This is a genomic window from Plantactinospora sp. GCM10030261, assembly GCF_042666615.1.
In the GTDB taxonomy this organism is placed as follows: domain Bacteria; phylum Actinomycetota; class Actinomycetes; order Mycobacteriales; family Micromonosporaceae; genus KBS50.
This window is the reverse complement of the sequence record NZ_JBHTDD010000018.1, coordinates 115,344-164,448: the sequence shown is the minus strand read 5'-3', so window position 1 is coordinate 164,448 and position 49,105 is coordinate 115,344. Positions and strand designations below refer to the sequence as shown.

Annotated in this window: 42 protein-coding genes, 1 tRNA gene and 1 pseudogene; 28 read left to right on the top strand and 16 right to left on the bottom strand. The window is 72.3% G+C overall.

Features of this window, described 5'->3' with window-relative positions; genetic code table 11:
- Positions 1–68 precede the first annotated feature (68 nt).
- The gene (locus ACFQUZ_RS21355; RefSeq protein WP_377444987.1) at positions 69–737 is read right to left on the bottom strand and encodes an alpha/beta hydrolase fold domain-containing protein; all 669 of its coding nucleotides are present in this window, start codon (positions 735–737) and stop codon (positions 69–71) included.
- 123 nt (positions 738–860) lie between these two features.
- On the opposite strand from ACFQUZ_RS21355, the gene ACFQUZ_RS21350 reads away from it, so the two are divergent.
- From ACFQUZ_RS21350 to ACFQUZ_RS21340, 3 genes are all read left to right on the top strand, one after another.
- Positions 861–1,352, top strand: a complete 492-nt coding sequence (locus ACFQUZ_RS21350; RefSeq protein ID WP_377444985.1) for a hypothetical protein — start codon at positions 861–863, stop codon at positions 1,350–1,352.
- Positions 1,349–2,281 (top strand): alpha/beta fold hydrolase, encoded by a 933-nt coding sequence (locus ACFQUZ_RS21345; RefSeq protein ID WP_377444982.1) that lies wholly within the window; start codon positions 1,349–1,351, stop codon positions 2,279–2,281. Before ACFQUZ_RS21350 ends, ACFQUZ_RS21345 begins: the two co-directional genes overlap by 4 nt.
- 119 nt (positions 2,282–2,400) lie before the next feature.
- Positions 2,401–3,153: a lysophospholipid acyltransferase family protein gene (locus ACFQUZ_RS21340; RefSeq protein WP_377444979.1), complete on the top strand. Its 753-nt coding sequence runs from the start codon at positions 2,401–2,403 to the stop codon at positions 3,151–3,153.
- Positions 3,154–4,011: 858 nt separating this feature from the next.
- Here ACFQUZ_RS21340 and ACFQUZ_RS21335 read toward each other — a convergent pair.
- On the bottom strand, positions 4,012–4,731 hold the full coding sequence (locus ACFQUZ_RS21335) for a response regulator (protein WP_377444977.1): 720 nt from the start codon (positions 4,729–4,731) through the stop codon (positions 4,012–4,014).
- Positions 4,701–7,154: a sensor histidine kinase gene (locus ACFQUZ_RS21330; protein ID WP_377444975.1), complete on the bottom strand. Its 2,454-nt coding sequence runs from the start codon at positions 7,152–7,154 to the stop codon at positions 4,701–4,703. Before ACFQUZ_RS21330 ends, ACFQUZ_RS21335 begins: the two co-directional genes overlap by 31 nt.
- Before the next feature lie 290 nt (positions 7,155–7,444).
- Between ACFQUZ_RS21330 and abc-f the strand changes: the two genes are divergently transcribed.
- Together abc-f and ACFQUZ_RS21320 are read left to right on the top strand one after the other, a co-directional pair.
- Entirely contained in the window at positions 7,445–9,067 is a 1,623-nt protein-coding gene (abc-f, locus tag ACFQUZ_RS21325) for a ribosomal protection-like ABC-F family protein (RefSeq protein WP_377444972.1), read from the top strand.
- A gap of 114 nt (positions 9,068–9,181) precedes the next feature.
- Positions 9,182–9,907, top strand: a complete 726-nt coding sequence (locus ACFQUZ_RS21320) for a CBS domain-containing protein (RefSeq protein WP_377444970.1) — start codon at positions 9,182–9,184, stop codon at positions 9,905–9,907.
- On the opposite strand, the gene ACFQUZ_RS21315 is transcribed toward ACFQUZ_RS21320, so the two are convergent.
- Positions 9,864–10,367, bottom strand: coding sequence for a hypothetical protein (locus ACFQUZ_RS21315; protein WP_377444967.1), 504 nt, complete (start codon positions 10,365–10,367; stop codon positions 9,864–9,866). The two genes, ACFQUZ_RS21320 and ACFQUZ_RS21315, sit on opposite strands and share 44 nt — an antisense overlap.
- Positions 10,368–10,534: 167 nt before the next feature.
- Here ACFQUZ_RS21315 and ACFQUZ_RS21310 point away from each other — a divergent pair, with 167 nt between their 5' ends.
- Positions 10,535–11,620, top strand: coding sequence for a response regulator transcription factor (locus tag ACFQUZ_RS21310; RefSeq protein ID WP_377444965.1), 1,086 nt, complete (start codon positions 10,535–10,537; stop codon positions 11,618–11,620).
- A gap of 35 nt (positions 11,621–11,655) precedes the next feature.
- Here ACFQUZ_RS21310 and ACFQUZ_RS21305 read toward each other — a convergent pair whose 3' ends face one another.
- The gene (locus ACFQUZ_RS21305) at positions 11,656–12,168 is read right to left on the bottom strand and encodes an SAM-dependent methyltransferase (RefSeq protein WP_377444962.1); all 513 of its coding nucleotides are present in this window, start codon (positions 12,166–12,168) and stop codon (positions 11,656–11,658) included.
- 88 nt (positions 12,169–12,256) lie between these two features.
- Here ACFQUZ_RS21305 and ACFQUZ_RS21300 point away from each other — a divergent pair, with 88 nt between their 5' ends.
- Positions 12,257–12,970, top strand: a complete 714-nt coding sequence (locus tag ACFQUZ_RS21300; RefSeq protein WP_377444959.1) for a hypothetical protein — start codon at positions 12,257–12,259, stop codon at positions 12,968–12,970.
- 56 nt (positions 12,971–13,026) lie between these two features.
- Here the strand turns inward: ACFQUZ_RS21300 and ACFQUZ_RS21295 are convergent, their stop codons facing one another.
- Both ACFQUZ_RS21295 and ACFQUZ_RS21290 read right to left on the bottom strand, forming a co-directional pair.
- Positions 13,027–13,776: a class I SAM-dependent methyltransferase gene (locus ACFQUZ_RS21295; protein WP_377444957.1), complete on the bottom strand. Its 750-nt coding sequence runs from the start codon at positions 13,774–13,776 to the stop codon at positions 13,027–13,029.
- An 88-nt stretch (positions 13,777–13,864) separates the two neighbouring features.
- Positions 13,865–13,937, bottom strand: a tRNA-Arg gene (locus tag ACFQUZ_RS21290).
- Positions 13,938–14,151: 214 nt separating this feature from the next.
- Between ACFQUZ_RS21290 and ACFQUZ_RS21285 the strand changes: the two genes are divergently transcribed.
- On the top strand, positions 14,152–15,300 hold the full coding sequence (locus tag ACFQUZ_RS21285; protein ID WP_377444954.1) for an acyltransferase: 1,149 nt from the start codon (positions 14,152–14,154) through the stop codon (positions 15,298–15,300).
- 148 nt (positions 15,301–15,448) lie between these two features.
- Positions 15,449–16,489 carry a hypothetical protein gene (locus ACFQUZ_RS21280; protein ID WP_377444952.1) on the top strand — a complete coding sequence of 347 codons (1,041 nt, stop codon included), beginning with the start codon at positions 15,449–15,451 and terminating at the stop codon, positions 16,487–16,489.
- A gap of 173 nt (positions 16,490–16,662) precedes the next feature.
- On the opposite strand, the gene ACFQUZ_RS21275 is transcribed toward ACFQUZ_RS21280, so the two are convergent.
- Both ACFQUZ_RS21275 and ACFQUZ_RS21270 read right to left on the bottom strand, forming a co-directional pair.
- The gene (locus ACFQUZ_RS21275) at positions 16,663–18,597 is read right to left on the bottom strand and encodes a Xaa-Pro dipeptidyl-peptidase (RefSeq protein WP_377445014.1); all 1,935 of its coding nucleotides are present in this window, start codon (positions 18,595–18,597) and stop codon (positions 16,663–16,665) included.
- Positions 18,598–18,929: 332 nt separating this feature from the next.
- The gene (locus ACFQUZ_RS21270; protein WP_377444950.1) at positions 18,930–20,012 is read right to left on the bottom strand and encodes an alpha/beta hydrolase; all 1,083 of its coding nucleotides are present in this window, start codon (positions 20,010–20,012) and stop codon (positions 18,930–18,932) included.
- Positions 20,013–20,183: 171 nt separating this feature from the next.
- On the opposite strand from ACFQUZ_RS21270, the gene ssb reads away from it, so the two are divergent.
- From ssb to ACFQUZ_RS21230, 8 genes are all read left to right on the top strand, one after another.
- Positions 20,184–20,954 (top strand): single-stranded DNA-binding protein, encoded by a 771-nt coding sequence (ssb, locus tag ACFQUZ_RS21265; RefSeq protein ID WP_377444947.1) that lies wholly within the window; start codon positions 20,184–20,186, stop codon positions 20,952–20,954.
- A gap of 339 nt (positions 20,955–21,293) precedes the next feature.
- Positions 21,294–22,283, top strand: a complete 990-nt coding sequence (locus ACFQUZ_RS21260; RefSeq protein ID WP_377445011.1) for a cobalamin biosynthesis protein — start codon at positions 21,294–21,296, stop codon at positions 22,281–22,283.
- A complete protein-coding gene (locus tag ACFQUZ_RS21255) occupies positions 22,280–23,875 on the top strand; it encodes a cobyric acid synthase (RefSeq protein ID WP_377445009.1) in 1,596 nt (531 codons plus the stop codon). Before ACFQUZ_RS21260 ends, ACFQUZ_RS21255 begins: the two co-directional genes overlap by 4 nt.
- On the top strand, positions 23,865–24,491 hold the full coding sequence (locus tag ACFQUZ_RS21250) for a uridine kinase (RefSeq protein WP_377444944.1): 627 nt from the start codon (positions 23,865–23,867) through the stop codon (positions 24,489–24,491). The genes ACFQUZ_RS21255 and ACFQUZ_RS21250 overlap by 11 nt, the downstream gene beginning before the upstream one ends.
- Positions 24,492–24,623: 132 nt before the next feature.
- Entirely contained in the window at positions 24,624–25,772 is a 1,149-nt protein-coding gene (locus ACFQUZ_RS21245) for a M48 family metallopeptidase (RefSeq protein ID WP_377444941.1), read from the top strand.
- Positions 25,773–25,804: 32 nt separating this feature from the next.
- Positions 25,805–27,181, top strand: a complete 1,377-nt coding sequence (locus ACFQUZ_RS21240) for a dipeptidase (protein WP_377444940.1) — start codon at positions 25,805–25,807, stop codon at positions 27,179–27,181.
- Between the two features lie 97 nt (positions 27,182–27,278).
- A complete protein-coding gene (locus ACFQUZ_RS21235) occupies positions 27,279–27,485 on the top strand; it encodes a hypothetical protein (RefSeq protein WP_377444937.1) in 207 nt (68 codons plus the stop codon).
- Between the two features lie 75 nt (positions 27,486–27,560).
- Positions 27,561–29,156, top strand: coding sequence for an ATP-dependent DNA ligase (locus ACFQUZ_RS21230; protein WP_377444934.1), 1,596 nt, complete (start codon positions 27,561–27,563; stop codon positions 29,154–29,156).
- 30 nt (positions 29,157–29,186) lie between these two features.
- On the opposite strand, the gene ACFQUZ_RS21225 is transcribed toward ACFQUZ_RS21230, so the two are convergent.
- On the bottom strand, positions 29,187–30,071 hold the full coding sequence (locus tag ACFQUZ_RS21225; RefSeq protein ID WP_377444932.1) for an SURF1 family protein: 885 nt from the start codon (positions 30,069–30,071) through the stop codon (positions 29,187–29,189).
- A 175-nt stretch (positions 30,072–30,246) separates the two neighbouring features.
- On the opposite strand from ACFQUZ_RS21225, the pseudogene ACFQUZ_RS21220 reads away from it, so the two are divergent.
- A pseudogene (locus tag ACFQUZ_RS21220) lies at positions 30,247–31,614 on the top strand (cobyrinate a,c-diamide synthase); the annotation flags it as partial.
- Positions 31,615–31,973: 359 nt separating this feature from the next.
- Positions 31,974–32,540, top strand: a complete 567-nt coding sequence (locus ACFQUZ_RS21215) for a GNAT family N-acetyltransferase (protein ID WP_377444930.1) — start codon at positions 31,974–31,976, stop codon at positions 32,538–32,540.
- 25 nt (positions 32,541–32,565) lie between these two features.
- Here ACFQUZ_RS21215 and ACFQUZ_RS21210 read toward each other — a convergent pair whose 3' ends face one another.
- Positions 32,566–34,719 (bottom strand): transglycosylase domain-containing protein, encoded by a 2,154-nt coding sequence (locus ACFQUZ_RS21210; protein WP_377444927.1) that lies wholly within the window; start codon positions 34,717–34,719, stop codon positions 32,566–32,568.
- A gap of 117 nt (positions 34,720–34,836) precedes the next feature.
- Between ACFQUZ_RS21210 and cobC the strand changes: the two genes are divergently transcribed.
- The 3 genes from cobC (at position 34,837) to cobA (ending at position 38,280) form a co-directional block, all read left to right on the top strand.
- On the top strand, positions 34,837–35,907 hold the full coding sequence (gene cobC / locus ACFQUZ_RS21205) for an Rv2231c family pyridoxal phosphate-dependent protein CobC (protein ID WP_377444925.1): 1,071 nt from the start codon (positions 34,837–34,839) through the stop codon (positions 35,905–35,907).
- Between the two features lie 4 nt (positions 35,908–35,911).
- Positions 35,912–36,967 carry a nicotinate-nucleotide--dimethylbenzimidazole phosphoribosyltransferase gene (gene cobT, locus ACFQUZ_RS21200; protein ID WP_377444923.1) on the top strand — a complete coding sequence of 352 codons (1,056 nt, stop codon included), beginning with the start codon at positions 35,912–35,914 and terminating at the stop codon, positions 36,965–36,967.
- 65 nt (positions 36,968–37,032) lie between these two features.
- Positions 37,033–38,280, top strand: coding sequence for a uroporphyrinogen-III C-methyltransferase (gene cobA, locus ACFQUZ_RS21195; RefSeq protein ID WP_377445006.1), 1,248 nt, complete (start codon positions 37,033–37,035; stop codon positions 38,278–38,280).
- A 21-nt stretch (positions 38,281–38,301) separates the two neighbouring features.
- Here cobA and ACFQUZ_RS21190 read toward each other — a convergent pair whose 3' ends face one another.
- Positions 38,302–38,838 (bottom strand): CGNR zinc finger domain-containing protein, encoded by a 537-nt coding sequence (locus tag ACFQUZ_RS21190; RefSeq protein ID WP_377444921.1) that lies wholly within the window; start codon positions 38,836–38,838, stop codon positions 38,302–38,304.
- A gap of 82 nt (positions 38,839–38,920) precedes the next feature.
- Here ACFQUZ_RS21190 and ACFQUZ_RS21185 point away from each other — a divergent pair, with 82 nt between their 5' ends.
- Entirely contained in the window at positions 38,921–39,748 is an 828-nt protein-coding gene (locus ACFQUZ_RS21185; RefSeq protein WP_377444920.1) for an alpha/beta fold hydrolase, read from the top strand.
- Positions 39,745–40,326 (top strand): NAD(P)-dependent oxidoreductase, encoded by a 582-nt coding sequence (locus tag ACFQUZ_RS21180; RefSeq protein WP_377444918.1) that lies wholly within the window; start codon positions 39,745–39,747, stop codon positions 40,324–40,326. The genes ACFQUZ_RS21185 and ACFQUZ_RS21180 overlap by 4 nt, the downstream gene beginning before the upstream one ends.
- Positions 40,327–40,431: 105 nt before the next feature.
- On the opposite strand, the gene otsB is transcribed toward ACFQUZ_RS21180, so the two are convergent.
- From otsB to ACFQUZ_RS21160, 4 genes are all read right to left on the bottom strand, one after another.
- Positions 40,432–43,020 carry a trehalose-phosphatase gene (otsB, locus tag ACFQUZ_RS21175; RefSeq protein ID WP_377445004.1) on the bottom strand — a complete coding sequence of 863 codons (2,589 nt, stop codon included), beginning with the start codon at positions 43,018–43,020 and terminating at the stop codon, positions 40,432–40,434.
- 11 nt (positions 43,021–43,031) lie between these two features.
- Entirely contained in the window at positions 43,032–44,435 is a 1,404-nt protein-coding gene (locus ACFQUZ_RS21170; RefSeq protein ID WP_377444916.1) for a trehalose-6-phosphate synthase, read from the bottom strand.
- A 126-nt stretch (positions 44,436–44,561) separates the two neighbouring features.
- Positions 44,562–44,948, bottom strand: a complete 387-nt coding sequence (locus ACFQUZ_RS21165; RefSeq protein WP_377444914.1) for a hypothetical protein — start codon at positions 44,946–44,948, stop codon at positions 44,562–44,564.
- Positions 44,941–45,225: a hypothetical protein gene (locus ACFQUZ_RS21160; protein WP_377444912.1), complete on the bottom strand. Its 285-nt coding sequence runs from the start codon at positions 45,223–45,225 to the stop codon at positions 44,941–44,943. Before ACFQUZ_RS21160 ends, ACFQUZ_RS21165 begins: the two co-directional genes overlap by 8 nt.
- A gap of 205 nt (positions 45,226–45,430) precedes the next feature.
- Here ACFQUZ_RS21160 and ettA point away from each other — a divergent pair, with 205 nt between their 5' ends.
- The 4 genes from ettA to ACFQUZ_RS21140 all read left to right on the top strand — a co-directional run bounded on the left by ettA (position 45,431) and on the right by ACFQUZ_RS21140 (position 49,090).
- A complete protein-coding gene (gene ettA / locus ACFQUZ_RS21155) occupies positions 45,431–47,107 on the top strand; it encodes an energy-dependent translational throttle protein EttA (RefSeq protein WP_377444910.1) in 1,677 nt (558 codons plus the stop codon).
- Between the two features lie 14 nt (positions 47,108–47,121).
- On the top strand, positions 47,122–47,577 hold the full coding sequence (locus ACFQUZ_RS21150; protein WP_377444908.1) for an acyl-CoA thioesterase: 456 nt from the start codon (positions 47,122–47,124) through the stop codon (positions 47,575–47,577).
- Positions 47,570–48,310 carry a hypothetical protein gene (locus ACFQUZ_RS21145; protein WP_377444906.1) on the top strand — a complete coding sequence of 247 codons (741 nt, stop codon included), beginning with the start codon at positions 47,570–47,572 and terminating at the stop codon, positions 48,308–48,310. Before ACFQUZ_RS21150 ends, ACFQUZ_RS21145 begins: the two co-directional genes overlap by 8 nt.
- Positions 48,311–48,439: 129 nt before the next feature.
- Positions 48,440–49,090 (top strand): YbjN domain-containing protein, encoded by a 651-nt coding sequence (locus tag ACFQUZ_RS21140; RefSeq protein WP_377444903.1) that lies wholly within the window; start codon positions 48,440–48,442, stop codon positions 49,088–49,090.
- The last annotated feature ends 15 nt before the right edge of the window (positions 49,091–49,105 follow it).

Sequence of the window (49,105 nt, the reverse complement as noted above, 5' to 3'; positions counted from 1 at the left end):
CCCACCCCCCATCCCCGTCGATCTAGGGAAGATGGTCGTCGTTCGATCTCCAATCACGACCATCTGCCCTAGATCGACGGGGAGGGGGGGTGGGGTAGGGGGAGGTGGGCGGTCAGGAAGGCACGGGTCGCCGCCGCCAGGTCCGGGCGGGACAGGTCGAGCGCGTGGCCGCCGTGGGTGACCAGGGTGTGCACGGGATGCCCGGCTGCGTGCAGCGCCCCGGCCAGTTCGAAGGTCTGGCTGCACGGCACCGCGACGTCGGTATTGCCGTGTGCCAACAGCACCGGCACGCCGCTGCCCACGTGGGTGGCGACTGTGGCGTCCACGGTGGCCGGATCGCCGACGGCCGGTTCGTGGCCGAGCAGGCCCGACCACGGATTGTCGTGCCGACGCAGCCGCAGAAAATCCGCGCTCAGCGGGTCGACCGGCGGCCAGAAGGCGAGCACTCCGTCGACATCGCCGGGTCGGTCGATCCCGCGCAGGCCAGCGTGCAGCGCCAGCATGGCACCGGTCGAGTCGCCCGCCACCAGCAGCGGCAGGTCCGGCGCCGTCGCCCGGACCCGGCGGGCTTCGGCGCGTACGTCGTCCAGTTGGGCCGGCCAGTGCGCCTCGCCGGTCAGCCGGTAGCGGCCCTGGATCACGCGTAGACCATGTTCGGCCAGCGCGGCGCCGTCCTCGGTGGACCGGGAGTGCCAGCCGCCGCCGTGCAGCCACAGAAGGTTCGCGATCTGCTCCATCGCACCATCCTGCGGAGAACGCGTCCGGCACGGGTAGGCCGCTCTGCTCGGAGCAGAAGGAACCGATACTTGACACTGCGCGTCAAGTACTTGACGATTGGGTGTCAAGCGAAGGGGGTCGCCATGCCGCCCAGCCGGGACGAGGTGCGCGAACAGCTACTCCGGGTGATCGACATCAGGCTGCTCGACCCGCTGGAGATCCTGCTCGACGGCGACCAGACGGTCGACGCGCTGCGGTCCATCGTGCGGGCCAGGGCGGCGACCTGGGCGACGCTCATCGTGGACGGTGACGACTCCGCCGCCGTCGGCACCGTCATGCGGATGGTCGCCACGCTCTATCCCGGCGACGGCCCCTTCGACCCGCCGGTGGACTGGTGGCGCAGCCCGCTGGGACGGGCGGTGGCACACCGGGTTGGCCACCCGACAGCGACCTCGATCTCGTACGCCACCGCGGGGGCGATGCTCGGCATCACCCGGCAGGGCGTGCACGACCTGGTGCGCCGGGGACGGCTGACCCGGCATCCGGACGGCGGCGTCGTGCCGTCCTCGGTCCGGGACCGGCTGCGCCATCCGACCGCACCGGCAGGAAATCAGCAGGAGGGAGACCCGGTATGACCGAAATCGTGGTGCGTTCCGGACCGGTGCCGATCGCGGTGGCGGACGACGGTGGCGACGCCCCGCCGATGGTGATGCTGCACGGCGGTGGAGGAAACCTCGCCACCATGGTCCGACTGGCCCGTGCGTTGCGTCCGGCGTACCGGATCATCCGGCCGGACCTGCGCGGACACGGTCGATCCGGAAGCGGTCCGTGGGACTGGGAGGCGGTGCTCGACGACCTGGACGCCGTGGTGAAGGAACTGGGACTGGACAACCCGCCGGTGGTCGGACTCTCCCTGGGCGGGATGCTCGCCGCGATGTGGGCGCGGCGGCATCCCGGCTGCGCCGGGGCGGTCAGCCTGGACGGCAATCCGCCGCCGAGCCGACCGGACCAGTTGGTCGGACTCGACCCGGCGACCGCGACCGCGGAGCTGGCACGGCTGCGGGCCGTGTTCGACGGGATGGCCGCCGCGATGGCCGGGCCCTGGGACGCCGACCAGTTGGCGGCGGCGCGTGCCGCGCAGCAGCACCTCGTCGAGCGGTTCGGTGGACCCGCCGAGGACTGGCTGAGCGCGTTCGACCGGAACGTCGAGGAGCGCGACGGCGTCACCTGGCCGCGGCCGGACGCCGACCTCGTGGCCCAGCTCGACGCCGCCATGGCCGAGCTGGACCCGCTGCCGGTGTACGCGGACGTCCGCTGCCCGCTGCTGCTCGTGCTGGCCACCGAGGACCTGCCGGAGCAGCGCCCGTTCCGCGACCTGTACGCCGCCTACCGGCGGTATCTCGGCACCCGGCTGGCCGCCCTCGAACCGCGCCGAGGGCTGCGCGTCGAGTACCGTGCTGGGGCGAGCCACGCGATGGCGGCCGAGGATCCGGTCGGACTCGCCGGCCTGATTGTGGAGTTCCTTGCTCACCCCCACCGCCACCGCCCCGCCTCGTCGATCTAAGGCAGATGGTCGCGTGTTGATCTCCAATCACGACCATCTGCCCTAGATCGACGGGAGAGGGCGGTGGGGGGGGGGGAGGGGGCTGGTTGGTGCTGGTCAGGATGGGGTAGAAGGGTGCTGTGGCAGAACTCGTCTACCCTCCGGTGATCGCGGCGGCCCTGACCATGTTCCGGGTCCTGGGCATGCGCCCGCGGGTTGACGGAGGTCACCACGTCCCGCGCACCGGCGGCGCCGTCCTGGCCAGCAACCACGTCAGCTATCTCGACTTCATCTTCTGCGGGCTGGCCGCCCGGGACTCGGGGCGCCTGGTCCGCTTCATGGCCAAGCAGGAGGTGTTCGCCGACCGGGTCGCCGGGCCCCTGATGCGCGGCATGCGGCACATCCCGGTCGACCGGGCGGCGGGCGCCGGTTCATACGACGCCGCTGTGGCCGCGCTGCGCGGCGGCGAGATCGTCGGAGTCTTTCCCGAGGCGACGATCAGCCGGTCGTTCACCGTCAAGCCGCTCAAGACCGGCGCGGTACGGATGGCTCGCGCCGCGGGTGTGCCGATCCTGCCGGTGGCGATCTGGGGCAGCCAGCGGTTGTGGACCAAGGGCCGACCCCGCCAGCTCACCAAGCGAGGGGTGCCGATCACCATCATGGTTGGGGAAGCGATCCCGGTGGCCGACACCGACGACGTGGGTCGGGCCACCGACGAGCTGCGTCGGCACCTGTCGGCATTGGTGGATCGGGCCCAGCGAGGCTATCCGGCGGTGCCCTCCGGGCTGGACGACGGCTGGTGGTTGCCGGCCCACATGGGTGGGTCCGCGCCGACGGCGGAGGAGGCGGCCGCCCTGGACCAGGGAGATCGGCCCGCGCCCAGCACCCCGTGACCCGGGCCGGGGCCGGCCGCGGAATCGTCCGGTCCGACCACGCCGCCGCCGGCAGCGAGTTGCCGGGCACCCGGAAACGCCCGTCGGTAGTAGTCGTCGCCGTGCAGGAACTCCACAGGTAACGAGCCGGGCAGGTCGATGCCGCGTTGCGGGTCGGCGAGATCGTCGGCGCAGGCCAGTGCCCGGGCCCGGAACCGCAACGCGTCCCGCTCGGGTGGGGACAGGTCGGTGATGCCCGGTTCGGCGAGCCGGAACATCGCGGCGAGCCGCCGGACCAGGTGCGCCAACTCCCAGGTCGCGTCGGGACCGTCCAGGTCGGCGCCACCGAGCGCCAGGCTGGGCTGCCGGATGGTGTGCAGCGAGTCACAGACCAGCACCAGCCGGCCCGACCCCTTCCCCGGCAGCACGTGCAGTCGGCTCGGCCACTGCCAGCGGACCTGGCCGACGGCCACCCGCTGGGCGAGGTCGGCCCGCCGCCGGTGCCGGGCACCGGGCCGGCCGTCACGGTGGGTGGCCGCGATGGACCAGCCGTCGCAGACGTACGCGAGCCGCCGGTCGGTCACCACGACCGACGCCGGTCGGGGCAACGCCCACATTCGTTCACTGTCCACGAGTCGGGGACGCAGCAGATATCCGGTGACGAGGGCGTGGCCCCGCCAGAACACCCGTTCACCGTCGGCCAGGACGATTCCGTTCCGCCATCCGAGCCGGGGAAAGGCGCCATCGGGGGCGTCCGGCTCGTCCGGGCGGTACGCGCGGATGAAGTACGGCGCGTTGCTCATCGGGGATTGGACCTCCCACCGAGAACCCTCTTTCCCGACAGGTTGCCGCGTCAAGTAAACGTTGTCATGACGGTCGTTAGGGGGTCGGCCGGTCGGGCGACGCGTAGGACCGGTAGTTGCCAATCTCATCCGGCCGGACGAGTCCGTCCTCGATCGCCCGGGCAAGCAAAGCCGACTTGGTGGCGGCCGGCCGGCCGGCGCGCGCGTACTTGATCCGCGCCCGGTCCACGTACTGCTTCACGGTGTGCTCGCTGATCCGCATCCGGCGCGCCACCGACGCCTTCGACATGGACTGGAACCACAGCAGCAGCGCCTCCCGCTCCTGGTCGGACAGGACCGGACGATCGGCACGCCGGTCACCGACGATCGCCCCGGCCAACGCCGGTGGCACGTACGGTCGGTCGGCGGCAGCCGCGAGCACGGTACGGACGCAGTGCTCCCGCCCTTCGTGCTTGGCCAGGAAGGCCACCGCGCCGGCGTCCAGAGCGGCGAGGATCGTCTCCTGGTCGGTGTGCTCGGAGTACACGACCACCCGCCGGCCGGCCATACTCAGCTCGCTCACCTTGTCCAGCACCATGCGTCCCCGTAACCGGAGGTCGAGGAGGATCACCTCGGCCCGCCGGCCGGCCTCGGCCAGCACCCGGTCCGGATCCTCCCCGGCGGCCACCACGGCCAGCCGGGGCTCGGCGGCCAGCCAGGACCGGACTCCCTCCACCACGACCGGGTGGTCGTCGACGATCGCCACGCCGATCCGGTCGTCCGCCGTCACCTGGCCCGCCACCGGGTCTGCGCCCATATCATCTCCTCGTCCCGTTCGTGGAACCGCTCGACCCGCCCGTCGTACCCTCCGGCCGGTCTGTCCGGACCGGACGGCGGATCGTTCGGTGTGGGTGGTGCCTCGGGCGGAACCGGCTCCGGTCCGGCCGCCGTCGTGACGCCGACCACCACCTCGTTGGGTTGTCCCACGACTGTCAGCCTGGCCCAACCGCGGGCGGCGGCCAGCGTCGCCGCGAGCGGATCGACCAACCGCCGCCGGATCTCCACCGGCAGCGGCGGAAGCTCTCCGACGGAGACGAACTCGACCGGTACGCCGCCGCGCTCCGCGATGTCCGCACACGCGCGCAGCTCGTGCAGCAACGGGTCGGGCACGTCGTCCGATTCGGCGATGAGCCGGCGCAGCCGGGAGGCGGCCAGGGCGCACCGCCGCTGCACCCTCGGATCGGCTGGATCGGCCCGCCCGTCCGCCAACTCGGCCAGTACCACCCCAGCGGTCACGCTGACCACGGAAAGCCGTTCCCGGCGTTCCCGTCTGGTGCGGGCGGCGGCGGTCCGCTCGGCGGCCAGCGCGGATCGGGCCGCCGCGGTGCCCGCGGTGCTCGTGGCCAGGCTGCTGAGCATGCCGGCGCCGACGACCAACGCGATGGGCAGCACCATCGTCCCGTACACGTACAGGCCGTACCGGCTGAGGTCGGCCTCCCGGGTGGCACCGGCGGCGAGCAACGCGACCAGGGCGATCCCGGCCCCGGCGGCGAGCGCGCCGATAAGCGCCGCGACTCGACGGCGCCAGAAGATGAGGGCGACGAACCAACCGAGGGACGTCCAGCCCCAGCTCGCCGGCGCGAACAGCCGATCCGGTGGCACGCAGGCGAAGATCGCCGCGTCGGTGGCCAGCAGCACGGTCACCGGCGGCCAGACCGACCGGCGCTCGTCCCGGAGCATGGCGCGGGCCGACACCCAGCCGACCGCCGCGAAGGCCAGGAAGGCGGTGGCGGCGATCCACGGCCATCGGTACGCCGACCAACTGCCCAGCAGCGCCGGCAGGTTGATGGCCAGGTGCCAGCCGAAGGCGATGACCACGGCGGCGATCCGTACCCCACGGTCGGCCGTGGCCGCCACGGTGGCCCCGACGGTCGCCGAGTTGTCCTCCGGCCCGGTGGCCGCCGGCGCCCCGCCGGCCGGCCACGTCAGGCGTACCCGGGTGCCGTGCCCCGGGGACGAGTCCACCAGAGCCGCACCGCCGACGGCGGCGAGCCGACCGTACACCGACTCGCGCAACCCGTACCGGTGCGTCGGCACCCCGCTCGGGTCGAAGCCGGGACCGTCGTCGGCCACCTCGACCACGACGGCGTTGGCGGCCCGCGACAGGGAAATCTCGACCGCGCTACCGGGCGCGTGCCGATCCACGTTGGACAGTGCCTCGCGTACCGCGTTGGTAAGTGCGGCCGCCACCGCGGGAGGCGTGGTGACCGACGGCAACGAGGCGGGGGGACCGGGACGTCCGGCCAATGCGGCGCGTAACCGGTCGTCCAGCCGTACCCCACGGGCGCTGTCGGTGGTCACCGACTCGGCGCGAGCATCGGCCAGATCGTCGAGGGTACGCAGGTCGGTGGCGGCTCGGTCGCGCAGTGCCTGGCCGGACCGGACGGCGCCGAGCCCGACGACGGTCAACGTGGACAGTACGGTGTCGTGCAGGTCGCGGTTCTGCCGGCGTTCGGCGGCCCGGGTGGCCCGGTCGACCACCGCCTGCCGGTGGGCCCGCTGGTAACCGGCGAACGCGGCGTCAGCGGACGAGCTGCTGCGTCTGGCCAGCCAGGCGAGGCCGGCTCCGCTGGCCACCTGCATGGTGAGGGTGAGGGCGTGCGCGGTCGCCTCGGTGTCGTTGCCCGCCAGGTGCGCGCCGAGTGCGTAGCTCACCACGACGAGCAGCCCGGCCGGCACCGACCAGCGGGCCGCGATGCCGAGCTGGGCGATGAGGACCGTGGTGCTCGCCATGATCGCTACCCAGCTCCCCTCGCCGGGAAGCACCTCGGCCGAGACGAGGCGGCCGATCAACAGGCAGGTGGCCGTGGTGAGCAGCACGTCGACGCCGATCAACCAGGCAGTCATGCCCCGGCGCAGCACCCGGACGACGAACACCGCGGACCACGAGGTCAGCACCGCGATGGCCGGGATCAGCAGCGGCACGTCGACCGGCGGCGTGCGAACCGCCAGCGCCGCCGTCGCGCAGGCCAGTCCGGAGCTGCCGTGCACGGCCGCGGAGAAGATCGCCAGAACCCGGCCCAACGCGGCCTGGGCGGGCCGGTCCGTCGGCCCGCGGTCCGGGTGGTCCGGCCGGCTCTCCGGCTGGTCCGGCCCGCTCGCCGGCTGGTCCGGCTGGTCCGGCCGGCTCGCCCGCTGACCCGGCGAGGTGTCGCTGGTGGCGCGAGTCGCCGGCGGCACGGGCATCACCTGGTGGTCCTCCTCGATGCTCCGCCGGCTGTGGCGACCGGGGACGAGCACGCGGATGCGGTCGGCCGTCCCCGGACGGTCATCGACGCAGGGGAATAGCATACCGGCCCGTCACGCCCCGTTGATCTATCGCGGTCGGCTTGCGGGTGGCGGAACGATCGTGGCAGGATGTTAACGCAACAGAAGTTGCGTTAACCCGATCGGAAGGAGCGCGGCCGCCATGGTCTCGATGCCGAGCACCACGACGCCCCGTCCCCACCACGCCGATCGGGAGGCACCCGTTGCCCAGCCAACTGACCCTGCGCGCCGTCACCAAGTCCTATCCGGGTCGCCTGGTGCTCGACCAGGCGTCGCTGACCGTCGCACCCGGTGAACGAATCGGCATCGTCGGCGAGAACGGCTCCGGCAAGTCGACGCTGCTCCGGCTGATCGCCGGCCGGGAGCCCGCCGACGGAGGCGAGATCACGGTGACCGCCGACGACGGGCTCGGCTACCTGCCCCAGACCGTCGATGTGCCGTCCGGATGGACCGTCCAGCGGGCGGTCGACAATGCCCTGGCCGACCTGCGCGCACTCGAACGTCGACTGCGGGAACTGGCCGTCGATCTGTCCACTGAGGACCAATTGAATGCCTACGGGGAGACCCTCCAGGCGTTCGAGGACCGCGACGGCTACCGGGCCGACGCCCGGGTCGACCAGGCACTGCACGGCCTCGGCCTGGGTCACCTGGAGCGGGACCGGCCACTCACCGGGCTCTCCGGCGGTGAGCAGGCCCGGCTGTCGCTGGCCTGCCTGCTGGCCAGCGATCCCGGGACACTGCTGCTCGACGAGCCGACAAACCACCTCGACGACACCGCCCTGGCGTGGCTGGAGGACCGGCTGCGCCGGCACCGCGGCACCGTCGTCGCCGTCTCCCACGACCGGCTGTTCCTCGACCGGATCGCCACCGCGATCGTCGAGGTCGACGCCGGCGCCGTCGTCCGGTTCGGCAACGGGTACGCGGGCTACCTGGCCGGGCACGCCACGGCCCGGGCCCGCTGGGAGCAGGCGTACCAGCAGTGGTGCGCGGAGACCGCGCGGCTGCGCGAGTACGCCGCCACCACCGCCCACCGGGTGGCGCCGGACCGGCCGATCAAGGACAACAACAAGGTCTCCTACGACCGGCACGGTGGCCGGGTGCAGCAGTCCATCGCCAGCCGGGTCCGCAACGCCGAGGAACGGCTGCGCCGGCTCACCGAGAACCCGGTTCACCCGCCGCCGCCACCGCTGCGGTTCACCGCGCAGTTCGCCGGGGACGGGCCGGCGGACCACGGCACCAGCCCGCTCGTCCAGGTCCGCGGCGTCGCGGTCGCCGACCGGCTGGTCCTCGACGAGGTACGCGTCGACGCCGGCGACCGGCTGCTGGTGCACGGACCCAACGGTGCCGGCAAGTCCACCCTGCTGCGGGTGCTGGCTGGCGACCTGCGCCCGGACCGCGGTGCCGTGTCCCGTCGCGGGCGGATCGGCTACCTGCGCCAGGAGGTGCCGGCGGACCGCCCCCGGCAGACCCTGCTCGCCGCTTTCGCCGCCGGCCGGGCCGGGCCGCCCGACGAGCACCGGGACCGGCTGCTCTCGCTCGGCCTGTTCGACCCGGGCAGCCTCGACCAGCCGGTCGGCGTGCTGTCCATCGGTCAACGCCGCCGGTTGGAACTGGCCCGGCTGGTGACCGACGAGTTCGATCTGTTGTTGCTGGACGAGCCGACCAACCACCTGTCGCTGACCCTCGTCGAGGAACTGGAGGCCGCGCTGGAGGACTATCCCGGTGCGGTGGTGGCGGTCTCCCACGACCGGGCACTGTGCCGGCGGTTCGGCGGCCGGCGGATCGAGCTGCGGGCCGGTCGGCTGGTCGACACGCCGACCGGGTGACCCGGACCGGTGGTGGTCGACGAGCCGTTACCAGCGGCCCCCGGTCAGGGGCCGGTCGGCCCTGCCGCCGGGGTCGCCGGCGAGGTGTGCTGGAGGTGACCAAAGGAGGTTGCCATGCGCAGATTCGGCGTCGCCGACGTGATGACCCGTGAGGTGGTGACGGTGGCACCGGACACCGGCTACCAACTCGTTGCCGACCTGCTGGTGGGTAACCAGATCAGTGCGGTACCGGTGGTGGATCCGGAGCGACGGGTGCTCGGGATCGTCTCGGAAGCGGACCTGATGGCCAGGCTCGAAGGTGCGGACCGGCGGTCGTCCCACCCACTCACCGCCCGCCGGCTGCACGCCGCGCGGGACCGCTCGCGCGGCAACACGGCAGCCGACCTGATGAGCGCGCCGGCGGTGACGATCAGCCGCGACGCCTCCGTGACCGCGGCGGCACGACTGATCGACGTGACCGGCGTCAAGCGGTTGCCGGTGGTCGACGAGAACGGCCGGCTGGTCGGCATCGTCTCGCGTCGCGACCTCGTCTCGCTCTATGCCCAGCCGGACGAGCAGATCCGGGCCGCCGTCCTGGACACCCTGGCCGCGTTGTGGATCGAGCCCGGAACTGTCGAGGTGACCGTCGATCGGGGAGTGGTCGCGCTGCGCGGTCAGGTCGACCGTACGAGCACGGCCGGGATCGTGGCGCGGTTCGTGGCGGCGACCCCCGGCGTGGTCGACGTGGTGGACGAGCTGACCGCCGCCCGCGACGACAGCTCCGACGTCGGCACCGGCTGGCAGCGGTCGCACCCGTTCAGCGCGGAGCCGCGTCCGGCGCCGGCCCGCCCGCGCGGCTGACCGTCCTGCCTCGGCCGGCCCCTGTACCGCCGTCGGCCGCCGTCCGGCGGCGGCCGACGGGCCGAACCGGTGACGACCACTGCGTACCGGTCGGCCCCGCCGGCTGTGCCACCACGGCCGGTCGGGCCTCGGCCAGCACCGCTCCCGCCCGGATCAGCAGGTCCGGGCCGAGGCGCAGCGGCAGCAGCGTGGTCAGCAGCAGGTGACCCAGCAGGTCGTACTCGTCCTCACCCAGGCCCAACCGGCGATAGTCGGCGATCAGTTCCGCCCACCCCGGATGATTTCCCGTTCGCCACGCACCGACCAGGGCCGCGGTGAGACGTTCGGCGAGCTGGTCGATGTCCGTGCCCGCGAAGTACGGGGCCAACTGCTGGTCGCGGCGGGCCAGGCGGTAGAAGCGGCGCGCCGCGGCCCGGAGCGCGGACGCCTGATCGATTGTGGTGCTCGTGGTCCGTCCCATGTCCCACCCTCCACGGGCGGTGCGGCGCCGACACCGCCACGACATGGTGATGCTCGTGTCCCTGGGGCGACCGGGTCGCCGTCGGCTGCGGCGGCCGGCCTGGACAGACCGCCATCCCGGTGGTGACCTGGTGTGTGTTCACTGCGTGTCGTACGGTGTGGGCACCGGTGATCGCACTCCGATCGAAACAGCGCCGTGACGCGCTGTCGATTGGCAGGATTACCGATTCCACCTGGGGTGACGGGGTGCTTACCGGGAGTGTTGAGATCGCCGTCGAGATCGGCGGTATCGCCTCGTCCATCGACGACCTGGGGACGCGGGCGATGGCGCTGTTGCGCTGCCTACGCCGATTGATCCGCTATCGGGCCGGGTGGGTCGTGCTCTTCGATCCGGTCCGGCCGGGCCTCATCCCGCTCGCTGTCGAGGGGCGTGCCGGTGGCGTGGCTCCCGACGCCTCGGCGGCCCGCGGTGAGGTGGAACGGTTGGGGCTGGACCGCCCCGGCTCGCCCCGGCTGCTCCGCGAATTGCCCGTCACGCTGCACGGCTGGGCCGAGCCGGAAGCCGAGGGTGGGGCCGAGGGCGTCGTCGCGCCGTTGACCACGACCGATGGTCGCTGCCTCGGCCTCCTGATCATGCACACCGACGCCCAACACCGGCCCACCGAGCAGGTCCTGAACCTGCTCGGCACGCTCACCCCGATGGCGGCGAACGCCGCTGATCCACTCCGGACGGTGATGACGACGGCCCGGTCCGTGCCCGGCGCATGGGCGGGGGTGCTGCTCGCCGGCGACGGCGCCACCATGGCGTTGCCCGGACTGGCCGGCCACCCGCTGCTGACACCACCGTCACGAGTGCTGGCGCTCGCCGCCCCAGCCGAACGGGATCGGCGATCGCACCGTTCGTTCCTCGTCCCTGTCGACGGCCCCGGCGCGGCGGAACACCTGCGGGTCACCGTCATCGAGAGCCTGGCGGACACGCCGTACCAGCGGGGGGTCGCCGTGCTGCTCGGTCCGGCCGGGGACGTACACGGACTCACGCCGCGCGAGCTGGAGATCGCCGGGCTGCTCGTCGACGGCTCCTCGAACCGGCGGATCGCCGCCGCCCTCCACGTCACCGAGCGGACGGTCGCCGCTCATGTCGAGCACATCCTGGTCAAGCTGGCCGCGTCCACCCGGACGATGGCAGCGCTGCGGGCACACCAGCTCGGCCTGTTCGTCCCGCGGACGTCGGAGTCCTGCGCCCCGGGTTGGTGACATCGCCGCAGGCTGGAACGGGGCGCGCGAACGGCTCAGCTCCGGGCGATGACCGCGCCGAGGGTGGCCGAATGCCGCGTCACGGTGGCCCGGAAGCCGCTTGCACGCACCGCGTCGGCCACCGCGCGCAGCACCCGGTCGGTACGGTCGCTGCCCGGCGCTTCGAACACGAGCAGCAGCCGGCCACCCCCGACGAGCAGATTGTCGAGCATCCGCAGCTCGACCGCGGCGTCGCGAACCCAGAAGACGTTCACGTTCACCGCGAAGATCGCCGTGAACGGGCCGGTCAACCCGTCCACGCCGGCCAGGTCGAGCCGCCGGATCCGGGCCCTCCCGCCGGCCACATGCCCGGCGTTCCGCCTCGTCGCCCGGTCGATCGCGGTGGCCGACCGGTCGATCGCGGTGACCTGCCCGCCGTCGAGCCGGTCCGCGATGAGCGACACCGCCACGCCCGGACCGCAACCGATCTCCAAGATCTGGTCATCCGGCCGTACGTCGAGCAGATCCACGGTCCAACGCAGCCGCCACGGCACGTCACTCCCCGCCATCCCGCCAGTATGGCCCGCGGCACCACCCCGGCACCGTCCCGGCCGAGCGGCCGGTCTGCGGGCACCGTCGACGGGATAGGGTCCGCCGATGGAACCGGGCACCGACGCGGCACGGCGGATCACCGGGTACGGCGAGAAGTTCGACCGGCTGTTCGAAATGGGGGCCCGCGCGGTCCGCGCCGGCACCCACCATCGCGACTCGCCGCCGGTGGACGGCGGACGGTGGGGCGTGTCGGTGATCCTGCCGCCCGATCGGGCCAGCACCGCACGGCTGGCCGAGGCGACCAGTGCTGCCATGTCGGTTGCCGGCCGGCACCACTGGCCGACGGGATCCCCGGACGCCGCGCACGTCACCGTACGCGCGCTGGAAGCGCACCGGACGGCGGCGCGGCGGGAGGATCCGTTGGTGGCCCGGGGCGCGGCGGCGCTGCGCCGGACGGCGGCGGCCTGCCGGCCGGTACGGCTCGACCTGCGCGGGCTGACGCTCACCCCGTCCGGGATCATGGCGTGCGCCTACCCGGTGGACCCGGCGGCGACCGACTTCGCCGCCCGGCTGGCCAAGGAACTGGGCGCGGACGGCTGGTTCGAGGCCGACTTCAACCGGGACATCTGGTACGCCACGCTTGTGCACTTCACCGGCCCGGTGGCCGATCCCGAGGCGCTTGTCGACTGGGTGGCCCGGCGCCGCACCCTCGACCTCGGCCGGATGACGACCGACGTGGCCGAGCTGCTGCGGTGGCGGTTCAACGGACGGCAACCGGTACGCGTGTCGCTGGCGACCGAGTCGCTCGGCGTGCGCTGACGCGCGTCCTCGCGTGGCGCTGTCGCCTGGTGTCGCGCTGTCGCTACCCGTTCCGGCTACCTGTCCGCCACGAGCAACCGGTAGCCGGCGTCGAATCCGTCCCTGGTGAGCAGGTCGGCGTGCCGTTCGTGCCACCGGCCACTTGCCAGGTCGGCCGCCAGCCGGTCCAGCCCCGGCCGGATCGCCGCCTCCCCGACCTGGGCCAGCAGCGAGATGCCGGCTCGGACCGTCGGATCGAGGTACGCCTCCGGCCGGCGCCACCAGGCCGCGAGGAAACCGTCGACACAGTCCGCGGGCACCGGCAGCGGCTCCACCCGGGCCCCACCGAGACGCGCCGCCAACCGTTCCATCGGCACGGCCCGTGCCTCGTCGAAGGCGGCGGCCTCCGGGAGGTAGTCGGCGAGCAGCCAGAACCGCTGGAACACCGACTGATCCCAGGTCAGCACGACGATCCGACGTCGGGTGATCCGGCGCAACTCGGCGATGCCGGTGTTCAGATCCGTCCAATGGTGGATGGTGAGCAGCGCCATCGCCGCATCGACGGCGCCGTCCGCCAGCGGAAGGGACTCGGCCGCCGCTCGGACGGCCGGCGCCGCACCGCGCGGTCGCTGCCCGATCATCGTGGCGCTCGGCTCGATCGCGAGGACCGTGGTCGGCGGCTCGTACGACCCCGTGCCGGCACCGACGTTTACCACCGTGCGCACGTCGCCCAGTGCGGCGGCGACCCGTTCGGCGATCCGCGGATCGGGGCGGCGGGTGTTGGCGTACGTGGTACCGATTCGGTCGTAGACCGGCCCCGCTCTCATGCCCGGACTGTAGCTGGGACGTCGAGGGCACATGTTGGTCGGGTGTGGCGGGTCCTTGGTCGTCATGATCACACGTGGGGTGATGAGGCGCGCCCGGCAGGATTCGAACCTGCGGCCTTGGGATTAGAAGTCCCCTGCTCTATCCGCTGAGCTACGGGCGCTGGTCGGTGCGCCAGAAGGGTACCCGTGCGATCGACGCCGCCGGTGGCACGGGTGTGGAGTCCGGCCAGCCCATCCTAGGTTTCCGGCGGGTCCATGACGAGCATCCGGGTCGGACCGGGGGTTTCCCGTCAGCTCGGGATGAGGTTTGCCCTACCGGCAACCGGGATGCCAGCGGGATCGAATCGGGTCCGCCGTCTCCATAGCGTCGTTCCCATGGTGTTGACGTCAAGTTCGCCCGCTCCGGTGACCGTTCCGACGAGTCCGGCACCGACGTCGGCGCCGCCCGTCACCCGAGCACCGTCGCGCGATCGCTTCGTCGATGGGCTGCGGGCGCTCGCGATCCTCGGGGTGGTGATCGGCCACTGGCTGGTCGGCGCGTTGGTGGAGACCGACGGAGGGCTGCGGATCGACAGCCCGCTGCGCTACCTGCCATGGCTGCACGTGGCGACCTGGTTGTTGCAGATGTTGGCGTTGTTCTTCCTGGTGGGCGGCTACACCTCGGCCAATGGGTTGCGCCGCGCCCGCGAGCGCGGCGTCCCGGACGCGATGTGGATCCGGCGGCGCCTGTGGCGGCTGGGACGCCCGGTGCTGGCCGCGTCGGCGATGCTGGCGCTCGCTCTGCCGCTCGCCGCGGTGTCCGGCGTCGCGCCGGGCACGCTCCGTACGACCGTCGTGCTGTTCCTGCAACCGCTGTGGTTCATGGGGGTGTACGCGGTGATCACCGTCCTCACCCCGTACCTGCTGCGAGCGGATGCCCGGTGGGGGCTGGGGGTGCCGCTGGTTTCCGTCGGTGTGGTGGCGGCCGTCGACCTGGCGCGGTTCGGGCCGGGGGGCGACGCCGTGCCAGGATGGTTCGGCTATCTCACCGTGCTACCCGCCTGGGCCTTCGGCTTCCAACTCGGGGTGGCCTGGGCGCGCGGACGGCTCGACCAGCGCGCCGCACGGTGGCTGCTGACGCTCGGCGCGGCGGCGTTCGTGACGCTGCTGGTGGTGCTGGATTATCCGGTGAGCATCACAAGCGTGCCCGGCGCGACCCGGTCCAACTCCAATCCGCCGTCGCTCATGGTGCCGGCCCTGGCGGCGATCCAGATCGGGGCGGCAATGCTGCTGCGGCCACGGATCGAGCACCTGCTGCGTCGCCGGGCCGTCTGGCTGGGGGTCGCCGCGCTCAACCTGGCCGCGATGGGCATCTTCTGTTGGCACCAGGTGGCGCTCGTGATCGTCTCGGACCTGGCTAGCCGGACCGACCTGGCGACCTCGCCGGAGCACGTGTCGTGGCTGGTCACCCGCCTCACCTGGTATCCGATCCTGGCCCTCGTCCTGGCTGGCCTGGTGATGCTCACGCGACGCTGGGAACGCTGATCCTCGACGGCCGGGAAGGCCCGGCAGTTACCGGAAAGGAGGACCGCAGTGCCGCCGCAGTGATCCGGCAGTCCCCGCTGGCACCGTTCGTCGGCGAGACCGCCACCGGCCGGTGGTGGCGGGGAACGCCCCACGGAGGATGAATACCGTGACCACAACCAGACGAATCGTCGCCGCGCTGCTCGCGGCGGGCGGCACGGCGATAGGCATCACCGTGCCGGCCGGGCCGGCGCTCGCCACCGATCCGGCGTACGGCTCACCATGCGCCATGTCGTACGTACCGCTGCCGCCCGGGATGACCCAGGTTCAGATCCGGGACTCCGACCCCAGCGGACGGTTCCAGGTGGGTTGGGCGGTCGACGGCGCGGGGCGGGAGCACCTGATCCGGTGGGACGGTGGGGTGCCGCAGGATCTGGGCGTCACCGACGTCGATGCCGACGCCATCAACGCGCACGGCGACATCGTCGGCAGCTCGTACGACTACGAGAAGAACCACTACTCGGCCTGGCGCTACCGCGACGGTCGGTTCACCGAACTGCCCCCGCTGTCGCCCGGGCACAACGCCACAACGCACGATCTCGCCGACGACGGCACGGTCGTCGGCACGTCGAGCCCGGTGGCGAACCGCGCCGGGCAGCCCGTCGTGTGGTCACCGGAGGACGTGATCCGTGCCCTGGCCGTGCCGGCCGGTCACGACAGCGGACTGATCACCGGCATCGACGCCGACGGCACCGCTGTCGGTTCGACCTTCAACCGCGATCCTTCGGCCGGGTCCCCCAGTCGGGCGGTGCGGTGGGCGCCGGACGGCTCCGTGACGGTGCTGCCGGCGCCGCCGGACGGTTCCGGCTCCGGGACCTCGGCCGTCGCGATCCGCAACGGGCACGTGATCGGTGCGGGCCGCTCCGACGTGGACGGGGCAGACCTGGCCCTGGCGTGGCCACCGGAGGCCACCGCGCCCACGGTCCTGGCCTGGGGCCTCGTCGACGCCGTCAACCACGGTGGGTCGATCGCTCTGAACACCGTGCCGGACGGCAAGCTGTGGCTGGTCCACGACGACGTGTTCCGGTCGTTGCCGACCGACACCTCGCCGTTCAAGACCGGGGGCGTAGTCGCGTTGACCGACGACGACGTGGCCTATGGATACCTGCGACAGTGGCCGGTCCGTTGGGACTGCGGACCGACGCCATAGGCGGGCCAGGTCGTGTGCCGTCCCGACCGGCCACCGGGCTGGTCGGGACGGCATGGGCGACTGTTCCGTCGCGTGCCCGGTGGATTTCTCACCGGGCACGCGATCGGAAGCCGCCTGCGGGTCACCCGCGCCACGGCTGATGCCGCGACGGGAAACACGCACGCGCTACCGGGTCAGCCGACCAGACGCCCCTTGTCAGCGGAGTCCCTGCCCGGCTTCGGCAGCTTATCCGTCGTACTCACCCGCGGCGCCGGATCCGTCATGGCGGGCGCGGTGGTCGTCGCGAGCGGCAGGTTCAGGGCGCTGGACTTGAGGGCGACGCGGACCGTGGCGCCGGTCGATCTGGGGTATGTGTACTCCGCATCGGTCTGGGTCAGGATCAAACCCAACACATGATCGGCCGGGATGACGGCATCGGCCGTCTGTAGTGGCAGGGTCACCGTGTACCACACGCCGGGCTGCAACGGGGTGGTCTGCCGCAACGAGACATGGTGCGCCGCGTCCAACCAACCCCGAGTCAGCACGTTGTGGTCCCTGGTCGCCACGTTGAGTGCGGTGTCCCGGTAGCACCCGTCGTCGAGTGCGGTCGACTCGCCGTAGCAGGACTCGGTCGGAAGCAACCGGATGCCGCCACCCGACGCGTGGTCCACCCTGGTGGCCGTGCCGTAGTCGACCAGTCGCGCGGTGAGTGAGGTGGTGGGCTTGTCGACCTGGACCCTCAGCGTCACAGTCGGTGTGCCGCTGATCCGTAGGTCACTACCGAGCGGGCCGTTCAGGAAGACGAGGCGACCTCCCTTGGCCGTACTGGGATCGCTTACCGCGTTCGCCTCCGTCAACCCGGGTGCGTCCACGTAGGACTGGTTCCTCTGGACCGGGTTGGGGCCGCCGATCGTACCGGTGACGCCGTCACCCCAGCCGAGTGGCAGGGTCGCGGTCCGGACCGACGCGGGGGGCCACGACCGATCCTCGGTCCAGACGTTCGGGCTCCGTTCGACCGATGCCATCGGCTGCGCCATGACGCCGTTGTCGATGCCCTGCAGCCAGTAGTCGAACCACTGGTGCAGCGTGTTCACCCATTCCGAACGCCGGAAGTCGAAGGGTTCGACATGCCCGGTCTGGGACAACCAGACCTTACGGGGCACGTCGTGCGCGGCCAGTGCCGACCACCAATTGCCGAATTGCGAGGTCATCACGTTGAGATCGTTGAGCCCGTGTACCGCGAAAACGCTCGCACGGACATTGCCGGCCTTGCTGGTGAAGTCACGCTGGGCCCAGAAATCGGTATAGTCCCCGGTGTCCTCGCCGGCGGCCGCCTGCATCGCCGCCACCATCGCGTCACAGACCCCGTCGGGACGCGCGGAAACGTAGTTGTGGTGCCAGGGCACGCCGTCCGGTCCACGAAGAATGCCGTTCAACCGCATGTAGTCGTACCAGCTGGAGATCGCACCGATCGGCACGATGGTGGCCAGCCCCTCCACGCCCGTCGCCGCCACCCCGTTCGCGACCGTGCCGTCCCACGACTTGCCGATCATGCCGACCTTGCCGGTGGTCCAGTCCGCGACCGCCGCGCGGCCGTCGGCGTGGGCGGCGGAGGCGCGCCCGTTCAGCCAGTCGATCGCCGCTTTCGCGCCGAGGACCTCGGCCTCTCCGCTGATGTCATTGCAGCCGGTCGACCGGTTCGTGCCCGCGAGGTCGACCTGAACAACCGCGTACCCGCGAGGCACGTAGTAGTTGTCGTAGAAGAGCGGGAACTTACTGATGACCCCGGAGTCATCGTATCGCTTGCTCTCGTTCTCGAGACCCCGGCCGATGCTCTGGTAGTACGGCGAGGCGATCATGATCACCGGGACGTCGACTCCCGCTGCCGCGGCCTCGCTCGGCCGGATCACGTCAACCGCGATCCGATCGGGCTGACCATCGCCATCGCTGTCCACCGGTGACTGCACCCAGACACTTTCGCGAGTGGCATTGGCGTACGAATAGACGGGAACCGTTTGCCCAGCCTGAATAAACGGTCGACCCGCAGCCGGATCCGCGGTTGCGGCGGTCGTGGAAACCACCTGTGCCGTGGACGCGACGACAGCAGTGGCGAGCGCCAGGCCCGCCATCCCCCGTAACTGTCGATGCAGCTTTAACAAGGTCATCCTTCCTCGCGCTGATTATCGGAAGACGCCGCTGGCCGCAGTGGTTGTGCGGCCAGCGGTGATCAAGGTATCCGACGCGATGAGGTTTTTGCTGTCCCGGATTTCGATGCATTGAGCCACACGGTTTCGTAATGGGCCCTGAACTGGATTTACCGATCGCACCGGGGCGGGTGGACGACCCATGAACATGTCGCATGCCTCGTGTCCGTGCGCGGAATACCTGCCGAAGTCCCGCCCGTTCCAGTGTTGCGGCGCGACATATCGGAGCGGCGGATGGAACCGGTGCGGAGCCTGTCTCAGTGCGTTTTCGCTGGCCCGGCGACAGCGGGCGGGCCAGCCGTATCGAGGGTCGGACCCGCCGGATGGGCATCGGCGACGGCAAAAGGCTGCCGGCCGTCGGTGCCGACGACGTCCGTCCCGTTCCGCAGCGCGTCGTCGCGGACCACGAAGGCGTCGATCCATCGGCCCACCTCGCTGAACACCCGCTCGCGAACCGCCGGGCCGGACAGGGTGAGGTCGTGCATGCCACCGTCGAACCGGACGACGGTGACGTGCCGACCCAGCCGGGGTGCCCAGCGGATCATGTGCTCCACGTCCAGCACCGCGTCCGCCAGCGACACCGACTCGTGCCAGGTGCGACCTCGGAAGCTGCGCGCCGAGCAGGCCAGCAGCACCGGAACCGGAATGTCGAGGCCGGTCCGCAACTGCCGCTGCGCCCGGCGGACCGCGGCCAGCCACCCGACCCGGACCGGGAACCCGCCGAGCGGCTTCCAGTCCAGGTCGTACCGCCATTCGCCGTCGTGGTCGGCGTGCAGGCTCCGGCCGTACAGCATGGAGAGATTGCGGGGAATCTGCCGGTACGGTGCCCGGCGGCCGAGCCGGACGACGGCGGCCGCGACGGGCCGGCGGACCAGCCAGGGCGTATTGAGGTCGAAGAACGGGCTGTTGAGGAACAGGCCGTCGACGATGCCCGCGTCACGACGGGCGTGTGCCCAGATCGCGGCGATGAGACCACCGGTGGAGTGGCCGTTGACCATCAGCGCGTCGTTTCCGTCGGCCCGGATGATCCGGACGGCCTCGTCCAACTCCGGGAAGTATTCGCTCAGGTCCCGACAGAAGTTGGGCGTCTGGTGCGGCAGCAGGCTGCGGCCGTACTTGCGCAGGTCGAGCGCGTAGAAGTCCCATCCCCGGGCGACGAAGAAGTCGGCCAGGTGGGTCTGGAAGAAGTAGTCGACGAACCCGTGCAGATAGAGCACCGCGCGACCGCTGCGGTCCGGCGCGCGGCGTCGCACCAGCGTCGCCACGACCGGCCCCTCGTCGTCGGGGTCGAGGTCGATGACCTCGCACTCGTACGGCGCGCCGAGCACATCCGGTTCCACGGAGTCGACGGTACCGCGCTATACCAGATTCGGCCTTGATCAGGTCGTTTTCCACAGAAGGGCCCGTTGTCCACAGGTCAGGAGGCGCGGGGTGGTGTGGCGGTGTCGATGGACGGAGGCTGATTCGCGAGTCGGCTCGGACGGCTAACCGAGAATGAGATGGGATGTGCGGTGTTCGATACATACGTGACTGTTGTGGGGAACGTGCTGACCGCCCCGGAGTGGCGGCGGACCAGCCAGAGCAACACCCTGGTCGCCAACTTCAAGGTGGCCTCGACGGCCCGCCGGCTCGACAAGGACAGCGGTCGCTGGGTGGACGGCAAGGGCCTTCGCGTGCGGGTGACCTGCTGGCGGCGGCTCGCCGAGGGGGTTGCGGCCTCGGTGATGGTGGGTGATCCGATCATGGTGACCGGCCGGATGTACACCCGGGACTGGACCGACGAGGCCGGCACCCACCGCACGCTCTACGAGGTGGAGGCGGTGGCCGTGGGCCACGATCTGTCCCGGGGCCGGGCGAGGTTCTCCCGCAACCGGCCTAACCTCACCACCAGCGTGGTCGAGGACGACGAGGCGGAGGCCCGGGTGCGCGGCGAGGCGTCGGAGCCGGTGCCGCCGGACGACGCGCCCGCCCAACCGGGCGACGTGCCGGCGGACGCGGACGACGACGGCTTCCTGGACCTGCCGATGGCGACCCGGGACGACCACCACCCGGCGGTTGACTCGGGCTTCGACGCGCCCGACTTCCCGTATCAGCCGGCCGACGACGTCGAGCCGCCCGACGTGGAGGCCCCGGCCGGCTCGGATTCGGCCGACCCCGATTCGGGTGCCTCCGGGGTGGAGTCCGCCACACCCGATCCGCTCGCGCTGGGGGGCGACGAGGTCCGCGTGACCTCCGGATCCCGAGGACGGCGCGGACGGGCCCGGGCCGCGGTGCCTGCCTGATCAGGCCCGCGTCGTCCGGGCACGGGCGGCCCGATGGCCGGGCTGGGGCGTGGCCGGGCATCGGGTGGTGCGCCGCTCGCGGCAACGGGGGGCGCACGGGAGGCGGGTCGACGGGGTGGGCGGCCCGCCTCCCAGGCGGCGCGGACCGGCGGGGTGGTTCGCCACGTGCCTCGGCCGGCGTGGCACACCGGCGTGGCTCACCGGCGTGGCAGGGCCGGTGGCTCCGCCGCCGGTGGTTCCGCGGGCCAGCGGTCGGCGAACGGTAGCTAGGCTGCGGCTGGGGCAGTGACGGCTGCGGCCGGGACAACGACGCCGGGAGGAGCAGGACTGGTGGCTCGATTGTGGCGAACGGGGGCGGCGGACGCCGTGGGCCTGGTCGCCGGCTACGGCCTCGACAGACTGCTCGGTGACCCGGCGAGACGCCATCCCGTGGCCGGCTTCGGTCGGGCCGCCTCGACGCTGGAGACCCGGCTGTACCGGGACAGCCGGGCGGCCGGCGCCCTGCACACGGCGGTGGCGGTCGGTGCCGCAGTGCTGGCCGGCGCCGCGGGCACCGCGCTCACCCGGCGACGCCCGGTGGCCCGCGCCGCGCTGGTGGCCGCGGGCACATGGGCGGTGCTCGGCGGTCGTACCCTTCGCCGGGAGGGTCGGTTGATGGCACGGGCTCTCGGCCGGGCCGACCTGCCGGCGGCGCGTGACCGGCTCAACCACCTCTGCGGCCGGGATCCGGCGGCGCTCGACGAAGCCGAACTGGCCCGGGCCACCATCGAATCGCTGGCGGAGAACACCTCGGACGCCGTGGTGGCGCCGCTGTTCTGGGGCGCCGTGGCCGGACTGCCCGGGCTGCTCGGCTATCGGGCGGCCAACACGCTCGACGCGATGGTGGGACACCGTTCGGCCCGGTACGCACGCTTCGGCACGGCCGCCGCCCGGCTTGACGACGCGCTCAACCTGGCCCCGGCGCGCCTCACCGGGCTACTCACTATCGCCGTGGCGCCGGTGGCCCGGGGCGACCGCGCGCGGGCGTGGCGGATCTGGCGCCGGGATCGTCACGACCATCCAAGTCCCAACGCCGGCCAGTGTGAGGCCGCCATGGCCGGCGCGCTCGGCGTCCGGCTCGGCGGGCGCAACGTGTACTTCGGCCGGATGGAGGTGCGGCCGTTCCTCGGCGACGGGCCACGTCCGGAACCGCGACACATCAAGCGGGCGGTCCGGCTCTCAGGTGCGGTCGGACTGGCCGCGCTGGGCGGCTGCGTCGCGCTGGCGGTGTCCCGGTGGGGAGCCGTCCACGCCGCGACGGCGGTGGCCCGAGCCTGGCGGGGCCGGTGAGCGGCGGGCTGCTCGTCGCCGGGACCACGTCGGACGCCGGCAAGAGCATGCTCACCGCCGGGATCTGCCGCTGGCTGCACCGGCGAGGGGTCGCGGTGGCACCGTTCAAGGCGCAGAACATGTCGAACAACTCGGCGGTGGTGGTCGGACCCGACGGTCGCGGCGGCGAGATCGGTCGAGCCCAGGCCATGCAGGCCGCCGCCTGCGGGCTCGACCCCGATCTGCGGTTCAATCCGGTCCTGCTCAAGCCGGGTAGCGACCGGTCCAGCCAGGTGGTGCTGCTCGGCGAGGCCGTCGACACCGTGGACGCGGCCAACTTCCGGAGCCTGCGGCCGCGGCTCGCCGGCACGGCGTTCGACGCCCTGGCCGAGTTGCGTGCCCACTACGACGTGGTGGTCTGCGAGGGTGCCGGCAGTCCGGCCGAGATCAACCTGCGGGACGCCGACTACGTCAACCTGGGGCTGGCCCGGCATGCCGGGCTGCCGACCATCGTGGTGGGGGACATCGACCGGGGTGGTGTTTTCGCCGCCATGTTCGGCACCCTCGCCCTGCTCGACGCCGCCGACCAGGCCCTCGTGGCCGGCTTTGTGGTCAACAAGTTCCGCGGTGACCAAGGGCTGCTCCAGCCGGGCCTCGACATGCTCACCGCCGTGACCGGTCGACCGACGTACGGGGTGTTGCCCTGGCACGTCGACCTGTGGCTGGACGCCGAGGACTCGCTCGCGTACGGGCGGGTGCTCGGCCGGCCCGCCGCGCCGCGCGGCGGCGAATGGCTGGACGTCGCGGCGATCCGGCTGCCCCGGATCTCCAATGCCACCGATCTGGAGGCACTCGCCGTGGAGCCTGGGGTGCGGGTGCGGCTGACCGTCGAGCCGGCCGAGATAGCCGCGGCAGATCTGGTGATCCTGCCCGGCACCAAGGCGACCGTCGAGGACCTCGACTGGCTGCGACGGACGGGCCTGGCCGACGTGGTGCACCGGCACGCCGCCGCCGGGCGGCCGGTTCTCGGCATCTGCGGCGGATTCCAGATGCTCGGCCGACGCGTCGTGGACGACGTGGAGAGCCGGCGCGGCCCCGTGGCCGGGCTCGGGCTGCTGCCCGTCGAGGTCGTCTTCGACCGGCGGAAGACGGTCACCCGGTCGACGGGCAGCGCGTTCGGCGTACCGGTCCACGGATACGAGATCCACCACGGGCGGGTCACGAGCGCCGCACCGACCCCGTTCCTGGTCGACGCCGAGGGCCGGCCGGAGGGTGCCGTGGCCGGGGGTGTCACCGGTACGCACTGGCACGGCGCGTTCTCGTCCGACGAGTTCCGTCGCCGGTACCTCACCGAGGTGGCCCGGCTCGCCGGCCGCCGTGGTTTCGTCGTCGCGCCGGACACGTCGTTCGTCGCCGCCCGGGAGCGGACCCTCGACCTGCTGGGCGACCTGGTCGAGGAGCACCTGGACAGCGCGGCTCTGTGGCGACTGATCGAGAACGGGCCGGCGGACGACCTGCCGTTCGTGCCACCCGGGGCGCCGGCGATGCCCCAGCCGCCGCCGAGACCGGTACCAGCACCCGCGCGGATGGGCCAGGGCACGCGTGCCGGTTGAGGAGACGTACCAGGAACTGGGCCGGCGGGTCCTCGCGACACCGGCCCGCCTGGGCCCGGTCCGGCTCGTCGCCATCGACGGTCCGAGCGGCGCCGGCAAGACGCTGTTCGCCGGCCGGCTGACCGTCGCCCTCGCGGGGCTCCCCGGGTCCGGAGAATCGATCGACGCGCCGGTGGTGCACACGGACGACCTGCTCGACGGCTGGGCCGACCAGTTCACGTTCTGGTCACGGCTTGAGGACTGGGTGCTCGGCCCGCTGCGCGCCGGTCGTCCGGGACGGTACCGCCGATACAGCTGGATTCGACGGGAGTTCACCCCCCGGTGGGTGCCCGTGCCGGCGGCACCGGTGGTGATCCTCGAAGGGGTCAGCGCGGCCCGCGCCACGATCCGGCCCGAGTTGAGCCTCGCCGTCTTCGTCACGGCGCCACGGGAACTACGGCTCGACCGGGCGCTGGCCCGTGACGGTCCGGCCGTACGGTCCGCCCTGGAGCGGTGGCGGCTCGCCGAGGACACGCACTTCACCGCGGACGACACAGAGCGGCGGTCCGACCTGGTGGTGGACGGCGCGCCGGGCCGGATCGATGACCCGGACAACCGCTACCTGCGGGTGCGCTGACGGGTCGATTGGCCGCTTCGAAGCATGGACGTGGACGGTCCGGTACGGCACGATCGGCGGATACGGGCGCGGCCGGACCGGCCAGCTTCGGTGCAGCCGGTCTCGCCGCCCAGCGTGGGAGCGGGGGAATCCATGACGGCAGCCGATCCGTCCGCGACGGGGGACACCGGTTTCTCGACGACCGGCGCTCCGGACACCGACCCGGAGGGCGGTGCGCCGGTACGCCGCCGGGTCGTGCTCACCGGGATCTCCTCCCGTGCCTGGGAGCACCCCGCCGATCGGGGCGCCCTGACCGCCCTCCGCGAACTGCGTGGATTCGACGACGTCCTGCGCGCCTTCTTCGGGATGTGGAACGAGCGGTCCTTCCGGCTGGCCTACCTGGGCGGCGGTCTCCGAGTCGACCACCGTCAGTATCCCCGGGTCTACCAGCGTTTCACCGAGGCCGCCGCCACCCTCGACGTCCCCGAGTTGCCGGAACTGTTCGTCACCCAGTCGCCCTGGATCACCGGCAAGGCGATCGGGCTGGACCGGCCGTTCGTGGTGCTGACGTCGGGCGCCGTTCAGCAGCTCGATGACGACGAGCTGCGGTTCCTGCTGGGACACGAGCTGGGTCACGTCCGCAGTGGTCACGCGGTCTACAAGACGATGCTGACCGTCCTGACCCGCTGGGCGGCGAACCTGAGCTGGTTGCCGGTCGGCGCACTCGCCCTGCGGGGGATCATCGCGGCGATGCTGGAGTGGTGGCGCAAGGCCGAACTCTCGGCCGACCGGGCCGGTCTGCTGGCCGGCCAGGATCCGGCGGCGGCGCTGCGCCTGTTGATGAAACTGGCCGGTGGCGGTGACCTCACGCAGATCGACACGACGGCCTTCCTGGAGCAGGCCGCCGAGTACGACGGTGGGGGCGACCTGCGGGACAGCCTGCACAAGCTGCGCATGACGGCGTGGACCAGCCATCCCGTGCCGGTGGCGCGCGCCGGCCACCTGCGCCGGTGGGTCGACTCCGGCGAGTACGGCAGCATCCTGGCGGGGACCTATCCGCGCCGCGTCGATGACGCCAGCTCCTCCGTCGGCGAGGAGATCAAGGCCGCCGCCGAGGCGTACCGGGAAGCCTTCAGCACCTCGTCGGACCCGCTTGTCGGTCTGCTGCGGCGACTGGGTGACGGCGCGGGCGACCTCGGTGCCGCGATGGGCGACGGGATCGGCCGGGCGGGCGGCTGGCTGGACGAGGCGGCGCGGGCGGCCCGCGCGCGGCGACCGGGCCGGTCCGGGGCCACAGGATAGACCGGCGGTAAGGGCGGCATACGATCTCGGTCATGACCACTCCGATCCTGACCGAGTCCGACCTGCGCGCCGCCGTCGAGCGTGAGCTGCCGGGTGTCCGCGCCGACCTGGAGCGGCTGGTGCGCATCCCGGGCATCGCCTTCGACGGCTTCGACCACTCGCACCTGGAGCGGTCCGCCGAGGCGGTGGCCGAGCTGCTCCGCGGCTGCTCCCTCGATGTGCGGATCGTCCGCTCCGGCGGGCAGCCCGCCGTGATCGGCCGACGTCCGGCACCGCCCGGGGCCCCGACCGTGCTGCTGTACGCGCACCACGACGTGCAGCCCGTGGGCGACCGCGCGCTGTGGGAGAGCGATCCGTTCGAGCCGGAGGAGCGGAACGGTCGGCTCTACGGCCGCGGTGCCGCCGACGACAAGGCCGGCATCATGGCACACGTGGCGGCGCTGCGGGCGTTCGGCGACGCGCTGCCGGTCGGCGTGGTGCTGTTCATCGAGGGGGAGGAGGAGTACGGCTCCGACTCGCTGGAGCGGCTGCTGCGGGAGCACCGGGACGACCTGGCCGCCGACGTCATGGTGATCGCGGACTCCGGCAACTGGGACATCGGCACCCCGGCGCTGACGACGTCGCTGCGCGGCCTGGTGAACCTCTTCGTCGAGGTCCGCACCGGCACCCACGCCGTGCACAGCGGGATGTTCGGCGGTGCGGTGCCGGACGCGTTGACCGCGCTGTCCCGGCTCATCGCGACGTTGCACGACGAGGCCGGCGACGTGGCCGTCGAGGGCCTGGTCGGACGCACGGGTGCCACCGTCGACTATCCGGAGGATCGGCTGCGGCACGAGGCCGGAATGCTCGACGGGACCCAGTTCATCGGCACCGGCCGGCTCACCGACCGGATCTGGATCAAGCCGGCGCTCGCGGTGCTCGGCATCGACGCGCCGCCGACGCTCGGCGCCCCGAACGCCATCGTCCCGGCCGCAAAGGCGAAGCTCAGCCTCCGGCTCGCACCGGGCGACGATCCGAAGCGGGCGTACGCGGCGATCGCCGGCCACCTGGAGAAGCACGCTCCGTGGGGAGCCGAGGTGACAGTGACCCTGGAACACGACGGTGACGCCTGCGAGATCGACACGACCGGCCCGATGTACGACGCGGCGCGGGCCGCCTTCGCCGCCGCCTGGGACGGCACCGAGCCGGTCGAGATGGGCGTCGGAGGGTCGATCCCGTTCATCGCCACCTTCCGGGAACTGTTCCCGAAGGCGGCCATTCTGATCACCGGCGTGGAGGACCCGGACGCCCGGGCGCACGGCCCGAACGAGAGCCTGCACCTGGGCGAATTCGCCCGGGTCTGCCTGGCCGAGGCGGTACTGCTGGCAAATGTCGCGGCGGCCGGGACCGACGCTGGTGGCGGCCGCTGAACGGCTGGTGGCGGCGGCCGCGGACGCGCCGGCCGAATGTGCCAGATGTTCTGGAGAACATCCATCCTGAAGGGCTCGGTACGGTAGTCTTTCGAACATGAGTACGAACGAAGCCATTACGCGGCTGGGTGTCGCTGTCAGTGCGCTGGGGGACGTCGATGTCTCCGCATGGTCCGACGACATGCTGAAGGACCAGCTCACCGAGCTTTCGTCCGCTCTCGTCGAGCTCGACGCGGTGCTCTCTCGGGTCGCGGACGGCATCCGAGCCCGTGGGTTGCGGATCGAGGAGCCCGTCAGCGCCTGACCGTGCCGGCCCGCCGGCCGACCGGCAACGGTCGACGGGCCGGCAACTGTCGGGGGTGGCTGCCAGGATGGACCCGTGCGGTTCCTCGACCTGGCGGCCACCTCCGCCGCCGTGACAGCGACCTCCGGCCGCCGGGCCAAGGTCGAGTTGCTGGCCGCCGCGCTCCGCGGCCTGGACCCCGCCGAGATCACCGCGGGCGCCGCGTTCCTCGCCGGCGAGCTGCGACAACGACAGACCGGAGTCGGGTACGCGAGCCTGCGCGAGCTGCCACCGCCGGCCACCGAGCCGACGCTGACGGTGCGTGACGTCGATGGCGCCGTGGCGGGGCTGTCCGCGGTGAGCGGAGCCGGCTCGCAGGCGCGCCGCCGGGCGTTGCTCGGCAACCTGTTCGCCCGGGCGACCGCCGACGAGCAACACATGCTGGTCGGCCTGTTCAGTGGCGAGCTCCGGCAGGGCGCCCAGGCCGGGCTCCTGGCCGACGCCGTGGCCCGGGCCGCCGAGGTGCCGTTGCCGCTGGTCCGTCGCGCCCTGTTGCTCGCTGGCGACCTGCGGGCGGTGGCGGAGGCGGCCTTGACCGGGGGAGCCGGCGCGCTCGGCGAGTTCGCGCTCCGGGTGGGCCGGCCGTTGGCGCCGATGCTGGCCCAGAGCGCGCCCTCCGTCGACGAGGCGCTGGCGGCCACCGGCATGCCGGCCGTGGTGGACGTAAAGCTGGACGGCATTCGTATCCAGGTGCACCGTTCGGGCGAGGACATCGGCGTCTACACGCGGAGCCTGGACGACATCACCGCCCGGGTCCCCGAGGTGGTGGCCGCCGTCCGGGCGCTTCCGGCCCGCGAGATCGTCCTCGACGGCGAGGCGATCGCCCTGGACGCGACGGGCCGACCACGGCCGTTCCAGGAGACGGCGAGCCGGGCCGCCACCCGTGGCGCTCGCCGGCGGGTGACCGCGAGCACCACCGGTGCGACCCCGGCCGCCGATGGAGTGCTCGCGGCGGCCGGGACGACCGGGGCCACCGTGCTCACGCCGTACTTCTTCGATCTGCTGCACCTCGACGGCACCGACCTGCTTGACGCGCCCGGACGGGACCGGTGGGCGGCGCTCGCGGCCACGGTCGACGCCCCGCTGATCGTCGGCCGGCTGAACGTCGACGGCGTCGATCAGGCGTCCGAGGCGTTCGCCGCGGCGCTGGACGCCGGCCAGGAGGGAATCGTCGTCAAGGCACCCGACGCGCCGTACGACGCGGGCCGCCGCGGCGCGGCCTGGATCAAGGTGAAACCCCGGCACACCCTCGACCTGGTGGTGCTCGCCGTGGAGTGGGGCAGCGGCCGGCGCACCGGTTGGCTGTCAAACCTCCATCTCGGCGCCCGTGACCCGGAGACCGGTGGGTTCGTGATGCTCGGCAAGACGTTCAAGGGACTCACCGACGAGTTGTTGCGCTGGCAGACCGAGCGGTTCCTGGAGCTGGCGGTGGAACGCGGTGACTGGGTGGTGCGGGTGCGCCCGGAGCAGGTGGTGGAGATCGCGTTCGACGGGGTGCAGTCCAGCCCGCGCTATCCGGGTGGGGTGGCGCTCCGGTTCGCCCGGGTACTGCGTTACCGGGACGACAAGACGGCCGCCGAGGCGGACACCATCGACACGGTCCGGGCCCTGCACGCCGGCCGCACGGGCTGAGCCGACGCGTCGGCGAGCTGCCGCGTCGCGTCAGCGTACGGCGGAACTCGAATCGGTAGCCGGGTCGCGGTCTGCGGTGGCCGGGTGGGGCTCGGCGGCAGTCGGGACCCGGTCGACGGCCGGTTGGCGCCCGCCACGGGCCGTCGACGCGGCACCCGGTCGGGCGCCGCGCGCCTCCCGGCGGGCCAGCCAGCCGTACCCGAACAACGCCATCCCCGCGAACAGCCACCACTGCACCACGTAGCCCGCGTTCTGCCAGTCGTTCTCGTGTTTGACCGGGATGGCCACGAAAGCGGCATCGGCCGGCGGTGTCTGCTCGTCGAGCAGCAGATAACCGCCGTACACCGGATAGGGCAGCGCGGCGGCGATCGTCGGCACCGAAATGCGGCGCGTCTCCAGGTTGCCGCCCCGGCGCGCGACGGTTTCCGGCCGGCTCTCCGAGACGCGTACCCGTCCGACGACGGTGACCTGGCCGGTCGGGGCCGCCGGGACCCGCGGGACAGCGGTGGCGGCACCCGGGGCCGGCGGCACCCAGCCCCGGTCGACCAGGACGGCGCTGCCGTCGGCCAGGCGCAGCGGGGTCAGCACCTCGTACCCCACCCGTCCCTGCACGGTGCGTCCCCGCACCAGGACCAGGTTGGCCGGGTCGTACTCGCCGGTGACGGAGACCCGGGTCCACTCCTGCTCGCCGGTGGGCGCCGGCCCGACCGATCCCGCGGCACCGGCGGGTGCGGACAGGACCCGCGTCAGCGGCGCCGGATCGACCCGCGCTGTCGCGTCGATCCGCTCGTTGGTGGCGGCGCGTTGCTGGTAGCGGTGGAGCTGCCAGTTCCCGAGCAGCACCATCACCGTCGCGGCGACCAGCGTGAGGGCCAGGATCCCCAACCAACGCGGCGTGAGCAGGAAGCGGTACACGTTCGAAGGCTACTCGGTGGGCCCGCTCACCTCCGACCGACGGACACTCCGCGCGGTGGCGTTCCTTCTGTCCAGGCTGCCCGGTATCGTCACCCGAGGCCCACCGCCCGCTCGGCCGGCGTCGGAGTTCTGCCCCGTTTCGTCCCGCCGCCGCACCACCCCGGAGGAATCGACGATGACCGCCGTGCCGCGTCTGGTTGTGAGCGCGCCCTCGTCCGGCCACGGAAAGACCGCGGTGACGATCGGTCTGCTCGCCGCCCTCGCGGCCCGTGGCCTGGACGCCGCCGGCTTCAAGATCGGTCCGGATCGCACCGACGCCGCCTATCTCGGGCTGGCCTCCGGGCGCCCAGGTCGGGCCCTCGACGCCCGGCTGGTCGGGGCGCACCACATCGCGCCACTGTTCGCGCACGGCGCCGCCGGTGCCGGCATCGCCGTGGTCGAGGGCACCATGGGCCTGTACGACAGCATCTCCGGCCGGCCCGAAGCCGACTCGACGGCGGCGATCGCCACCATGCTCCGGGCGCCCGTCGTCCTGGTCATCGACGTGGCGGCGATGGGCCAGTCGGTGGCGGCGCTGGTGCACGGCTTCCGGGCGTACGACGAACTGCTCTGGTTGGGTGGCGTGATCCTCAACCGGGTCGCCTCCGACCGGCACGAGGAACTGCTGCGGGAGGCGCTCGACGACATCGGGGTGCCGGTCTTCGGCGCGCTCCGCAGCCGGGACCTGCCGGCGGTGCTCCCGTCCCGGCGCCACGGCGTGGTGCCGGTCCTGCACGGCAGCGCGGAGGCCGCGCGGGCGGTCCGCCGGCTCGGTGAGACCGTGGGCCCCCCGGTCGACCTGGACGGGCTGCTCCGGCTGGCCTCGTCGGCCCCCCGGCTGAACACGCCGGCGTGGTCGGCCGTGGACGCGGCGGCCGCCACCGCCGACCAGAACACCGTCGCCCCGGGACAGCGGCCGGTGATCGCCGTCGCCGGCGGCACCGCCGGGTCGTACTCCTACCCGGAGACCATGGAGATGCTCGCCGCGGCCGGCGCCGACGTGGTCGCGGTGGACCCGCTGCGGGACGAGACGCTGCCCGCCGGCACCAGCGCGCTGGTCGTCGGCGGCGCCCTGCCCGAGTCGTACGCGGAGGAGCTGTCCGCCAACCGGCGGCTGTGCATCGCGGTCGCCGAGCTGGCGCGCACCGGTCGGCCGGTGGTCGCCGAGGGCGCCGGGCTGCTCTGGCTGCTCCGCGAGTTCGACGGCCGCCCGATGTGCGGAGTGCTGGACGCCGAGGGCGGCAGCCTGGACCAGGTGGTGGTCGGCTACCGGGAGGCGACGGCGGTCTCGGACAGCGTGGTGGCCCGGTCCGGGGACCGGGTGACCGGTTACAAGCATCACCGTGGCGTGGTCCGCCCCCGATCCGGCGCCGATCCGGCGTGGACGTGGGCCGGGGGCGCGGCCGAGGGTTTCGTCTGGCGGGGAGTGCACGCCTCCCAGCTGGCAGTGCACTGGGCCGGCCTGCCGGACATCGCGGGTCGGCTGGTCACCGCCGCCGTGTCGGTCGATCCGTTCGTCCCGGCGACGCGCCGGCCATCGGCCGTACCAGGTCAGGAGCCCGTGGCGCCGGCCACCCCGTCACTCGGCGCGGTGACCGCGGACGACGGCGGTCAGGTCGCGGCCGACGCGGCGCGAGGCGTGCCGGCGTCCGGGTCACCCACGGCACCGGGATCACCGGTGGCACCGGCGGAGCGGGCCACGGCGCCGGTGGCGGGGCGAGCGGCGGCGCCGGTGTCGCCGGCGGAACGCTCCACGGCCCCGGTGTCGCCCGTCGACGGGCGGCCCGGCCGGTCCCCGCGGGACATCGCAGTGCCGGTGTCGCCGCCAGCTACGGGAGTCGTCGGCCGCGGGGAGCCCGGGGCGTGACCGGGCACGTCGCCGTGCGGCGGTTTCCCACCCTCACCGTCTCGACGCCGCGGGCGCACATCCGCCCGCTGGTCGCGGCCGACGTGGCGGCCGTACGCGACGTGTTCGCCGACAAGCTGACCCGGCGCTGGCTGCCGCTGCCGGCCCAGGGCAGCATCGACCCGCACGCCTGGTGCACCGAGATGGCCCAGGAACGGCGGGACAGCGGCAACGGAGACCACTACGGGGTGGTCCGGCGGGAGGACGACCGGGTCGTCGGCTGCCTGTGGACCAAGCGCACCGACTGGGGCTGCCGGGTCACCGAGGTGTCGTACGCGATGGCGCCGGACGCCCGCGGCTACGGCCTCACGGCCGAGGCGGTCGACGCGGTGGCTATCGCGCTGATCCTGGAGCACGGATTCCAGCGCGTGGAACTGCGGGTCGCGCCGGGCAACACCGCCTCCCGGCGGGTCGCCGAGAAGGCCGGGTTCACCTACGAAGGGCTGCTGCGCAACGCCGGCGTCGCCCAGGGCGGGCGGGTGGACCTGGAACTGTGGTCGTTCGTCGCCGCTGACCTGCGCTGAGCGGCATCGCCGCCGTGCCCCTCCCTCACACCAGGGCGGTGGGGGCGGGGAACTTGCGGATGGGCTGATCCTTCAGAGCGCCCTTGAGGGTGTTCGCGACCGCGTCGATCGGCTTGTTCGACTGGCCGTCGCCGACCGCGTTGCTCGGGTTGTCCGGGTCGGAGATGAAGCTCGCGGCGGCCAGTTCCGGGGTGTAGCCCACGAACCACGCCGACCGGGTGCTGTCGGTGGTACCGGTCTTGCCGGCCACCGGCCGGCCCACGATCCCGCGGACGCTGTCCGCGGTGGACCAGCCACCGCAGCTTCCCCGGGCCGGGGTGTCGCCGGTGGGGCAGCGCGCCGCGTCGGTGGCCGCCCGCGCCACCTCCGGGCTGAAGACCTGGTGGCAGCGGCCCTTGGCGACCGGCACCACGTTGCCGTCTTCGGCCGTGTAGGTGGCGGGGGTGCCGTCCGGGTTGCTCACCGACAGCACCGGCAGTGGTTCGCAGTACCGGCCGTCGGCGGCCACGGCCGCGTACGCGCCGGCCATCTCCAGCGGGTTCACGTCGGAGACGCCCAGCGTGAATGCCCCCCACTCCTTGCGTTTCTGTGGTGACGCCTGCCGGATGTCGACCTCGGTGCGCCAGTTGAGACCGAGTTCCTCGGCGAGCGCGACCACCTTGTCGGCGCCGACCTTCTGCTCCAGCCAGACGAAGTAGGTGTTCACCGACTTGCCGAACCCGGACCACATGGTCTGCCGGCCGGACATCGCGCCGCTGGCGTTCGACGGGCACCAGAGCCCCCCGCAGTCGGCTGGCCCACCGCCGCCGCCGGGATAGATGCTGACGATCCGGTGCGGGGCGTTGTACTCGGTGCTCAGCGGCAGACCGGCCTTCAACGCGGCCAGCATGGTGAACATCTTGAAGGTGGAGCCGGCCTGGTAGCCGGGGAGGTCGCCGCCGCCGAGCAGGGGCACCACGGTGTTCGGGTAGTTGCCTTTGATCTTGCCGCGCAGGGCCGGGTTGGAGTGCGGGTAGTTCTGGTCCTGGTCCAGCGAGTACTTCCGGTTGACCGCCATCGCCTTGACCCGTCCGGTACCCGGCTCGACGAGGACGATGCCGTGCGCGAACGGGCTGCCGGTCGACTCCCGGGAGGCGGTCTGTTCCTCGGCGACCTGCTGGACCCGCGGGTCGATGCTGGTGACGATCGTGTAGCCACCCCGGCGCAGCTTGGCCAGCCGCTCGTACCAGTTGGCACCGAACGCGGGCTGCTTGGCCCACCACGCCTTCAGGTAGTCGCAGAAGAAGCCCCAGCTGTTGTACTTCGTGTCGATCGAGACGCAGTCGTTGGGTGGGGTGGTCAGCTTGAGGGTGATCGGCTGGCGCTGGAAGTCGGCGGCCTGCGCGGATGACAGGTACCCCATGTCCCGCATCCGGTCGATCACGTAGTTCCGGCGGTCGGTGGCGTCCTTCTGGTCGGAACTGGCCGGATCGTACTCGGAGGGTGCCTTGACCAAGCCGGCGAGCGTGGCCGACTCCAGTGGGGTGAGGTCGGCCGGCTTCTTGGAGAAGAAGATCTCCGCGGCGGAGTAGATCCCGTACGCCCGGTGCCCGAAGTACGCCGAGTTGAGGTACCGCTCCAGGATCTCCGCCTTGGTCATCTCCTTCTCGACGTCCATCGCGATCCGCATCTCCCGGACCTTGCGCACGCCAGTCTGCTGGGTGGCCTCGAGCGCCTGGGTCGGGGTCTGCGCGCCGTCACGCAGCGCCATCCGGACGTACTGCATGGTGAGTGTGGAGGCGCCCTGGGAGACCCCGCCGGCCTGCTGGTTGGCCACGAACGCCCGGGCCACGCCCTTGGGGTCCACTCCGTGGTGGCGATAGAACCGGGTGTCCTCGGCCGCCACGATCGCCTGCTGGACGTACGGCGAGATCTCGCTGATCGGGACGTACTTGCGGTGCTCCTCGTAGAACATCGTGAGCAGGGTCCTGCCGTCGGCCGCGTAGACGTAGGTGGTCTGCGCCGGCTGCACGGTCCGCAGGTCCTGGTGGGTGGCGACGGCGGTGGAGAACGACTTGGTTCCGAGGCCGCCGGCGCCGACGAGCGGGAAGGCGACGGCGGCGACCGCGACTCCGGAGATCAGGCCGGCGCGGAACAGCGGAGCGAAACGGGACGGCGTGGCGGCGGGCTGCTTCATCACCATCCGAAGCTATGCCGGACCAGGGCAATGCATGAGAATTATTCACAAGTGTGACGGGCTCGGGTTCCGACCACACCCGGCACGACGGTCCGGACGCGGCACCGGCAGGATCGCGGTATGCCCGGCGCCCCTGAGCCCCCCGTACCGGACCTGCGTCACCACGGTGACGCCGAGGCGACCTCCGGCCTTGTCGACCTCGCCGTCAACGTCCGCCGGGACCCGATGCCGGACTGGCTCGCCGCCCCGATCCGTGCCGCCCTGACCGACCTGGCCCGGTATCCGGACCCGACGGCAGCCCGGGAGGCGGTGGCCGGGCGACACGGCAGACCACCCGAGGAGGTGCTGCTCACCGCCGGCGCCGCCGAAGCGTTCGTGCTGCTCGCCCGGGGGCTGCGGGAGGTGCGCCGGCCGGTGGTCGTGCATCCCCAGTTCACCGAGCCGGAGGCCGCGCTGCTGGCCGCCGGGCACCAGGTGGACCGGGTGCTGCTGCCGGCGGAGACCAGGTTCCGGCTGGACCCGACGCTGGTGCCGGACGACGCGGACCTGGTCATGATCGGCAACCCGACGAATCCCACCTCGGTGCTGCATCCGGCGGACACCGTCGCCGCGCTGGCCCGCCCCGGCCGGATCCTGGTGGTCGACGAGGCGTTCGCCGACAGCACCATCGCCCCCGGGGTGGCCGGCGAACCGGAGTCGCTCGCCGCCCGGCGGGACCTGCCCGGCCTGGTCGTGCTGCGCAGCCTGACCAAGACCTGGGGGCTGGCCGGGCTGCGCGTCGGTTACCTGCTGGCCGAGACCAATCTGGTCACCCGGTTGGCCGCCGGGCAGCCGCTGTGGGCGGTCTCCACCCCGGCGCTCGCCGCGGCCCAGGCCTGCGCGGGCCCGATCGCCGTCGCGACCGAGCGGGCCATCGCCGCCCGCCTCGCCGCCGACCGCGACCACCTGGTCCGCCGCCTGTCCGGTCTTCCCGGGGTACGCGTCGAGGGCGCGCCGGCAAGCGCGTTCGTGCTCGTCCACCGGCCCGGCGCCGACCGGGTACGCCGGGCGCTGCGCGAGCGGGGCTGGGCTGTCCGCCGCGGCGACACCTTCCCCGGGCTGGGCCCCGACTGGTGCCGGCTCGCGGTACGGGACACTGCCACCACCGACGCGTTCGTCAGCGTGTTGGCGGAGATCCTGGCCGAAGGGTGAGTAGATGCTGTCCGAGATAGTCGCCGCGATCCGTCCGCCGGACGAACTGGCCATGGAGCGGGCGCGGGCACTGCACGCCCGGCTCACCAAACCGGCCGGTTCGCTCGGCGCGCTGGAGGAGCTGTCCGTCCGGTTGGCCGGGCTGGCCGGTGAATGCCCGCCCCGGCTGCCCGAACCGGCGGTGGTGGCCGTCTTCGCCGGTGACCACGGTGTGCACGCCCAGCGGGTGACCCCCTGGCCGCAGGAGGTCACCGCGCAGATGGTCGGCAACTTCCTGGCCGGCGGCGCGGTGGTGAACGCCTTCGCCCGGCAGACCGGTGCCATGGTCACGGTGGTGGATGTGGGGGTGGCCAGCCCGCTGACCGTGCCGGAGGGTGCCGACCTGGTGGCGGCGAACGTCCGGGCCGGCACCCGGGACATGACGGTCGGGCCGGCGCTGACCCGGGACGAGGTGCTCGCCGCCGTCGAGGTGGGCGCCCGGGTCGCCGCGGACCACGTGGGTAACGGCGTCGGCGCGCTGCTCACCGGCGACATGGGGATCGCCAACACGACCGCCGCCGCGGCGCTGATCGCCGCGTTCACCGGGACCCCGGCGGCCGAGGTGACCGGGCGGGGCACCGGCGTGGACGACGTTACGTACGCGCGGAAGATCGACGTGGTGGCCACGGCCCTCGATCGGCACCGGCCAGACGACACCGACCCGGTGGGGGTGCTGGCCGCGTTCGGCGGGCTGGAACACGCGGCACTGGCGGGGTACCTGCTCGCCGGGGCGGCGTACCGGACTCCGGTGATCCTGGACGGGGTGAGCGCGGTCGCGGCGGCCCTGGCCGCCGTCGCGATCGCCCCGGACTCCCGGCACGCCCTGGTCGCCGGGCACCGGTCCGCCGAGCCTGGTGCGACAGTGGGACTGCGCCGGCTCGGCCTCACCCCCCTGATCGACCTCGGCCTGCGGTTGGGCGAAGGGACCGGTGCGTTGCTGGCCTGGCCGGTGGTGGGTGGGGCGGTCCGGGTGCTGCACGAGGTGGCGACGTTCGACTCCGCGGGGGTGTCCGAGAAATGACGCACGACAGCGCCGGGGAGGGTGGACGTCCGGTCGGCGAGGGCGCCGAGCCTGCCGGCCCGGAGATGTACCCGTTGGCGCTGAGGTTGGCCGGTCGACGGGTCCTCGTGGTCGGCGGCGGCGCGGTGGCGACCCGGCGGATGCCGGCCCTGCTCGCCGCGGGTGCCGTGGTGGACCTCGTCGCGCCGGAGCTGACCCCGGCACTGCGCGCGCACGCCGACGCGGGTCGGCTGCGCTGGATTCCGCGCCGGTTCCAGCCCGACGACGTCGACGGCGCCTGGCTGGTGCAGACGGCGGTGGACGACCCGGCGGCCGCGGCACAGGTAAGCGTCGCGGCGCAGGAGCGGCGGGTGTTCTGCGTCCGCGCCGACGACCGGACCGCCGCCACCGCGTGGACCCCGGCGGTCACCCGGCAGGGCCCGGTCACCGTGGCGGTGCTGGGTGGCACCCCGCGCCGGGCGGTCGCCGTCCGGGACGCCATCACCGACCTGCTGGAACGGAAGGGCGCCGCCGCGGGCGGTCCGAGGAGCACCGGCGACCGGGTTGGCGCCGCCGGTGTGGCCGGGCGGGTCGCCCTCGTCGGCGCCGGTCCCGGCGACCCCGAACTGATCACCGTACGCGGCCGCCGGTTGCTCGCCGAGGCGGACGTGGTGGTCGTCGACCGGCTGATCCCCGGGCTGCTGCTGGACGAATTGCGCCCGGAGGTCGAGCTTGTCGACGCGTCGAAGATCCCGTACGGGCCGGCGCGAGCCCAGGAGGAGATCAACCGGATCCTGGTGGACCGGGCCCTCGCCGGTGCCTGGGTCGTCCGTCTCAAGGGTGGCGACCCGTACGTCTTCGGGCGGGGTGGCGAGGAACTGCTGGCCTGCGCGGCGGCCGGCGTGCCGGTGACCGTGGTCCCCGGCGTGAGTAGCGCCATTGCCGGTCCGGCGGCGGCCGGGATCCCGGTCACCCACCGCGGCGTCGCGCACGAGTTCACCGTGCTCTCCGGGCACCTGGCGCCGGACGACGCCGCGTCCCTTGTCGACTGGCCGGCGCTGGCCAGGCTGCGCGGCACCCTGGTGATCCTCATGGGGCTGCGCAACCTGGCCGCGATCGCCGCCGTCCTCCAGGCGCACGGCAGGCCACCGGGGACCCCGGCCGCGGTGATTCAGGAGGCGACCACGGGGGAGCAGCGGGTGGTCCGTTCGACGCTGGCGGCCGTGGCCGTCGACACCGCCGCCGCCGCGATCCGGCCGCCCGCTCTCGTGGTGGTGGGCGACGTGGTCGAGGTCTCCGATGCCCTCCGGGAAACCCTCGCCCGTGGTAGGTGAGCGGTTCAGCTTTCCCGGGGATCACCGGTCGGGCTGGGCCTTGTGGCGGCGGTGGTAGTGGCGGGAGACCCGTGCCCGGTTACCGCAGAGGTCCGGTGAGCACCAGCGACGACTGGGGTGGGCGGGCAGGAACAGCATCCGGCATCCGTGCCCCTCGCAGGCGCGGATGGTACGGGCTTTCGGATCGGTGAGCAGGTCGAGGGCGGCGTCGGCCAGTTGGGCCAGGAGGATCGCCCGTGGATCACCGTGGTGGCGGACGGCGAGGCGCAGGTCCGGTTCGATGATCCGGTAGGCGGGAGCGGCCCGGGTGAGGTCGTTGAGCGCCGTCAGCGTGGCAGGCGCTGGCGCGGCGCCGTGCCGTACCGCGTCCACGGCGGTGCGGACGTGTGCGCGCAACTCGCGAACGGCGTCCACGTCGGCGGTGCTGAGGTGTGCCGGGGCCGCGAGCCGTCCGGCCTGTCGGGCGAACCACGGCTGCGGGTCGTCGAGCGCGTCGAAGTCTCTGGTGAGCGTGTTGACCAGGTCCAGGGCGAGGGGACCGCCGGTGAGCGGCTGCATCTATTAATGGTACATCACGCACTTGACACGTTAGTTGCTCCGAGCTAAGACTAATGGGTCTTCACAGAAAGGAGGCATGTGAATGGTTCCCCAGATCCGGCACGCCTTCGTAGATGTCGACGGTGTCCGGGTGTTCCACCGGCGGACGGGACCCGCCGAGGCGCTACCGGTGCTCCTGCTGCACGGCTTCCCCAGCGGCTCCCACCAGTACCGCCGACTCATGGACGCCCTCGGCCACCGGTACCAGATGATCGCGCCCGACTACCCGGGATTCGGCCACACCGAGGTGCCCGCCGGGTTCACGTACTCCTTCGACCGGCTGGCCGACGTGATGGAGGGCTTCGTCCAGCACCTCGGCCTGACCCGGTTCGTGCTGTACGCGTTCGACTTCGGCGGCCCGGTCGGCTTCCGCCTCGCGGAGCGGCACCCGGACTGGATCGCCGGGCTCATCGTGCAGAACGCCAACGCCTACGACGAGGGCCTGTCCGACCTCGCCCGCAAACTCATCCCGGAGCCGACCGAGGACCTGTTCTCCCTGCCGGTGACCCGTGGCCAGTACGAGGGAGGAGCCAGCGACGTCTCGCTTATCGCACCGGACGGCTGGACCCTCGACCAACACTTCCTCGACCGCCCGGGACGCCGACAGGCACAGTTCGCGCTGGCCCGCGACTACGTCGGCAACGTCGCGCGCTATCCGGCCTGGCAGTCCTGGTTCCGCACCCACCAGCCCCGAACGCTTGTCGTCTGGGGCCGCGATGACGCCTTCTTCCCGGAGGCGGGCGCCCACGCCTACCGACGTGACCTGCCGGAGGCCGAGGTCCACGTGCTGCCGACCGGCCACTTCGCGTTGGAGGAGAAGCTCCCGGAGATCAGCGGACTCATCGACGACTTCCTGAGGAGAATCACATGAGAATCGCCGTCATCGGCGCGACCGGCAACCTCGGCGGTGCCGTGGCCCGCGAGGCCAGCACCCGGGGCCATCAGGTCACCGCCCTGTCCAGCACAGACCTCGACGTCCGCGATCCCCTCCAGATCCACCGGTCGACCGCCGGCCACGACGCGGTTGTCGTGTCGGTGAAAGGCGGCGACGGTCTGGTGTCCCGGGCCGCCGCCGCGCTGGTCGAGGCACACGTCGCCCGGCTGCTGTTCATCGGCGGGGGCGGGAGTCTGCTCGATCCGTCCGGCCGGCGGTACGTCGACGCACCGCACTTCCCCGCCCAGTACAAGCAGACCACCCTCGACCAGGCCGCCGCGCTGCGGATCCTGGTCGAGGGCGGCAACGGCATCGCCTGGTCCTACCTCAGCCCCCCGCCCGTCCATCTCGTGCCCGGGGACCGCACCGGCAGGTACCGTGCCGAGGCGCGGGACACCCCCATCACCGACGAGCGAGGCGAGAGCCGCATCACCGTGGCTGACTTCGCCGCGGCCGCCGTCGATGCGCTGGAGCAGCACACCTTCGTCAGGCAACGATTCACCGTCGCCTACTGACCCCCCACCCCCCGCGCCGATCTAGGGCAGATGGTCGCTGTTTGATCTCCAATCACGACCATCTGCCCTAGATCGGCGCGGGGGGGTGGGGTGGGGGGAGGACTGTCAGGGGAGGGGGCGGCCGTCTAGGAGGAGGGCGCAGCGGATCAGGCCGAGATGGCTGTACGCCTGCGGGTGGTTGCCCAGGCCGCGCTCGGCGAGCGGATCGTACTGCTCGGGGAGCAGGCCGGTCGGACCGGCGGTGTCCAGCATCTGCTGGAACAGTTCCTCGGCGTCCGTCCGGCGTCCGGTCCGCAGGTACGCCTCGACGAGCCAGGCGGTGCAGACGTGGAAGCCGCCCTCCCGGCCGGGCAGGCCGTCGTCCCAGTGGTACCGGTAGACGACCGGCCCGCTGCGCAGGTCCGCCTCGATCCGCAGCACGGTGGCCAGGAACCGGGGATCGTCGTCCGACAGCAGCCCGGACAGGCCAATCCACAGCGAGGACGCGTCCATCTCCTCGTGCCCGTACGCCACCGAGTACGCCTCGGAGTCCGGATGCCAGCCGTACTCCAGGACGTTGTGCGCGATCCGGTCGCGCAACCGCTCCCACTCGGGGCGCTCCTCACCGAGGTGCCGGCGCACCATGTGCAGCGCCCGGTCCACGGTCATCCAGCACATGACCTTGGAGAAGACGTGGTGGCGGGGCGGCAACCGGGCCTCCCACAGCCCGTGGTCCGGCTCGTGCCACCGGCGCCGGACCGCCTCGACCATGGAGTCCAGGACCCGCCACTCCTCGTCCCGGACCGAGCCGCGGCGGTCGGCGACGGCCGCCAGCAGGTCGGCGATCGGGCCGAAGACGTCGAGTTGGAGCTGGTGGTTCGCCAGGTTTCCGACCCGCACCGGCCGGGAACCGGCCCAGCCGGGCAGCGTGTCGATGACCGCCTCGGCGCCCAACTCGTACCCGTCGACGGTGTAGAGGGGGTGCAACCGTTCCGGGTGGCCGCCGGTCCGTTCGACGACCCCGTCGACCCAGCGCAGCAGCGCCTCGGCCTCGGTGAGGGAGCCGAGGTCGACAAGCGCCCGCGCGCTCATCGCCGCGTCCCGCAGCCAGCAGTACCGGTAGTCCCAGTTCCGGACGCCACCGACCTCCTCGGGCAGCGAGGTGGTGGCCGCCGCGAGGATGGAGCCGGAGGCCTCGTGGCAGAGCCCTCTCAGGGTGAGTGCGCTGCGCGCCACCATCTCCCGTTCGACCCCGGGCAGGTCGAGCCCGGCCACCCAGTCCTTCCACGGCCGCTCGGCCAGCGCCTGGCGCTCGCCGATCGGGAGGCGGTGATGTTCCAGATCGTGCGAGCCGAACCGTAGTTCGCAGACGACCGAGCCGCCGGCGGCCGACAGGTCGACCACCGCCCGGGCGGTCTCGAAGTTGCCGTCCTCGTGGATCTCCCAGTCGACGCCGGGAGAGTAGAGGCTCACCGGCTCGTTCGAACCGAGCACCAGCAGCCCGTCCCCGAGCGGTTGAAGCTGCACGGCTACCTGCCCGAACTCGGGCCTCGGGGCGAACTCCAGGCGCACCCGGCCGGAGCCGGTGAGCACCCGGACCAGGGTCGAGTCGCCGGACACCACAGTCGATCCGGCGGGCACGTCGTCGAGCGAGGGCCGGTCCAGCCAGTCGGTGACGGTCAACCCGGACCAGCGGGTTTCCAGGGTCATCGTGTTCGTCCGGTAGCGCTGGCCCAGCGGGATGCCGCCACGCTCCGGGGCCACCGAGAAGTGCCCCGCCGGGTTCCCGCCGAGCAGGTCGGCGAAGATCGCCGGCGAGTCCGGCTTGGGGTGGCACAGCCAGGTGACCCGGGCCTCCGGGGTGAGCAACGCCACGGTCCGTCCGTTGGCCAGCATCGAGTGCCGCTCGATCGGCACCGCCCGCTCACCGAACAGCCAGGTCCGCCGCAACTCCAGCAGCAGGCCCAGCAGTCGGGCCGCGTCGATCGGCTCACCGACCCGGTAGCCGGCTCCCGTCTCGCCGGCACCGATCTTGATGCCCACGTCGGGGCCGTGCAGATTGGTGAAGACCGTCTCGTCGGTGACATCGTCCCCGATGAACAGCACCGCGCTCGCCGAGAGCTGGGTGCGGAGCTGATCCACCGCGGCACCCTTGTTCGTGGGGATCACCGACAGCTCGATGACCTCCTTGCCCTGGGTGATCGTCACGTCCGGCCAGGTCCCCGGGCCGGACCGAACCGCCTCGACGACCGCCGAGGCGATCTCCGGGTCGACGCCCCGCACGTGCACGGCCACGCTCGCCGGCTTGCGCTCCAGGCGTACCCCGGGCCGGTCGGCGACGATCTGCCGCAGCTCGTTGCGCAACCGGGCGCGGACCTCGATCAACTCGGGGGCCAGCCGCTCGACGAAGCCGATGTCGAACTCCGAGCCGTGGCTGCCCACCAGGTGCACCTCGCTGGGCAGCCGGGAGAGCGTGGCCAGGTCGCGCAGCGCCCGCCCGGAAACCACCGCGACGGTGGTCTGCGGCAGGGCGGCCAGCGCGCGGACGGCGGCCACCGATTCCGGCAGCGGCACCGCCTTGGTCGGATCCTCGACGATCGGGGCGAGGGTGCCGTCGTAGTCGCAGGCGATAAGCAGTTGCGGCGAGCGGGCGATCCGCCCGACGGCCGAGCGCAGCGCCTGGTCCATGCCGTCCGCGCCGCGCCGGGCATCCATGAGTGCGGAACTCACGTCGCCGGCTCCGTCTCCGGCACGCCCAGCTCCCGCAGGAACGAGCGGGCCCAATGCCCCACGTCATGGGTACGCAGGTGGCGTTGCATGAGCCGCATCCGTCTGCGCGCCTCCACCTTGTCCACGTGTACGGCCCGTAGCAGGGCGTCCTTGACGCCCTCCGGGTCGTGCGGATTGCACAGGAACGCCTGGCGCAGCTCGGTGGCCGCGCCGGCGAATTCACTGAGCACGAGCGCCCCGCCGGTGTCGGCGCGGCACGCGACGTACTCCTTGGCCACCAGGTTCATCCCGTCTCGCAGTGGGGTCACCATCATCACGTCGGCCGCGCAGTACAGCGCGGCCAGTTCGCTGCGACTGTACGACTGGTGGAGATAGTGAACGGCGGGGACTCCCACCTTCCCGTACTCGCCGTTGATCCGGCCCACCTCGCGCTCGACCTTGACGCGTAGTGCCTGGTAGTGCTCGACCCGTTCGCGACTGGGGGTGGCCACCTGGACCATTACCGTCTCCGGGACCGTCACCTTGCCGTCGGAGAGCAGTTCCCGGAAGGCCTTGAGGCGCAGTTCGATGCCCTTGGTGTAGTCGAGCCGGTCCACCCCGAGGATGATCGTCTTGGGGTCGCCCAGTTCGGCGCGGATCTGCTTGGCGCGGGCCTGGATGGCCGGGTCGGCGGCGAGCCGCTCCATCTCACCCACATCGATCGAGATGGGGAAGGCGCCGGCCTTCACCTGCCGCCCGTCGACCTGGATCATCTGGCCCTCGTACCGCAGGCCGAGCAGGTGCCGGGCGAGCCGGACGAAGTTCTGCGCGGCCAGCCGCTGCTGGAAGCCGACCAGGTCGGCGCCGAGCAGGCCGCGCAGCACCTCGGCGCGTAGCGGCATCTGCATGAACAGCTCGATCGGCGGGAACGGGATGTGCAGGAAGAACCCGATCCGCAGGTCCGGCCGCAGCTCGCGGAGCATCGCCGGGACGAGCTGGAGCTGGTAGTCCTGCACCCAGACGGTGGCTCCCTCGGCGGCCACCTCCGCGGCGGCCTCCGCGAACCGGGCGTTCACCAGGCGGTACGCCTCGCGCCAGCGGCGTTTGTAGGCGGGTGTCTCGACCGCGTCGTGGTAGAGCGGCCAGATGGTGGCGTTGGACTGGCCCTCGTAGTAGCGCTCCAGTTCCTCGGCGCTCAACGGCACCGGGTGCAGGCCGATGCCGTCCAGTTCGAACGGCTCGGGGGCGGCGCCCACGCCGCCCGCCCAGCCCACCCAGGTGCCCTGGTGCTGGACGAGGACGGGGTGCAACGCGGTGACCAGCCCGCCGGGGCTGCGGCGCCACTGCCGGCCCTCCGGCGTGCTCACCTCGTCGACCGGAAGGCGGTTGGCCACTACGACAAAGGAGCTGCGGACGGTCACGTTCGGCCACCTCCGGGGTGCTGCGGGTCGACAGCGCTGAGCGTACTGAGACTAGCTGCGCACTCTGATGCCCCGTGCCGGACTCGGCTACGCGTCATCCCGTGGCCGAATCCCCTGGTGCGCACGTCACAGGTCGATGATCGGCCACTCCTTGGGCAGCACCTCGGACAGCAGTTCCCGCCGATCCGTCATGATCGGCGCGAACGTGCGGGCCGCCTCCATGGCGGCCTGGGCGACGTCCATGGTGCCGAGCGTCCGGGACCAGCCGCCGAGGATCGAGCACATGTCGTGCTCGACCGACGTGACGAGCACGTGCTCCAGGTCGCCGACGATGTCGAGTAGCGGCCAGCCGTCGGTTCTGACCTGGCGATAGGCGGCGGCGAGGCAGAGGGCCGGGATGATTACGGACTGGCCTCGATCGGCGACCTGCGATATCTGGCCACCGACCGCTTCGGTCCCCTCGGTGTAGGCCAGCAGGCATCCGGTGTCCAGGACCAGGCCCGGTTCACTCACGGATCGCCAGCCGTCCGCTGGATGCCTCGCTCAGCAGTGCGGCGGCCTTGGCGCGCAGTTCCGGTGTCAGCTTCGCCTGGGCCTCGTCGAGCTGTCGGCCGGCTGCCGCGAGGTCGGCGTCGGAGAGCCGGAAGCCCACCTGACGTAACGTCTGACGGGTGTGTTCGCCGGCCATCTGGCGGCGGACCGCCCGGGTGATGAACGCGGAGACGTTGGGCTCCCGTTCGAGCCGCTCGGCGACGTCGTCGGGAATGCTGATGGCGATCTTCTTGGTCACACCGGAGATGCTAGCCGGTTATACCGACGGGGCAGCGCGGCGCGCCGCGTACCCGGTGGGCGGGGTGATGTGGGCGGCGCGCGCCGTACCTGTCAGGATTGACCACGGCGTGCGCGCTGCCGGCCGCCGGCCGGCGGACCGGAAGTGCAGGTCCAGGTCAGCGCCCGCCGGCTCCCCAGACGCAACGACGGAGGTTATCCGCACCGTGGCCCAGTACATCTACGTCCTGGAGAAGGCGCGCAAGGCGCACGGCGACAAGGTCGTGCTGGACAACGTCACGCTGAGCTTCCTGCCCGGTGCAAAGATCGGAGTGGTCGGCCCAAACGGCGCCGGTAAGTCCAGCCTGCTCAAGATCATGGCCGGGCTGGACCGGCCGAGCAACGGCGAGGCCCGGCTCATGCCCGGCTACACGGTGGGCATGTTGGCCCAGGAGCCGCCGCTCAACGACGCCAAGACGGTCCTCGGCAACATCGAGGAGGCGGTCGCCGGGACCAAGGCGAAGCTGGAGCGGTTCAACAAGATCGCCGAACAGATGGCCACCGACTACTCGGACGAGCTGATGGAGGAGATGGGCCGGCTCCAGGAGGAGCTGGACCACGCCGACGCCTGGGACATCGACTCCAAGCTCGAACTCGCGATGGACGCGCTGCGCTGCCCGCCGCCGGACGCCGAGGTGACCCAGCTCTCCGGCGGCGAGCGTCGCCGGGTGGCGCTGTGCAAGCTGCTGCTGGAGGCGCCGGACCTGCTGCTGCTCGACGAGCCCACCAACCACCTGGACGCGGAGAGCGTGCTGTGGCTGGAGCAGCACCTGGCCAAGTACGCCGGCACCGTCATGGCGATCACCCACGACCGGTACTTCCTGGACAACGTAGCCGGCTGGATCCTGGAACTCGACCGTGGCCGGGCGATCGGCTACGAGGGCAACTACTCGACGTACCTGGAGAAGAAGGCCGCCCGGCTGGCCGTCGAGGGCCGCCGGGACGCCAAGATGAAGAAGCGCCTCTCCGAGGAACTGGAATGGGTCCGGTCCAACGCCAAGGCCCGGCAGACCAAGTCCCGGGCCCGGCTGGACCGGTACGACGAGATGGCCGCCGAGGCGGAGAAGACCCGCAAGCTGGACTTCGAGGAGATCCAGATCCCGCCGGGTCCCCGGCTGGGCAACCTGGTCATCGAGGCCGCCAACCTGCGCAAGGCGTTCGGCGACCGGGTCCTCATCGACGACCTCAGCTTCTCGCTGCCGCGCAACGGCATCGTCGGCGTGATCGGTCCGAACGGCGTCGGCAAGACCACGCTCTTCAAGACCATCGTCGGGCTCGAGGAGCCGACGTCCGGCACGGTCCGCGTCGGGGACACCGTCTCCCTGTCGTACGTCGACCAGAGCCGCTCCGGGCTGGCCGGGGACAAGACCGTCTGGGAGGTCGTCTCCGACGGGCTGGACCACCTCATGGTCGGCAAGGTCGAGATGCCGTCCCGGGCGTACGTGGCGGCCTTCGGCTTCAAGGGCCCGGATCAGCAGAAGCCCACGAAGGTGCTGTCCGGTGGTGAGCGCAACCGGCTGAACCTGGCGCTTACCCTCAAGATGGGCGGCAACGTGATCCTGCTGGACGAGCCCACAAACGACCTGGACGTGGAGACCCTTTCCAGTCTGGAGAACGCGCTGCTGGAGTTCCCCGGCTGCGCCGTGGTGATCTCCCACGACCGGATGTTCCTGGACCGGGTGGCGACGCACATGCTGGCCTGGGAGGGCACCGAGGAGGACCCGTCCCGGTGGTTCTGGTTCGAGGGCAACTTCGAGGCGTACGAGAAGAACAAGATCGACCGGCTTGGGGCGGAAGCGGCCCGCCCGCACCGGGTGACGTACCGCAAGCTGACCCGCGACTGACCGGGCCGGACCCCGTGCCTGGACGTTTCGCCTTCCGGTGCACTTTGCGCTGGTCGGACCTGGACGCGTACGGCCACGTCAACAACGCCCGCATCCTCACGCTGTACGAGGAGGCCCGGGTGGCGCTGATGTTCGCCGCCGGCCGGACCGCCGGGGTGGGCTCGTTCGCCGAGGGGGTGGTGATCCGCCGGCACGAGGTCGACTACCTGCGTCCGGTGGACTACTCCCTGGACTGGGGGGACACCGACGCCGCGCCCACGGTCCGCGTCGAGCTGTGGGTGGAGGACGTCCGGGCCGCCAGCTTCGCCATCCGGTACGAGATGTTCGACGGGCCGGTGCTGGCCGGCCGGGCCAGGTCGGTGCTGGTGCCGTACGACCTGGCCCGGGAGGTGCCGCGCCGGCTCACCGGTGACGAGGCCGCCTTCCTGGCGGCGTACGAGCTGCCGGCCGGTGGTGATCGCGATGGGTGAGCGGCCGGTCGGGCACGGCCTGGTCGACGTCGCGGACGCGGGTGCCTTCCTGGCGCGGTTACTCCGGTTCGACCGGGCCGCCCTGGTGCGGTTGCGCCCCGGGGCGGCGGGCCGGGTGGAGCTGTGGGGACGGCTGCCCTGGGGGGTCCTCGTGTCCCGCGGAGTCGACGGCTCCGGCCACGCGGACGTGACGGTGCCGGCCGCTGGTCTGCTGGCCGAACTGGAGTCCGGCGGTTCGGCGTTGCCCGCCTTGAGGGACGGTGACTGGCGGTGGCCGCTGCCCGGTCCGGGCGCCCGGACGGTGGAGACGGTCCCGGCGGCCGAACTGCGTCGCATCGCGACCGCCGCCGAGGCGGCGCTGCGGGCCGCCACGACCGAAGGGGTGGGCGGTCGAGCGGTCGGTCAACGGGCGCTGCGCGACGCGCTTCTGGATCACGTGGCCATCGTGGTGGCGCCGTCCGGTGCGGCGCCGCGGCGGGACGTGGAGCCGGACGCAGCGGTGGCGGGCGCGGCGGCCGGCGGTACGGCGCGAGCCGTCGAGGTGCCGCAGCGGCTGGTGCAGGCCGTCACCCGGATGGGCTTCGTGGGGTCGGCGACCGCGACGGCGGATGCCTCGGTGCACGTTCGGCTGATCGGCCGATGGGTGGGCCTGTCGGCGCCGTACGGGTCGGCCTGGTGGCTCGACGCCGGACCACTCACCCTTATGCCGAGAAGTTCTCATCCGTTCGGCTGACCCATGGTCGCCCGTCTGGTTTGGTGCACTCGTTGGGGGGATGCCTCCGGCCGGCTATCCGGGTACCGTCGTCCCTCGGATCCCACGCAACGTAGGCGGCTGGATCCGCTGGGGAGTGAGGTGCGCGTGATGCCGTGGTGGTCGTGGCGCCCCGGTCAGCCCGGAGGCGGAGAGCTGGACACTCGCAGCAGGACAACTCTTGAGAGCGCGATCCGGGTGGGACCTCCCGCACCACGGGAGCCGGACCACGACTGCACCGCCGCCGGACGGACGGGATGTGTCGCGAGCGGGCGGACGGACTGCGTCGCCACCGGTCGGTCCGACCGGGCCACCGTGTCCGTTTCCGACCCGACGGCGGCCGTGGTGGCCCCGTTGACCATCAACCGGGTGGGCCGGGCGCTGGACCGGCTGGAGATGAGCTACCTGGCCGACGGCGAGGCCAGCCTGCTCGCTCTCTGGCAGCGGCACGCGCTGATGTTCACCTTGGAGGGTCCGGAGGACGAGATCCTGGTGATGCGGGCCCGCCCGCACTCCACCGTGCCGCCGGACTGGGCGGACCGGGCCTATCGGGTGGTAAACGAGTGGAACCACACCGAGCGGTACTGCAAGGCGTACGTCGGTGACCCCACCGGGCACGGGCAGCTGCCCATCTACATCGAACTGCAGGTGCCGTTCCGGTCCGGTACCCACGACGCCCTGCTGGTCGAGGTGGTGGAGAACGCCGCTCGCGCGGCTACCGCATTCGTCGACTGGTTGCACGACGAGGGAGCCCTGCTCTAGCGGGCGCGCGACCTC

Coding starts and splice junctions, on each gene's coding strand:
- ACFQUZ_RS21355 (WP_377444987.1), bottom strand. CDS start 737: ATGGAGCAGATCGCGAACCTTCTGTGGCTGCACGGCGGCGGCTGGCAC.
- ACFQUZ_RS21350 (WP_377444985.1), top strand. CDS start 861: ATGCCGCCCAGCCGGGACGAGGTGCGCGAACAGCTACTCCGGGTGATC.
- ACFQUZ_RS21345 (WP_377444982.1), top strand. CDS start 1,349: ATGACCGAAATCGTGGTGCGTTCCGGACCGGTGCCGATCGCGGTGGCG.
- ACFQUZ_RS21335 (WP_377444977.1), bottom strand. CDS start 4,731: ATGGGCGCAGACCCGGTGGCGGGCCAGGTGACGGCGGACGACCGGATC.
- ACFQUZ_RS21320 (WP_377444970.1), top strand. CDS start 9,182: ATGCGCAGATTCGGCGTCGCCGACGTGATGACCCGTGAGGTGGTGACG.
- ACFQUZ_RS21315 (WP_377444967.1), bottom strand. CDS start 10,367: ATGGGACGGACCACGAGCACCACAATCGATCAGGCGTCCGCGCTCCGG.
- ACFQUZ_RS21305 (WP_377444962.1), bottom strand. CDS start 12,168: ATGGCGGGGAGTGACGTGCCGTGGCGGCTGCGTTGGACCGTGGATCTG.
- ACFQUZ_RS21300 (WP_377444959.1), top strand. CDS start 12,257: ATGGAACCGGGCACCGACGCGGCACGGCGGATCACCGGGTACGGCGAG.
- ACFQUZ_RS21295 (WP_377444957.1), bottom strand. CDS start 13,776: ATGAGAGCGGGGCCGGTCTACGACCGAATCGGTACCACGTACGCCAAC.
- ACFQUZ_RS21285 (WP_377444954.1), top strand. CDS start 14,152: ATGGTGTTGACGTCAAGTTCGCCCGCTCCGGTGACCGTTCCGACGAGT.
- ACFQUZ_RS21275 (WP_377445014.1), bottom strand. CDS start 18,597: ATGGCGGGCCTGGCGCTCGCCACTGCTGTCGTCGCGTCCACGGCACAG.
- ACFQUZ_RS21245 (WP_377444941.1), top strand. CDS start 24,624: ATGACGGCAGCCGATCCGTCCGCGACGGGGGACACCGGTTTCTCGACG.
- ACFQUZ_RS21240 (WP_377444940.1), top strand. CDS start 25,805: ATGACCACTCCGATCCTGACCGAGTCCGACCTGCGCGCCGCCGTCGAG.
- ACFQUZ_RS21235 (WP_377444937.1), top strand. CDS start 27,279: ATGAGTACGAACGAAGCCATTACGCGGCTGGGTGTCGCTGTCAGTGCG.
- cobC (WP_377444925.1), top strand. CDS start 34,837: ATGCCCGGCGCCCCTGAGCCCCCCGTACCGGACCTGCGTCACCACGGT.
- cobT (WP_377444923.1), top strand. CDS start 35,912: ATGCTGTCCGAGATAGTCGCCGCGATCCGTCCGCCGGACGAACTGGCC.
- cobA (WP_377445006.1), top strand. CDS start 37,033: ATGTACCCGTTGGCGCTGAGGTTGGCCGGTCGACGGGTCCTCGTGGTC.
- ACFQUZ_RS21190 (WP_377444921.1), bottom strand. CDS start 38,838: ATGCAGCCGCTCACCGGCGGTCCCCTCGCCCTGGACCTGGTCAACACG.
- ACFQUZ_RS21185 (WP_377444920.1), top strand. CDS start 38,921: ATGGTTCCCCAGATCCGGCACGCCTTCGTAGATGTCGACGGTGTCCGG.
- ACFQUZ_RS21180 (WP_377444918.1), top strand. CDS start 39,745: ATGAGAATCGCCGTCATCGGCGCGACCGGCAACCTCGGCGGTGCCGTG.
- otsB (WP_377445004.1), bottom strand. CDS start 43,020: ATGGATGCCCGGCGCGGCGCGGACGGCATGGACCAGGCGCTGCGCTCG.
- ACFQUZ_RS21145 (WP_377444906.1), top strand. CDS start 47,570: ATGGGTGAGCGGCCGGTCGGGCACGGCCTGGTCGACGTCGCGGACGCG.
- ACFQUZ_RS21140 (WP_377444903.1), top strand. CDS start 48,440: ATGCCGTGGTGGTCGTGGCGCCCCGGTCAGCCCGGAGGCGGAGAGCTG.